Annotated in this window: 34 protein-coding genes and 1 pseudogene (1 of these 35 running past the window's edge); 23 read left to right on the top strand and 12 right to left on the bottom strand. The window is 71.4% G+C overall.

Annotated elements, in window-relative coordinates; translation table 11 throughout:
• The 3 genes in view from creD to ACIRDX_RS04090 are tightly spaced (at most 45 nt apart) and all read left to right on the top strand, a layout consistent with a single transcriptional unit that may run on beyond the window.
• On the top strand, positions 1–595 hold the 3' portion of the coding sequence (creD, locus tag ACIRDX_RS04100) for a cell envelope integrity protein CreD (protein WP_396624128.1). It extends 758 nt beyond the left edge of the window; 595 of the gene's 1,353 nt are visible here — the last part of the coding sequence; the start codon falls outside the window, past its left edge; its stop codon occupies positions 593–595.
• Positions 592–780, top strand: coding sequence for a hypothetical protein (locus ACIRDX_RS04095; protein WP_396624127.1), 189 nt, complete (start codon positions 592–594; stop codon positions 778–780). The genes creD and ACIRDX_RS04095 overlap by 4 nt, the downstream gene beginning before the upstream one ends.
• Before the next feature lie 45 nt (positions 781–825).
• A complete protein-coding gene (locus ACIRDX_RS04090) occupies positions 826–9,369 on the top strand; it encodes a GH36-type glycosyl hydrolase domain-containing protein (protein WP_396624126.1) in 8,544 nt (2,847 codons plus the stop codon).
• Here the strand turns inward: ACIRDX_RS04090 and ACIRDX_RS04085 are convergent.
• Together ACIRDX_RS04085 and ACIRDX_RS04080 are read right to left on the bottom strand one after the other, a co-directional pair.
• Positions 9,366–10,205: a Na+-dependent transporter gene (locus ACIRDX_RS04085; RefSeq protein ID WP_396624125.1), complete on the bottom strand. Its 840-nt coding sequence runs from the start codon at positions 10,203–10,205 to the stop codon at positions 9,366–9,368. The genes ACIRDX_RS04090 and ACIRDX_RS04085 overlap by 4 nt on opposite strands.
• A gap of 100 nt (positions 10,206–10,305) precedes the next feature.
• Entirely contained in the window at positions 10,306–11,148 is an 843-nt protein-coding gene (locus ACIRDX_RS04080; RefSeq protein WP_396624124.1) for an ATP-binding protein, read from the bottom strand.
• A gap of 38 nt (positions 11,149–11,186) precedes the next feature.
• On the opposite strand from ACIRDX_RS04080, the pseudogene ACIRDX_RS04075 reads away from it, so the two are divergent.
• A pseudogene (locus ACIRDX_RS04075) lies at positions 11,187–11,336 on the top strand (amidohydrolase family protein); the annotation flags it as partial.
• A gap of 122 nt (positions 11,337–11,458) precedes the next feature.
• Complete coding sequence (locus tag ACIRDX_RS04070) at positions 11,459–12,325, top strand: transporter (protein WP_396624123.1); 867 nt, start codon at positions 11,459–11,461, stop codon at positions 12,323–12,325.
• A 61-nt stretch (positions 12,326–12,386) separates the two neighbouring features.
• On the opposite strand, the gene ACIRDX_RS04065 is transcribed toward ACIRDX_RS04070, so the two are convergent.
• Genes ACIRDX_RS04065 through ACIRDX_RS04055 form a run of 3 tightly spaced genes read right to left on the bottom strand, consistent with a single transcriptional unit; the run spans position 12,387 to position 18,682 of the window.
• Positions 12,387–13,844, bottom strand: a complete 1,458-nt coding sequence (locus ACIRDX_RS04065; RefSeq protein WP_396624122.1) for a c-type cytochrome domain-containing protein — start codon at positions 13,842–13,844, stop codon at positions 12,387–12,389.
• A 3-nt stretch (positions 13,845–13,847) separates the two neighbouring features.
• Positions 13,848–15,329 carry a DUF1501 domain-containing protein gene (locus ACIRDX_RS04060; protein WP_396624121.1) on the bottom strand — a complete coding sequence of 494 codons (1,482 nt, stop codon included), beginning with the start codon at positions 15,327–15,329 and terminating at the stop codon, positions 13,848–13,850.
• Positions 15,326–18,682 carry a DUF1553 domain-containing protein gene (locus ACIRDX_RS04055; RefSeq protein WP_396624120.1) on the bottom strand — a complete coding sequence of 1,119 codons (3,357 nt, stop codon included), beginning with the start codon at positions 18,680–18,682 and terminating at the stop codon, positions 15,326–15,328. Before ACIRDX_RS04055 ends, ACIRDX_RS04060 begins: the two co-directional genes overlap by 4 nt.
• 109 nt (positions 18,683–18,791) lie before the next feature.
• On the opposite strand from ACIRDX_RS04055, the gene ACIRDX_RS04050 reads away from it, so the two are divergent.
• The 12 genes from ACIRDX_RS04050 (at position 18,792) to ACIRDX_RS03995 (ending at position 35,619) form a co-directional block, all read left to right on the top strand.
• Positions 18,792–20,642, top strand: a complete 1,851-nt coding sequence (locus ACIRDX_RS04050) for a hypothetical protein (protein ID WP_396624119.1) — start codon at positions 18,792–18,794, stop codon at positions 20,640–20,642.
• Positions 20,643–20,669: 27 nt separating this feature from the next.
• On the top strand, positions 20,670–23,339 hold the full coding sequence (locus tag ACIRDX_RS04045) for a DUF5916 domain-containing protein (RefSeq protein WP_396624118.1): 2,670 nt from the start codon (positions 20,670–20,672) through the stop codon (positions 23,337–23,339).
• A gap of 821 nt (positions 23,340–24,160) precedes the next feature.
• Positions 24,161–25,075 (top strand): sugar phosphate isomerase/epimerase family protein, encoded by a 915-nt coding sequence (locus ACIRDX_RS04040; protein WP_396624117.1) that lies wholly within the window; start codon positions 24,161–24,163, stop codon positions 25,073–25,075.
• Between the two features lie 6 nt (positions 25,076–25,081).
• Complete coding sequence (locus ACIRDX_RS04035; protein WP_396624116.1) at positions 25,082–25,369, top strand: NAD(P) transhydrogenase subunit alpha; 288 nt, start codon at positions 25,082–25,084, stop codon at positions 25,367–25,369.
• The gene (locus ACIRDX_RS04030) at positions 25,366–26,760 is read left to right on the top strand and encodes an NAD(P)(+) transhydrogenase (Re/Si-specific) subunit beta (protein ID WP_396624115.1); all 1,395 of its coding nucleotides are present in this window, start codon (positions 25,366–25,368) and stop codon (positions 26,758–26,760) included. Before ACIRDX_RS04035 ends, ACIRDX_RS04030 begins: the two co-directional genes overlap by 4 nt.
• A 178-nt stretch (positions 26,761–26,938) precedes the next feature.
• Positions 26,939–28,147 (top strand): FAD-dependent oxidoreductase, encoded by a 1,209-nt coding sequence (locus ACIRDX_RS04025; RefSeq protein ID WP_396624114.1) that lies wholly within the window; start codon positions 26,939–26,941, stop codon positions 28,145–28,147.
• Between the two features lie 2 nt (positions 28,148–28,149).
• Positions 28,150–29,487 (top strand): amidohydrolase family protein, encoded by a 1,338-nt coding sequence (locus ACIRDX_RS04020; RefSeq protein ID WP_396624113.1) that lies wholly within the window; start codon positions 28,150–28,152, stop codon positions 29,485–29,487.
• Positions 29,488–29,506: 19 nt separating this feature from the next.
• Complete coding sequence (locus tag ACIRDX_RS04015) at positions 29,507–30,415, top strand: aldo/keto reductase (protein ID WP_396624112.1); 909 nt, start codon at positions 29,507–29,509, stop codon at positions 30,413–30,415.
• A gap of 108 nt (positions 30,416–30,523) precedes the next feature.
• Positions 30,524–33,544: a PAS domain S-box protein gene (locus tag ACIRDX_RS04010; protein ID WP_396624111.1), complete on the top strand. Its 3,021-nt coding sequence runs from the start codon at positions 30,524–30,526 to the stop codon at positions 33,542–33,544.
• A gap of 92 nt (positions 33,545–33,636) precedes the next feature.
• Positions 33,637–34,554 (top strand): hypothetical protein, encoded by a 918-nt coding sequence (locus tag ACIRDX_RS04005; RefSeq protein ID WP_396624110.1) that lies wholly within the window; start codon positions 33,637–33,639, stop codon positions 34,552–34,554.
• Between the two features lies 1 nt (position 34,555).
• Positions 34,556–35,125 (top strand): RNA polymerase sigma factor, encoded by a 570-nt coding sequence (locus ACIRDX_RS04000; protein WP_396624109.1) that lies wholly within the window; start codon positions 34,556–34,558, stop codon positions 35,123–35,125.
• Positions 35,122–35,619, top strand: a complete 498-nt coding sequence (locus tag ACIRDX_RS03995; protein ID WP_396624108.1) for a hypothetical protein — start codon at positions 35,122–35,124, stop codon at positions 35,617–35,619. The genes ACIRDX_RS04000 and ACIRDX_RS03995 overlap by 4 nt, the downstream gene beginning before the upstream one ends.
• 188 nt (positions 35,620–35,807) lie before the next feature.
• Here ACIRDX_RS03995 and ACIRDX_RS03990 read toward each other — a convergent pair whose 3' ends face one another.
• Both ACIRDX_RS03990 and ACIRDX_RS03985 read right to left on the bottom strand, forming a co-directional pair.
• A complete protein-coding gene (locus tag ACIRDX_RS03990) occupies positions 35,808–36,323 on the bottom strand; it encodes a DUF2721 domain-containing protein (protein ID WP_396624107.1) in 516 nt (171 codons plus the stop codon).
• A 75-nt stretch (positions 36,324–36,398) separates the two neighbouring features.
• The gene (locus tag ACIRDX_RS03985) at positions 36,399–37,124 is read right to left on the bottom strand and encodes a 4'-phosphopantetheinyl transferase family protein (RefSeq protein ID WP_396624106.1); all 726 of its coding nucleotides are present in this window, start codon (positions 37,122–37,124) and stop codon (positions 36,399–36,401) included.
• Positions 37,125–37,490: 366 nt separating this feature from the next.
• On the opposite strand from ACIRDX_RS03985, the gene ACIRDX_RS03980 reads away from it, so the two are divergent.
• The 3 genes from ACIRDX_RS03980 (at position 37,491) to ACIRDX_RS03970 (ending at position 45,620) form a co-directional block, all read left to right on the top strand.
• Positions 37,491–40,715 carry a PD-(D/E)XK nuclease family protein gene (locus ACIRDX_RS03980; protein WP_396624105.1) on the top strand — a complete coding sequence of 1,075 codons (3,225 nt, stop codon included), beginning with the start codon at positions 37,491–37,493 and terminating at the stop codon, positions 40,713–40,715.
• Positions 40,712–44,212, top strand: coding sequence for a UvrD-helicase domain-containing protein (locus ACIRDX_RS03975; protein ID WP_396624104.1), 3,501 nt, complete (start codon positions 40,712–40,714; stop codon positions 44,210–44,212). The genes ACIRDX_RS03980 and ACIRDX_RS03975 overlap by 4 nt, the downstream gene beginning before the upstream one ends.
• A gap of 91 nt (positions 44,213–44,303) precedes the next feature.
• A complete protein-coding gene (locus tag ACIRDX_RS03970; RefSeq protein ID WP_396624103.1) occupies positions 44,304–45,620 on the top strand; it encodes an APC family permease in 1,317 nt (438 codons plus the stop codon).
• A gap of 72 nt (positions 45,621–45,692) precedes the next feature.
• Here ACIRDX_RS03970 and ACIRDX_RS03965 read toward each other — a convergent pair whose 3' ends face one another.
• The 4 genes from ACIRDX_RS03965 to ACIRDX_RS03950 are packed head-to-tail and all read right to left on the bottom strand — an operon-like array spanning position 45,693 to position 51,856.
• Complete coding sequence (locus ACIRDX_RS03965; RefSeq protein ID WP_396624102.1) at positions 45,693–48,557, bottom strand: response regulator; 2,865 nt, start codon at positions 48,555–48,557, stop codon at positions 45,693–45,695.
• Between the two features lie 8 nt (positions 48,558–48,565).
• Complete coding sequence (locus ACIRDX_RS03960; protein WP_396624101.1) at positions 48,566–49,612, bottom strand: thioredoxin domain-containing protein; 1,047 nt, start codon at positions 49,610–49,612, stop codon at positions 48,566–48,568.
• Between the two features lie 25 nt (positions 49,613–49,637).
• The gene (locus tag ACIRDX_RS03955; RefSeq protein ID WP_396624100.1) at positions 49,638–50,570 is read right to left on the bottom strand and encodes a TraB/GumN family protein; all 933 of its coding nucleotides are present in this window, start codon (positions 50,568–50,570) and stop codon (positions 49,638–49,640) included.
• A gap of 23 nt (positions 50,571–50,593) precedes the next feature.
• Positions 50,594–51,856 carry an NAD(P)/FAD-dependent oxidoreductase gene (locus ACIRDX_RS03950; protein WP_396624099.1) on the bottom strand — a complete coding sequence of 421 codons (1,263 nt, stop codon included), beginning with the start codon at positions 51,854–51,856 and terminating at the stop codon, positions 50,594–50,596.
• A 156-nt stretch (positions 51,857–52,012) separates the two neighbouring features.
• Between ACIRDX_RS03950 and ACIRDX_RS03945 the strand changes: the two genes are divergently transcribed.
• Both ACIRDX_RS03945 and ACIRDX_RS03940 read left to right on the top strand, forming a co-directional pair.
• On the top strand, positions 52,013–53,038 hold the full coding sequence (locus tag ACIRDX_RS03945) for a hypothetical protein (RefSeq protein ID WP_396624098.1): 1,026 nt from the start codon (positions 52,013–52,015) through the stop codon (positions 53,036–53,038).
• A gap of 1 nt (position 53,039) precedes the next feature.
• Positions 53,040–55,688 (top strand): TonB-dependent receptor domain-containing protein, encoded by a 2,649-nt coding sequence (locus ACIRDX_RS03940; RefSeq protein ID WP_396624097.1) that lies wholly within the window; start codon positions 53,040–53,042, stop codon positions 55,686–55,688.
• Positions 55,689–56,352: 664 nt separating this feature from the next.
• Here ACIRDX_RS03940 and ACIRDX_RS03935 read toward each other — a convergent pair.
• The gene (locus tag ACIRDX_RS03935) at positions 56,353–56,820 is read right to left on the bottom strand and encodes a hypothetical protein (protein ID WP_396624096.1); all 468 of its coding nucleotides are present in this window, start codon (positions 56,818–56,820) and stop codon (positions 56,353–56,355) included.
• A gap of 75 nt (positions 56,821–56,895) precedes the next feature.
• On the opposite strand from ACIRDX_RS03935, the gene pdxH reads away from it, so the two are divergent.
• A complete protein-coding gene (pdxH, locus tag ACIRDX_RS03930) occupies positions 56,896–57,468 on the top strand; it encodes a pyridoxamine 5'-phosphate oxidase (RefSeq protein WP_396624095.1) in 573 nt (190 codons plus the stop codon).
• Positions 57,469–57,671 lie beyond the last annotated feature (203 nt).

Here is a 57,671-nt window from a genome sequence, read left to right as displayed (position 1 = left end):
GCGGTGGCAGTCGGGGTGGTTCGCGCGCGGATTCCCCGCCGCGTGGGTGCGCGGGGCCGAGGACGACCGTGCACTGAAGGCGCGTGCGGACGCCTCGGCCATCGGCGTCGACCTCGTGCAGCCGGTCGACGTCTACCAGCAGGCCGAGCGCGCCGTGAAGTATGCCGCGCTGTTCATCGTGCTCACGCTGGCCGTGGCGTTCCTGCGGGAGATCACCAGCCGTCTGGCCGTCCATCCCGTGCAGTACCTGTTCATCGGGTTCGGCCTGTGCCTCTTCTACCTGCTGCTCGTCTCGCTCGCCGAGCACGTGCGCTTCGTCGTCGCCTACCTCGTTGCATCGTCGGCGACCGTGCTGCTGCTGGCCTGGTACTGGAGCGGCGTGCTGCGGAGCTGGCGGGCCGGCGTCTCGATGGGCCTGGCGCTGACGGGGCTGTACGGGTACCTCTACCTGCTGCTGAGGCTCGAGGACCTCGCGCTCGTGGCCGGGGCCACGGGGTTGTTCGTGATGCTGGCCGTGATCATGGCGATGACGCGCCACGTGGACTGGTTCAGCCTGCGCATCGCCGACGCCGCGCCGTGGACGCGTGAGTCGTGACTGACACGTCGACGCCAGGCGCATCGGCTTGGAGCGACACGGAGCTGGCGTGGCTGGTCTACGCGCTGCTGACGAGGCAGGCGGTGTCGGTCGATGTCCTGTTGAGCGCGCTTCGCGTGCGTACGCGCGAGACAACACGTCGCGCGGGCGCGCGTCTCGTGGCGCCAGATGAGATGCGTTACTGATGAGTTTCGCAATGACGATCGGCTGCGCGTGGGACAATGAGGGTCTTGGCCACTCCTGCACGGGGCGATGCACTCGACCTTGGAGGCTTGCAGGTGGCCGCCAGGCACCTGGCCGCCGAACTGCGCCCGACCACGCCGCGCAGCCGCTGGTGGCAGCGCCCGACGCACCTCGCACGCCTCGATCACCAGGCCCACGTCCTGGCGCACGCCTATCGCGTCGTCGCCGAGGACGTGCGTCGCGCCGAGCCGGTGTCGCCGGCCGGCGAGTGGCTGCTCGACAACTTCCACCTGATCGCCAACGAGGTCAGGAGCATCCACCACGACCTGCCGCCGGGCTACTACCGGCGCCTGCCGAAGGCGCGGTACGAGGACAGTCCGTCCGTGGCGCGCGTCGAGGTCATGGCCATCGAGGCCGTGCGTCACAGCGACGGGCGGCTGGATGCGGAGCGCCTTCGCGAGTACGTCGACGCGTTCCAGTCCGTGGCGCCGCTGACGATCGGCGAGTTGTGGGCGTGGCCGAGCCTGCTGAAGGCGGCGCTCATCGCCTACGTCTCGGAGATCTCGGAGGGCCTGCGGCTGGCGCGGGATGAAGCGGCCCGTGCCGACGCGTACCTGGCCTCGATCGACGCCGGGCCGGCGACACCCGCCTCGGTCCGGCTCGACGACCGCAGCGGCTTCCCCTTCGTCGTCCGGTTGCTGCAGCGCATCAGGGAGTACGGACCGCACGCCGCGGCCGTGCGCGGCGAGCTCGATGCCTGGCTGGCGGCCTGCGACATGTCGCCCGAGGACGCCATCCGTGTCGAGGGGCATCGCGAGGCCGCCGACCAGGTCTCCATGGCCAACGCCATCTCGAGCCTGCGCTTCTGCGCCACCCACGACTGGAGTCGCTTCGTCGAGCTGGCCAGCCACGTCGAGCGCGTGCTGCATCACGACCCGGTCGGCGTGTACGGCCGCATGGACTTCGCCAGCCGCGACCGCTACCGACAGTCGCTCGAGGCGCTGGCCGACGGCACCGGCGAGGGGCAGATCCTCGTCGCGCGGCAGAGCGTGGAGGCGGCGCGGCGATCGGGCGCCCGGCTCGGCAACGGTCGCGACGCCCACGTGGGCTACTACCTGATCGGGCCAGGCCGGGCGTACCTCGAAGGCCAGCTCGAGAGTCGACCCGGCCTCCGCGGTCGCCTCCGTCGTCGGCTGTACCGGCATCCGACACCGCTCTACCTGGGGGGACTGGCGCTCGCCACGGCCGTGCTCGTCGCCATTGCCGTCGCGTATGCGTGGTGGGCCGGTGGCAGCCCGTCGCTGCTGTGGCTGGTCGGCCTGCTGGCCCTGTTGCCTGCGACCGACCTCGCCACGGCCGCGATCCAGCGCGTCGCGGCCCGGCTCAGCCGGCCACGGCGGTTGCCCCGTCTCGACCTCGAGCGTGGTATCCCGGAGGAGGGGCGGACGATGGTCATCGTGCCGACGCTCCTCGGCAACGTGGACACGGTCGCCGAACTGCTGGCGCACCTCGAGGTCCACGCGCTCTCCAACCCGGACCCACGCCTGCACTTCGCGCTGCTGTCCGACTTCACCGACGCCGACGCGCAGCACCTGCCCGGCGACCAGGCCATCCTCGACGCCGCGCGCGACGGCATCGCCGAGCTCAACCTGCGGCACGGCCGCCCGGAGCAGGACCGCTTCTACCTCTTCCACCGCGATCGGCTCTGGAACGACAAGGAATCGCGCTGGATGGGCTGGGAGCGCAAGCGCGGCAAGATCGAGGAGTTCAACCGCCTGCTGCGCGGCGCCGTCGACACCAGCTTCCACCACGTGGTGGGCGATCGCCGCGTGCTGCCGCACGTGCGCTACTGCCTGACGCTCGACAGCGACACGCGGTTGCCGCGCGACGCGGCGCGCGAGTTGCTCGGCATCATCCTGCATCCCCTCAACCAGCCCGAGGTCGATCCGGTGCTGCGGCGCGTGACGCTCGGCTACGGCATCCTGCAGCCGCGCGTCAGCGTGACGATGTCGAGCGCTGCGGGGTCGCTGTTCGCGCGCGTCTACGCCGGCCACACGGGCGTGGATCCCTACACGACGGCGGTGTCCGACGTGTACCAGGACCTGTTCGGCGAGGGCATCTTCGCCGGCAAGGGCCTGTACCACGTCGACGCGTTCATGGCGACGCTCGACGGCCGCGTGCCGGAGAACGCGTTGTTGTCGCACGACCTGTTCGAGGGCCTGCATGCGCGTGCGGCCCTGGTGAGCGACGTCGAGCTGGTCGACGACTACCCCTCGACGGTCCTCGCGCACGTGCGCCGCCAGCGCCGCTGGGTGCGTGGCGACTGGCAGATCCTGCTGTGGCTGTTTCCCTGGGTGCCGACCGCGCAGGGCATGGCGCGCAACCAGCTGCCGCTGATCAGCCGCTGGAAGATCCTCGACAACCTCCGGCGCAGCCTCGTGCCGCCGGCGCTGCTGGCGTTCCTCGTCGCTGGCTGGACCATCCTGCCGGGCCGACCGTCCGTGTGGACTGCGATGGCGCTCGGCGTCGCCGGCGCGGCCACCCTGCTCGCCCTGGCACGCCTGGCGGCCGCACCGTTGCACGGCCTGTCGATTGGCGTCTTCCTGCGCGCGCTCGGCGACGACATCCGCACGGCGGCGGCGCAGGCCCTGCTGGGGCTGATGCTCCTGCCGTTCCACGCGTGGGAGATGCTGCGCGCCATCATCCTCACGCTGGCGCGCCTGGCCATCACGCATCGCCGCCTGCTCGAGTGGGAGACGGCCTCGAGCGTGGCGGCCGCCTCGGCCGCGACGCGGGGCCGGGCGATGCAGCGGATGTTCCTCGTGCAGATGGCGTCGAGCCCGATCGCGGCGATCCTCGCCGCGGTCGCCGTGTCGGCGTCGCCGCGCCGGGGCTGGGCCGCGGCCCTGCCATTCCTGGTCGGGTGGCTCGCCGCACCGGCCATCGCATGGGCCCTCAGCCAACCCCGTGCGCCGCGGCGACGGGCGATGGCGCCCTACGAGCGCACGCAGGTCCGTCGCCTCGCCCGCAAGACGTGGCACTACTTCGAGGTCTTCGTCGGTCCCGAGGACCACTGGCTGCCGCCCGACAACTTCCAGGAAGCACCGGGGCTGCACCTGGCGCGCCGCACCTCGCCGACCAACATCGGCATGAGCCTGCTCTCGGGACTCGCCGCCCACGACCTCGGCTTCATCACCACCCGCGAGCTCCTCGATCGCACGGCACACACGCTCGACACCTGCGAAGGGCTGGAGCGTCACGAGGGGCACCTGCTCAATTGGTACGACACCGCAACGCTGGCGCCGCTGTTGCCGCGCTACGTGTCGACGGTCGACAGCGGCAACCTCGCGACGGCCCTGGCCACGCTGGCCTGCGGCCTCGACGACCTCGCGGCACGGGCCCGGCGCGACACGCACCTGCGCGACGGCCTGGGCGACACCGCCGCCATCGTCCGCAGCCTGGCCTCGGGCAGTCTGGCGCCGATCCCCGAGCTCGAGGCGCGGCGCGCACGGGTCGAGGCGCTCGCGTCAGGCATCCTGGCCACGCTTCGCGAGGCGCCTGACGACGCGACGCTGGCCGCTGCCGCGCGCACGGCCATGTCCGCGGCCGACGCCATCCTCGAGATGCCCGCTGTCTTCGAGCCGCCCCCCGCCTCCACGCCCGGGGCCGCCGCCGATCCCGCCGAGCCGCTCGTGCTGTCGTGGGTGTACGCGCTGCGCGCGGCACTGGCGCGGGTGGCGACCGCCCCCGCCGGCCCCGCGCCTGGCACCGCCGCACATCAGCTCGAGGGCGAGGGCCTTCGCACACTCGCGGCCCGCGGTCGCGCCCTCGGCGACGCCATGGGGTTCGGCTTCCTCTACGACAGGACACGCCACCTCTTCTCGATCGGGTACCGCCTCGCCGACCACGACGGCCCCGGCCGGCTCGATGCCTCCTACTACGACCTGCTCGCGTCGGAATCGCGCCTCGCGAGCTTCATCGCGATCGCCCGCGGCGATGTCCCGCAGCGCCACTGGTTCCACCTCGGCCGCCGCGCGGTGAGCGTCGAGGGCGAACCCACGCTCCTGTCGTGGAGCGCGACCATGTTCGAGTACCTGATGCCGTCGCTGCTCATGCGGTCGTTCCCGGGCACGCTGCTCGACACGACCAACACGGGCGCCATCGCGCGGCAGGTGCAGTACGGCCGGCAGCGGGGCGTGCCCTGGGGCATCTCCGAGTCGGCCTACAACGTGCGTGACCGGCACGACACGTACCAGTACAAGGCCTTCGGCGTGCCCGGCCTCGGCTTCAAGCGCGGGCTCGCCGACGACCTCGTGATCGCGCCCTATGCCACGGCCCTGACCCTGGCGCTGGCGCCGCAGGCGGCGCTGCGCAACCTCGCGCGGCTGTCTGCGGTGGGTGCCGAGGGACGGTTCGGCTACTACGAGGCGATCGACTACACGCCGCGCCGCGGCCCCGACGCCGACGACCCGGCCATCCTCCATGCCGCGCCCGAGGGCGTGGTCGTGCGCACCTTCATGGCGCACCACCAGGGCATGACGCTGCTGGCCGCCACCAACGCCCTGCTCGACGACGTGATGGTGGAGCGCTTCCACGCCGACCCGCGCGTGCAGGCCACCGAGCTGCTGCTGCAGGAACGCGTGCCGCGGTACGCCGCCTCCACGCCGCCCCGCCCGGCCGACCTCACGCGCACGCCCTGGACGCCGCCGAGCATCCCGCTGCGCCGCTTCCGGTCGCCGCACACCTTCGATCCGCACGCGCAGTTCCTGTCCAACGGGTCCTACGTGGCCGTGGTCACCGCGGCGGGCGGCGGGCACAGCCGCTGGCGCGACCTCGTCGTGACGCGGGCGCGTGAGGACCGCACCATGGACGTCGGCAGCCAGTGCCTCTACCTGCGCGACGTCAGGTCGGGCGTGGTGTGGTCGCCGACCTGGTTCCCGACGATGCGCGAGCCGGAGGAGTGCTTCGTCACGTTCGCCTCCGACAAGGCCGTCTATCGCGGCGCCGGCGAGGGCATCGAGTCGATGCTGGAAGTGGTGGTCGCCGCCGGCGACGACGTGGAAGTGCGTCGGCTGTCGCTCACCAATCGCAGCGATCGCGTGCGCGAGATCGACGTCACCAGCTACGCCGAGGTCGTGCTCGGCCGGGCGGAGGACGACTTCGCGCACCCCGCGTTCGGCAAGCTGTTCGTGCAGACCGAGTACCTGCCCGAGATCACCACCCTGGTGTGCAGCCGCCGTCCCCGCTCGGCCGGTGAGCCGCGGGCGTGGGTGTTCCACGTGCTGAGCCTCGATGGCCACAGCTCGTCGCAGACCGAATGGGAGACCAGCCGCACGCGGTTCCTCGGCCGCGGCGGCACGATGGCCGCGCCCGCCGCGCTCGAGGGACGCTCGCTCAGCGGCACCACCGGCGCCGTCCTCGATCCGGTCGTCAGCTTGCGGCAGCGCGTGCGGCTCGAGCCCGGAGGTTTTGCGCGCCTGGCGTTCTCGACGGGTGCGGCCGACACGCGCGACGGGGCCATCGCCCTTGCGCAGCGGTACCACGATCGCGGTGCGGCGACGCGGGCGGGCGCCATGGCGTTCACGCACAGCCAGATGCTGCTGCGCCACCTGGGCATCTCGAGCGATCTCGCCCGGCAGTACGACCGCCTGGCGTCGCGCGTGCTCTATCTCGATCAGTCACTGCGGGCCTCGTCGTCGGCACTCGCCGCCAACACGCTCGGCCAGTCCGCGCTCTGGGCACACGGCATCTCCGGCGACCTGCCGCTCCTGCTCGTGCAGGTGCAGGAGGTCGACGATCTGCGGCTCGTCCGGCAGGTGCTGCAGGCGCAGGAGTACTGGCGCCTCAAGGGCCTGCGCGCCGACGTCGTGATCCTCAACGAGCACCCGGCCGACTACCTCGACCAGATGCACGAGGGTCTGTCGAGCCTGATCGCGGGTGGATCGTGGGGCGCGTGGCGCGACAAGCCCGGCGGGGTGTTCCTGTTGCGCAGCGAAGGCCTGGCGCCTGCCGACCGCGCCCTGCTGCTCGCGGTGGCTCGCGCGGTGCTCGTCGGGAGCCGCGGCGAACTGTCAGAGCAACTCGATCGCCCGTCGCCCACGCCCACGCCGCCTCACCAGCGCGCGGCGCCCCGGGGCGCACCCGCGGGCGAGGACGGCCCGTTGGCGCCAGCGCCGCTGCCGTTGCTGATGGACAACGGCCTCGGCGGCTTCAGCCCCGACGGCCGCGAGTACGTGATTACCCTGACGCACGAGGCCGCGACGCCCGCGCCGTGGGCGAACATCCTCGCCAACCCGGACTTCGGCACGTTGGTCACCGCCTCGGGGGCGTCGTTCACGTGGTCGATCAACAGCCGCGAGCATCGCCTGACGCCGTTCGACAACGATGCCGTCTCCGAGGGCACGGCCGAGGCGATCTTCCTGCGCGACGACGAGACGGGCGAATGCTGGGGTGCGACACCCGCGCCGTTGCCGCGGCGGCGCGGCGACGCGTGGCGCATCAGTCACGGCGCCGGCGTGAGCACCTTCGAGCGCACCACGCAGCGGTTGCGGCAGCACCTCGAGGTCTTCGTGTTCCCCGACGCCCCCGTGAAGGCCTCGGTGCTGACGCTGACCAACACGTCGGCGAAGGTGAGGCGCCTGGCCGTGTTCGGCTACACCGCCTGGGCGCTCGGCCCCCCGCGTGCGGGCGTGCAGCGGTCCGTGGTGACCAACCGCGACGTCACGACGGGCGCCATCGTCGCGACCAACCCGTGGATATCCGAGTACGCGACACGCGTGGCGTTCGCCTGGTGCAGCGAGCCGGTGCGGTCGATGAGCGGCGACCGCACGGAGTTCATCGGCCGCAACGGATCGCTGGCCGCACCGGCAGGCCTGTCGGCGGCAACGCTGTCCAACCGGCTTGGCGCGGGCCTCGACCCGTGTGCCGCACTCCACACGGAACTGCGGCTGCAGCCCGGCGAGACGCGTCGCGTGGTGTTCCTGCTCGGCGACGGCGCGTCGACCGGCGAGGTGCACGCGCTGATCGCCCGGTGTGGCGACCTGCAGCGCATCGACGAGGGGCGCCAGCGGGTCGATGCGGTGTGGGACGACGTGGTCGGCGCCGTGCAGGTGCACACGCCCGACGACTCGCTCGACCTGATGCTCAACCGCTGGCTGCTGTACCAGACGGTCGCCTCGCGCCTGTGGGCACGCACGGGTTTCCATCAGCCCGGTGGGGCCTTCGGCTTCCGGGATCAGCTGCAGGACGTGATGGCGCTCGGCTGGAGCCGCACCGACCTGTACCGCGAACAGATCCTGCGGGCCGCGAGCCGGCAGTTCGTCGAGGGCGACGTGCAGCACTGGTGGCACCCGCCGACCGGCCGCGGTACGCGGACGCGCTGCTCCGACGACATGCTCTGGCTGCCGTACGTGACGGCGCAGTACCTGGACGCCACCGGCGACGAGACCCTGCTGGACGAACGCGTGCCGTTCCTCGAGGCGCCGCCGCTCGCCCCCGATCAGCACGAGTTGTACGACCTGCCGGCCGTGTCGGCGACCAACGCGTCGTTGTACGAGCACTGCATCCGCGCCATCGAGCGCGGGCTGACGGCGGGCGCGCACGGCCTGCCGCTGATGGGCATCGGCGACTGGAACGACGGCATGAACCGCGTGGGCCACGAGGGCCACGGCGAGAGCGTGTGGCTCGGCTGGTTCCTGCACGCCGTGCTCACCCGCTTCGCGCCGATCGCCGCCGCACGCGGCGACGCGGAGCGATCGACCCGCTACGCCGCCGAGGCCCGGCGTCTCGTGGGGGCGCTCGAACTGTCGTGGGACGGCCAGTGGTACCGCCGTGGCTACTACGACGACGGCACGCCGCTCGGATCGGCGGGCAGCGAGGAATGTCGCATCGACTCCATCAGCCAGTCGTGGGCGGTGCTCTCGGGCGCGGCGTCGCCGCGTCGTGCGGCACGCGCGATGGACGCGGTGCGCGCGCACCTCGTGCGACGCGATGCCCGGCTGCTGCTGTTGCTGGCGCCGCCCTTCGATCGCGGCGAGAAGGATCCCGGCTACATCAAGGGCTACATCCCCGGCATCCGCGAGAACGGCGGGCAGTACACGCACGCGGCGCTGTGGACCATCATGGCGCTGGCGCGCATGGGCTACGGCGACGAGGTCGTCGAGCTGTTCCACATCCTCAACCCGATCAACCACACGCGCGACGCTGCCGGCGTGGAGCGCTACGTGACCGAGCCGTACGTGCTCGACGGCGACGTGTACGCGCACCCGGAGCACATCGGCCGCGGCGGGTGGTCGTGGTACACGGGGGCGGCCGGATGGATGTACCGCACGGGTCTCGAGAGCATCCTCGGGCTGCAGCGTCACGGCCGCACGTTCACCGTCGCGCCGTGCATCCCGTCGGCCTGGCCTGGCTACACGATCGACTGGCGTGTCGGCTCGTGCCGGTACCACATCGTGGTGGAGAATCCGCACCGCCGCTGCACCGGCGTGGCCTCGGTCACGCTCGACGGTGCGGGCATCGCCGACGGCGTCGTGCCGTTGCTCGACGACGGGAAGGCACACCGCGTCGTGGTCACGCTGGGCGAGGCCTAGGCGACGCCCTGCATCCGCCCGTAGAGGGTGGTGCCGATGCCAGCCAGCAGCACGTACAGCAACACGGCCGCGGGCACGAGCGGCTCGTCGGGGAAGTTCAGCCGTGCGATGGCCAGGGCGACGCCCGGGTGGCGCATCGCGCAGGCGATCGCCAGGGGCGTGCGCTCTCCCGGGTGTGGGCCACCGAGCAGGTGTCCGCTCGCGATGGCCGCCGACACGAGCGCGGCGATGAACCACACGCTGCCGCTGCCCACGATGGTCCACATCGCCGGCAGCGACGTGAGCAGGACGGGCACCACGCCCGCCGCCAGCAGCAGCGTGCCCATCGCCGACAGGCGTGGCGCCATCGTTGCGAGCCCGGGGGCGATGGCACGCAGCAGGATGCCGGCCGTGAGCGGCAGGCCCACGGTCATGCCGACGACGCGGGCGACGGCGGTGGCGTCCATGCGCGTGTCGTGGCCGAACAGCCGCCCGATCACGGTCACCGCCACCGGCACGATGACGATCGAGACGAGCGACATCGCCACCAGTAGCCCGAACACGTAGGAGCGATCGCCGCCGAACTTCAACTGCTTGCCGGGCAGGATCGGCGGCACCGACGAGATGGCCACGGCGAGCACGGCGATCTCGACGGGCCGACGGAAGTCGAACCACGAGGCGAGTGTGGCGGCCACCGCCGGCACGATGACGAACATCGCCACCGCCGCGCGCGCGAGCGCCAGCGGACGCCGCAGCACCGTCGTGGCGTCGCGCAGCGAGGTCGAGAGGCCGAGCGAGAGCACCAGCAGCAGGACGCTGGCGGTGAGGAGCACGTGGATGGCGTGGGCGGGATCCATGGGCGACCGCTTCACGAGTACCACGCCCCGGGCGTCGCGCGGTGTGCCCCTTCGGGCAGCCGCCCCCGCCCGCACCATCACGGGTGGTCCCGGTGCGGTGTCAGGCCCGCCGGATGACCGCGCCCACGGCGTCGATCAACTGCGTCGGCGTGAACGGCTTCGGGAGCAGGCGCGCGCCACCGGCCGCGAGCGCCTCATCAGCCTGCCCGGTGATGAACAGGAACGGCGTCGACAGCCCGGCCTGGCGCGCCTGGGTCAGCAGCGACGGCCCGGACACCCGCGGCATCATCACGTCGCTGACGACCGCCGCCACGTGCAGGCCAGGCGCCTGCAGCATCGCCAACCCATCGCTGCCGTCCGTGGCACTCAGCACGTGGTACCCGGCGCCGGACAGGACGCGCACGACCAGCGTCCGGAGTTCCTCGCGATCCTCCACGACGAGGACGGTGTGCCTCACGTCCGCCTGGGTCACCTGGTTCGCGGTCGTGCTCACCGGGCCGTTGGTGGCGAGCGGCCAGCGGATCTCGAACCGCGTCCCGCGCCCGGGCTCGCTGTCCAGGCCAATCGTGCCGCCGGACTCCGCCACGATGTCGTGCACCACGGACAGCCCGAGACCGGTCCCGCGCGCGGGACCCTTGGTGGTGAAGAACGGCTCGAACACGCGCGCCCGCACATCGGGCGTCATGCCGGTGCCGGTGTCCGCGAAGGCGAGGCACAGGACCGGTCCCGAGGCGTCGCTCTCGAGCGTCGTGGCGATGCGGATGGTGCCGCCATCGGGCATGGCGTCGCGCGCGTTGGCCGCAAGGTTCAGCAGCACGCGCGAGAACTGGCCGGGATCCATGAAGACGCGGTCGTCGCGCGCGCCGGCGTCGATGGCGACGGACACGGACGCCCCGAGGAGGCGCCGCAGCATCGGCTGCAGGGCGTCGAGCTGCGCGTGCACCGGCGCTCTCCTTCAGCAGGTGCGACACCTGCAGGGGCGAGGAGAAGGACAAGGGCTCGATCGAGGTCGGCAAGCTCGCCGACTTCGCGATCCTCTCGGCCAATCCGATCACGGTCGACCCGAAGACCATCAACACGATCACGGTGATGGAGACGATCAAGGAAGGCAAGAGCGTCTACAAGCGCTGACCTTCGGGTGTCTGCGATCAGACACGACGTGCCCATGCCTTGGCACAGTCGTGAGTGATGCAGGCCACCGGTACGATCCTGCAGGGGCATGTCATGCTGGCATGCCCCGCTCCCAGGACACCATGACGCGACCAGTCTCCGCCCTCGTCCTTGCCTGCGCCCTCGCCACCACGACACCGGCCCTCGCGCAGTCGCCGGCCGCGACTCCCGCACAGCCCACCCCGGCCGCGACTCGGGTGGCGCCCGCCGGGGCGCCGGCTCCCGGCAGCGCCGAGGAACTGGCGCTCAAGCTGGCCAACCCGGTCGCCAGCCTCATCTCGGTGCCGCTGCAGAACAACATCGACTACGGCATCGGGCCCAACGAGACGCACCGCTACACGCTCAACGTGCAGCCGGTGATCCCGTTCTCGATGAATGCCGACTGGAACCTGATCACGCGCACGATCATGCCGATCATCGATGCCGGCTCGCCGGCCCCCGGCATCGCTGGCGCGACCGGCTTCGGCGACATCGTGCAGAGCTTCTTCTTCTCGCCGAAGAAGCCCGTGGGCGGCATGATCGTCGGCTTCGGCCCGGCGCTCATGTACGCCACCGCGACCGACGACCTGCTCGGCACCGGCAAGTGGGCCGTCGGTCCCACGGTCGTCGCCCTCAAGCAGCGGGGCGCGCTGACCATCGGCGTGCTGGGCAACCACCTCAAGGCGTACGCCGGCGACGACTCGCGCGCCGACGTCAACGCGACGTTCGTCAACCCCTTCGTGAGCTACATCACGAAGACGAAGACGACGTTCGGCATCAGCCCGGAACTGACCTATGACTGGGAGAGCGAGCAGCTCATCGCGCCGATCAACCTCACGGTGTCGCAGCTGCTGCTCATCAACAAGAAGCCGATCTCGGTCGGCGGCGGCGTGCGGTTCTACGCCGAGGGCCCGAGCGGCGGCCCCGAGTGGGGCCTGCGCTTCGTCGTCACGCTGCTGTTCCCGAAGTAGAGGCCGCACCCGCGGCCCCGTACCCCGTACCCCGTACCCGGCACCCGGTCCCCGGTGCCGCTCAGGGCGCGGCCTTCTTCGCGCCGGCCGAGGGCTTTCCGGACGAGGCCTCGGCCGTCATGGCGGGCTCCTGTTCGGGCTCCGGCGGCGCCCCGACGTTGACCTGCACCTTCTTCACGGCGGCCTTCAGCGCGTCGGCGCCCGCGGGCGTCACCTGCGTCTGCCAGGCGTACACGGCGCGCAACCGCGGCAGCTTCTCGAGCGGCTTCAGCCCGGCGTCGGTCACCTGCGTGCCGTAGACGTTCACCGCCTCGAGCCGCGTGAGCTTCTCGAGCGGTAGCAGCGCGCGGTCGGTGATCGCCGTGCGATCCACCGACAGCCGCCACAGGTTCACCAGCTTGGGCAGCAGGAGGGAGAGCCCGGCGTCGGTCACCTGTGTGCCGCCGAGATCGAGCCACGCGATCTGCGCGGCCAGTGGCTCCAGCGCCTTCAGTGCCGCGTCGTCGACGCCGCGCGCGGCCGGCGGCGCCTGGATCACCAGCAGCGATGAATCGTCGCGCAGGGGTTCGACGCGCAGCTTGAGGGCCTTCACGGCCTCGATGGCCTTCGGATCGCCAGGCTGCACACGCACCGACAGGATGGCCGGCGCGGTGAAGTCCACGGGGCCGAGGCGGGCGGCGATGGCCGGTTCGACGTCGGCGTTCACCGTCGTGTCGGCGAGCACCTGATCGAAGGACGCGCCCTGGTCGATCCACCAGCGGAGCAGCGCCACCTCGGCGTGGCTGGGGGCCGGATGGCCCTTCGGCGGCATGGCCTTCTTGTCGGACGGCGGCAGGAAGATGCGGCGCACCACCAGGCTGCCGGCGGCGCTGCCCGGCGTGATGGCGGCGCCCGAGTCCCCGCCCTTGGCGATCGCCTCGGCCGAGTCGAGGCGCAGCTTGCCGGACTGGCGCGCGGGGCCGTGGCACGTCACGCAGCGTGCATCGAGCGTCGGCGCCACCAGCGTGGCGAACACCTTCGTCGTGCTCAGGTCCACCGGCCCCCGCGTCGCCTCGCTGGCCGCCGCCCGGAACGGCAGGTACTCGGTAAGGTAGGTCTCGCCGTGCGTGAGCGATCCGCCGTAGTGCCCGGTGAGCGTGACCAGCACCAGGGTGGCGATGATCGACGCACCGTACAGCATCTGTGGCGCCCGTCCGGCGGCGCTGCTGCGCCACCACGTGCCGATGGTGGCGAGGACCGACGCCAGGCCCAGCACCGTGCCCCACTGCTGGTGCCGCCCCACGAGCACGGGGTCGTACTCGCCCGACCACGACAGCAGGTTGCCCGTGACGATGGCGGCGATGGTGGTGAGGGCGCCGATGCCGAGGATGACCGGCATGAGGCGGTCGAGGCCCCGGTCGGCGAAGCGGCGCGTGCGCGACAGCACCTCCACGGCGCCCGCGAGGAGCAGGACGCCGATGGGGAGGTGGACGATGAGCGGGTGGAAGCGCCCGAGGAACGGCTGCAGGTCGGTGAGCACGGGCTAGGCCAGCAGCGCCTTCACGATGTGTCCGTGCACGTCGGTCAGGCGGTAGCGCCGTCCCTGGTGCTTGAACGTGAGCCGCTCGTGCTCGACACCCAGCAGGTACATGAGCGTGGCCTGGAAGTCGTGCACGTGCACCGGGTCGCGCACCACGTTGTAGCCGAACTCGTCGGTCTCGCCGTACGTCATGCCGGCCTTCACGCCGCCGCCCGCCATCCAGATGGTGAACGAGCGCGGGTGGTGGTCGCGCCCGTAGTTCTCCTTCGTGAGCTTGCCTTGCGAGTAGTTGGTGCGTCCGAACTCGCCGCCCCAGATCACGAGCGTGTCCTCGAGCAGGCCCCGCTGTTCGAGGTCCTTCACGAGCGCGGCCGACGGCTGGTCGACCGACTTCGTCATAATCTGGATGTCCTTGGGCAGGTTGCCGTGCTGGTCCCAGCCCTGGTGATAGAGCTGGATGAAGCGCACGTCGCGCTCGGCCAGGCGGCGCGCCAGCAGGCAGTTTGCCGCGAACGTGCCGGGCGTCTTCACCTCGGGCCCGTACATCTTCAGCACGCTCTCCGGCTCGTCGGTGAAGTTCATCACCTCCGGCACCGACGTCTGCATGCGGTACGCCATCTCGTACTGCGCGATGCGGGCGTTGATCTCGGGGTCGAGCACCTTGGCGTGCTGTTCTTCCTCGAGCGTGCGGAACGCGTCGAGCATGCTGCGGCGCGTCTCGGCGCTCAGGCCGTCGGGGTCGCCCAGGTACAGCACGGGATCCTTGCCGCGACGGAACTGCACGCCCTGATGCTGCGACGGCAGGAAGCCGCTACCCCAGAGCCGCGAGTACAGCGGCTGGTCGCCCTCCCGCGCGCGCGACAGCAGCACGATGAAGGACGGCAGGTTCGCGTTGTCGGACCCCAGGCCGTACGACAGCCACGAGCCGATCGACGGGCGCCCCGCCTGCTGCGTACCCGTCTGCACGAAGGTCACGGCCGGGTCGTGGTTGATGGCCTCGGTGTGCATCGACTTCACGAAGCACAGCCGGTCGGCGATGGCCGCCGTGTGCGGCATCAGCTCGCTCACCATCGCGCCGCTCTGGCCGTGGCGGGCGAACGCGAAGTGCGATCCGGCCAGCGGGAACTGCTTCTGGTGCGCCGTCATGCCGGTGAGGCGCTGGCCCTTGCGCACCGAGTCGGGCAGTTCCTCGCCGTTCATCGACCGCAGCAGTGGCTTCTCGTCGAACAGATCGAGCTGCGAGGGACCGCCGCTCTGGAACAGGTAGATGACGCGCTTGGCGCGCGGCACCAGGTGCGTGGCGGGCAGCACGGGACCCGTCGGCGCGGCGCCGGGCACGATGGCCGCGGGTGCCTGCGCCGGTCCGCCGAAGAGCCGCGAGGGATCGAGCAGCGACCCGAGGGCCACCGATCCGATGCCGAGGCTCGCGGCCGACAGGAAGTGCCGCCGTGTCGCGTTGAACTTGAGATCCTCGAGGGCCTTCATCGCTTGTTCACCGCTTCGTCCGTGTTCATGATCGTGCTTGCCACCACCGTCCACGTCGCGACATCGACCGGGTCGAGCGTGCGGGCCGGCGGCTTGTCGCCGCTGGCTGCCAGCACACGGGCCGCCACCACGTTGGCGGCAAAGCGCGCCCGCTCCCGATCGTACAGGGCCTGCACGGTAGCCACTTCGCTCGGCCGCGGGTGCCGGCTCGTGAGCAGCCGGTACGCCAGCGTGACCTTCTCGGCCGGCGTCGCGCCGCCTTCGAGCAGCAGCCGCTCGGCCAGCACGCGCGCGGCCTCGACGTACTGCACGTCGTTGAGCAGCACGAGCGCCTGTAGCGGCGTGCTCGTCCGCTGCCGCCGCACGGTGCAGAGCAGGCGCTCCGAGGCGTCGAAGCTGATGGCCGACGGCGGGGGCGTCGAGCGCTTCCACACCGTGTACAGGCTGCGGCGGTACAGGTCGTCGCCCTTGCCCTGCGCGTACGTCGTCGCGTTGCGCGTGGCGAGCTCCTCCCACAGGCCGGGCGGCTGGTACGGGTACACGCTCGGCCCCCCGACGGTGCGCACCAGCAGGCCGCTGGCCGCCAGCGCGTTGTCGCGGATCTGCTCGGACGACAGGCGGTAGCCAGGGCCGCGCGCCAGCTTCTCGTTGGCCGGGTCGAGCTCGAGGGCCTGCGGCGTCGCCACCGACGACTGGCGGTAGGTCTGCGACGTCACGATCTGTCGGAGCAGCCCCTTGAGGTTCCAGCCGCCGTCGCGGAACGACACGGCCAGGTAGTCGAGCAACTGCGGGTGCGTCGGCAGCTTGCCCTGGTTGCCGAAGTCCTCGGGCGTCGCCACCAGGCCGTTGCCGAAGAGCATCGCCCAGTAGCGGTTCACGAGCACGCGCGCGGCGAGCGGGTTGTCCTTCGCCGTGAGCCACCGCGCCAGGCCGAGCCGGTTGCGCGGCTGCCCGGATGCCAGCCGCGGCAGCATCGCCGGCGTGTCGGCCTCGACCTTCGTCGTCGGCGCATCGTAGGCGCCGCGCGCCAGCACGAACGTCGGCCGGGCGCGCTCGGCCGGGAGGTCGCGCATCACCATCACCTGCGGCAGCTTCGTGATGATGGCGTTCTCCTTGCCGCGCAGCGTGCGCAGCTGGGCGCGCTCGCGCTCGCCGGCCTTTGCGACACGCAGCACCCAGTGCTCGGCGAGCTCGTCGCGCGTGAACGTGCGCCGGACACGTCCGGCGCCTACACCCGGGGAAGTCGTAGCCGCCGGACTTGTCCGGCGGTCAGTGATCTCCCGCGGCAGCCCTGAATCGACTCCGCGTGCGGCCAGCGTGGCGACCTCGGGAGCCGTCAACTGCGTCGGGAACACCATGAACTCGTCGATCGACGTGTCGGACAGGTTCTCGTCGCCGCGGCGCCCGAGGCGGATCGCGGAGATGCCGCCCCAGTCGCCGAGCGGCTCGCTGATGATGCTGCGCGCGAGGTTGTCGGTCATCAGGCGCGTCTTCGCGGGCGCGCCATCGAGGTACAGGCGCAGCCCGGGATTCCGGCTGGAGCCGTCGTAGGTGACGGCGACGTGGTACCAGGTGCCGACCTTCAGCGGCTCGAGTGTCTCGATCTCGAGCGAGTTGTCGGGCGCCACGTGATGCAGTCCCGCCGTCAGCGTGCCGTCGGGCCGCAGGATCAGCTCGTAGCCGCGATGGCCGTTCATCACCGCGCCCGATCGTGTCACCACCGGACCACCGACCTTGTCCTTGTCGCGGCGGATCCACAGGCCGAACGAGAACGGCTCGTTGCGCTCGAAGAAGCCGAACTTCTCGTCGCGGCCGCCGAGGTCGATCTGGCTGTCGCCCACCAGCCGCACCGCCTGGCCGACCTTGCCGGGCACCACCTGCGGTGCTCGCGCCGTCTTCTTCTTGCGTTCCTCCTCGCCGCCCACCGTGCCCTTCCGCTTCGGCGTCGCGAGGTTGGCGAAGGTGTAGTCCTTCATCGCGTCGAGCGGCAGGTGGACGATCGGGCGCGGCAGCGGCGCCGCGACGGGCGCGGCGTCGGCGGTGGTCCTGGCCAGCCACGCCTCGAACGCCGGACCCGTGGCCAGTCGATCGACGCGCGTCGCCTGCTCGAGCGGGCCGATGGCGGCTCGCAGCGCCGCGAGCTCGGCGTCGGTCTCCGGCGTGCTCACCGTCACCGTCGGGCTCGGCATCCCCGAATACGGGATCTGCCCGGTCTCGTTGACGTTGTTGAAGAACGCGAACAGCTTGAAGTAGTCCTGCTGCATCACCGGGTCGTACTTGTGGTCGTGGCACCGCGCGCATTGCAGCGTGAGCCCGAGGAACGCCGACCCGAACGTGTTGACCCGGTCGGCGACGTACTCGACCCGGTACTCCTCCGAGACGATGCCGCCTTCCTGCGACTGCATGTGGTTGCGGTTGAACGCGGTCGCGAGCCGCTGCTCGGTCGTGGCGTTCGGCAGGAGGTCGCCCGCCAGCTGCCAGGTCATGAAGTCGTCCACCGGCATGTTGCGGTTGAACGCCTTGATCACCCAGTCGCGCCACGGGTGCATCTGCCGCATCCCGTCGTCCTGGTAGCCGTGCGAGTCGGCGTAGCGGGCGACGTCGAGCCAGTCGGCGGCCATGCGCTCGCCGAACGCGGGCGAGGCGAGCAGGCGGTCGACGACCTTCTCGTAGGCGTTCGTGCTGGTGTCGGCCAGGTAGGCGTCGATCTCCGCGACCGTCGGTGGCAGGCCGGTGAGGTCGATCGAGACGCGGCGGATGAGTGTTTCCTTCGACGCCTCGGGCGACGGCGCCAGGCCGGTGCCGCGCAGGTCGGCGCGGACGAACGCGTCGATGGGGTTGGACGGCGCGCGGAGGTCGGCGCCCGTCGGCAGCGTGGGCGCCTTCGGGGCGACGAAGGCCCAGTGCGGCGTCCACGTCGCGCCCTGCTCGATCCAGCGGACCAACGTCGCCTTCTCCACCTCGGTCAGCGACAGGTGCGAGTCGGGCACCGGCATCATCACTGCCGGGTCCGTGCTCAGGATGCGCCGCACCAGCTCGCTCTTGCGGGTGCTGCCCGGCACGACGGCGCGTCGGCCGGTGGCCAGCGCGGCGAACGCGCCCTCCTTCGTGTGCAGGCTCAGCCCGCCCTTGCGCGCCCGGTCGTCGGGGCCGTGGCAGGCAAAGCACTTGTCCGACAGGATCGGGCGGACGTGGAAGTTGAAGTCCACCTGCTCGGGCACACCCGCCACCTGCGGCGCCGCCGGGCGGCACGCGAGGCCGCCGGCAAGGACGGTGGCGAGGAACAGCAGGGCCGCCGGGCGCCGCGCGATGCGCGGCAGGCCCGCGACCGCGGGGCAGGGCTCTGAGGCCATCGGGGACACGAACTCCAGGATCGAGTTCCAGCCTATGCGATGCGCGCAGGCGGCGCAATCGTTCACCTTGGGCAGCCTGCCGACCGACAGCCGCATACAATGCCGGCCCGTGCGCACCGTTGTCGTCGTCGTGAGCCTGATGCTGCTGTCGGCCCAGCAGGCGTCCCAGCCGGGGAGCCCGGCTGAGCCGATCCGGGTGGTCGAGGCCCGGATCGATCCCGATCGGCACGATGGTGGCCTGCCGCTCGTCGCCGGCGCCGAGCACATCCAGGTGATGCGCGCCAACCGCACGCGGCCGCAGGAGGCCGACGGCTGGGGCTGGACGTACAGCCACGCGCCCTTCCTGGCTCACTGGAACGGCCGCTTCTACCTGCAGTACCTGAGCAATCCCTTCGGCGAGCACCTCGCACCGGGGCAGACCTTCATCACCACGTCGACCGACGGACGCCGCTGGAGCCGTCCGGAGCCCGTCTTTCCCGTGTATCACCTGCGTCCCGGGCCGATCTCCGGCCACGAGTCGGGCATGGCGATGATGCACCAGCGCATGGGCTTCTACGTGGCGCCGAACGGCCGGCTCCTCGTCGTGGGCCACTACGGCCATGCGCCCAACCCGATGGGGGCCACCGGCATCGGTCGCGTCGTCCGCGAGGCCCATCGCGACGGCACGTACGGGCAGATCCACTTCGTCAGGTACAACGCGCTGGCCGGGCGCACCGAGGCCAACACGCCGCGGTTCCCGTTCTACGCGCGCTCGACCGACGCCGGCTTCGTCGAGGCCTGCGCCGCCCTGTTGGCCGACAAGCTCGTCACGCTGCAGTGGCGCGAGGAGGACCGCGCCGACGATGGATTCTTCGCGGTGTCGGGGCCGGTGCTGCAGGCGCCGTCGATCTTCCATCGCCTGGACGGCACGGCGGTGGCGCTCTGGAAACATGCCTGGACCGCGCTGTCCACCGACGAGGGGCGGTCGTGGAGTACCCCGGTGCAGGTGCCGAGCCTGGTCACCGGCGGGGCCAAGACGTGGGGGCAGCGGACCGCCGATGGACGGTTCGCGATGGTCTACAACCCGGCGGAGCGCGGCCGCTGGCCACTGGCCGTGGCGCCGAGCGAGGACGGCATCACCTTCGGGCCGCTGCTGCTCCTGAACGGCGAAGTGCCGCCCCGGCGTTTCGTCGGCCGGGCCAAGGACTTCGGCCTGCAGTACGTGCGGGGCATCGCCGAGGGCAACGGGCGCCCGCCGGGCCACGACCTCTGGGTGACCTACAGCAGCAACAAGGAAGACATCTGGATCAGCCGTGTGCCCCTGCCGCTCAGGCACGCCGAGGATCGGTCGGTGGCCGACACGTTCGACCAGCAGGCACCTGGCAGCACCCTGCCCGACTGGCACACGTATCGCCCGCGGTGGGCCGACGTGGGGGTGGTCGCCTTCCCGTCAGCACGCAACCACAGCCTGCGGCTCGAGGATCGCGACCCGTACGATCACGCCAGCGCCGTGCGCCTGTTCCCGCAGGCACGCGACGTGGAGGTGCGCGTCGCCGTCCATGCCGGGCAGGCTCGGCACGGGCGACTCGACATCGATCTCCTCAGCCGAGACGGACAGCGCGTCGTGCAGGTGGCCTTCGAGCCAGACGGCACGCTCGGCGTGATCGACGGCGACACGCGGACACCCGCCGGCCGCTACGTCGCGGGCCGCTGGCACCAGATCACGATCCGCGCCTCGGCGGAGACCTCCCGGTTCGACGTGCTCGTCGATGGCCGCACGGTAGCGCGCGGCGCACGTTTCGCCGTGGCCGCGTCGTCGCTCGAGCGCATCGCGTTCCGCACCGGCAGCCACCGCTCGACGCCGACGCGCGCCGACGACCGATACGGCGTGCTCGACGACGTGCTGCACCCCGACGACCCGGCACCGCTGGCTGTGTTCCACGTCGACGACGTGCGGGTCGTGCCCTCGCCACCGCGCTGACAGGGGCAACACGCTACAATTCGCGCCGTGGGATCGCGCGCCGTCACCCTGCACCTCCTGCTGGTCGGGGCGATGTCGAGCCTGCCCTCATGGGCCGTGGCCCAGGCCGGCGGTCCACGCGAGGTGCACGCCGTCCGGTTCGTGACGCCGCCTGTCGTCGATGGCCGGCTCGACGAGGCGGCGTGGCAGGGCATCGCGCCGGCCTCCGGGTTCCTGCAGCGCGACCCCGTCCAGGGCGAGCCTGCGTCGGAAGACACCGAGGTCCGCGTCGGGTACGACGATCAGGCCCTCTACGTCTCCGCGCGGCTGCGCGATCGCGAGCCGTCCGCCATCGTGCGCCAGTTGTCGCGGCGCGACGTGGCCGTCGAGGCCGACGCCTTCCTCGTGTACCTCGACCCGCATCATGACCACCTGACAGGCGCGCAGTTCGGCGTGTCGGCGGCTGGCGTGCAGCGCGACGCCCTCATCTACAACGACCAGTTCCTGGACCCGACGTGGGACGCCGTGTGGGCCTCGGCCGTGCGCATCGACGACGAGGGCTGGACGGTCGAGATGCGGATCCCGCTGTCGCAACTGCGGTTCACGGCCAGCGACCGCGCCACGTGGGGCATCAACGTGCAGCGGGTCATCCAGCGCCGCAACGAGTCGGACTGGCTCGAGCTGGTGGGGAAGAACGAGCCCGGCCTGGCGTCGCGCATGGCGCACCTGGACGACATTGTCGGTATCCGCCCGCCCGGCACGCTGGAGCTGATGCCCTATGCCACCTCCCGCGCCGAGTTCATCGAGCCACTCGTGCCTGGCAACCCGTTCAACGACGGCACGCGCGGGTTCGCGGCGGCGGGCATGGACCTCAAGTACGGCGTGACGAGCAACCTCACGCTCGATGCGACCTTCAACCCGGACTTCGGCCAGGTCGAGGTGGACCCCGCGGTAGTCAACCTCACGCAGTTCGAGGTGTTCTTCGAGGAGCGGCGGCCGTTCTTCACCGAGGGCGCGAAGGTCTTCGGTAACTTCGGCCGCAGCGGCGCCAGCGAGTACTGGGGCTTCTTCCGGCCAGAGCCGACCCTCTTCTACAGCCGCCGCATCGGCCGCGCGCCGCAGGGCCGGTACGCCAGTCCCTACCTCGACGCTCCCTCCACGACGACGATCCTCGGCGCCGGCAAGCTCGTGGGCCGGACGCGGCGCGGCTGGACGATCGGCGCGCTGAATGCGGTGACCGGCCGCGAGCAGGCGCGACTCTCCAACGGCGTCCAGACGATCGAGCGAGACGTCGAGCCGCTCACCAACTACGCCGTCGTGCGGGCCCAGCGCGAACTTGGCGCCCGCGCCGGCATCGGCCTGCTCGGCACGTCGGTGGTCCGCGAGGGGCGCGAGGCGCAGCTCGAGAACGCGCTCACCTCGCGTGCGCACATGCTCGGCATGGACGGGCACTGGTTCCTCGACGCGTCGCGCCGGTGGGTGCTGCATGGCGGGATCGCGGGCAGCCGCGTCGAGGGGACCGCCGCGGCGATGACGCGCCTGCAGCGTGCCGAGCAGCGCTACTACCAGCGGCCCGACGCACCGCACGTGTCGCTCGACCCGACCGCCACGAGTCTCTCGGGCTGGACCGGGCAGGCGAACCTGAACAAGCAGGGCGGCAACATCACCGCCAACTTCGGCGTGTGGGGGATGAGTCCCGGGCTCGAAGTCAACGACCTCGGCTTCTCGACGCAGACCGATCGCGCCGGCGGTCACGCGATGGTCCAGTTCAGGAAGCTGATCCCGTCGGGCTGGACCCGGGAGCGCACGGCCTGGGTCTCCAAGTGGTGGACGTGGAACTACGGCGCCGAACTGCAGGGCGACGGGTGGCAGGGGGCGATGAGCGCGCAGTGGCGCAACTTCTGGCGCACGTCGCTCACGCTCACGCACGCGCGGCGCGTGTGGGACGACAAGCTCACGCGCGGCGGGCCGACGGTGATCCGCCCGGGCAGCGTCGGCGCGCAGTTCAGCGTGCTGAGCGACAACCGGAAGGTGGCCGTCGTCGGCACCGACCTCGGGTACACCGCGCGGCAGTACGGCGCGTCGGCGCTCACCGCCGGCGTCAGCGTCGCGCTGCGCCCGGCCCCGGCCGTCACCCTCAGCGTCGGTCCCGCGTACCGGCGCAACATCGTCGCCGCGCAGTACCTGTCCACGGTCGACGACCCGCTCGCGACGCAGACCTACGGTCGCCGGTACGTCTTCGGCGAACTCGATCAGACCGAGGTGTCGATGGTCACGCGCCTCAGCCTGGTCACGTCGCCCCGCACGTCGCTGCAGGTGTTCCTGCAGCCCCTCGTGTCGGCGGGGGACTTCGGGGCGATCAAGGAGGTGGCGGCGCCCCGCACGTTCGCGTTCGTCCGCTACGGCGAGGATGCCGGCAGCACCATCGCGCCCGGCCCTGCGGGACAGGGCCTCGTGATCGACCCCGACGGTGCGGGCGCCGCGGCGCCCTTCGCGATCGCGCAGCCGGACTTCAACATCCGGTCGTTGCGCGCCAACACGGTCTTCCGCTGGGAGTTCCGCCCGGGCTCGACGCTGTTCGTGGTGTGGACACAGAACCGCCGCGACACGGGCCTCACCGGCGCGTTCGACCTCGGCGACGACGCCGGTCGCGTCTTCTCGGCGCCGGCCGACGACGTGCTGCTGGTGAAGATGTCGTACTGGTTCGGGCTGAGATAGCGCACAAGGGACAAGGGACCAGTACGCGAGTCACAAGGGATACGAGGGACAAGGGACAGGAGAAGGCCACGGGAGGAGGGACAAGGAAAGGCAACCAACTGCCGGACTCCCGACGGTCATCGCGCACAGCGTGGCACAGACGCCACTCGTCGGTGTCGCCCTCTCGGTACCCCTCGTGTCTTGTCCGTCGTGCTCCTGCTGTCCAGATACGCGCATGCGTGGCCCTGCCCGTGTGACCTGGCAGTCCGTGTCCGTTGTCCCTGACCGCCTTGTCCCTGGTCCCTCGCCGCCCTTGTGACTTGCGTACTCGTCCCTTGTCCCTTGCGCGGATGCTGCCCCGCCTCGCCCGTGACCTGGCAGTCCGTGTCCCTTGTCCCTGACCGCCCTGTCCCTGGTCCCTTGACTCCCTTGTGACTCGCGTACCTGTCCCTTGTCCCTTGCGCGGATGCTGCCCCGCCTCGCCCGTGACCTGGCAGTCCGTGTCCCTTGTCCCTGACCGCCTTGTCCCTGGTCCCTCGCCGCCCTTGTGACTTGCGTACTCGTCCCTCGTCCCTTGACTCCCTTGTGACTCGCGTACCTGTCCCTTGTCCCTTGCTCGGATGCTGCCCCGCCTCGCCCGTGACCTGGCAGTCCGTGTCCCTTGTCCCTGACCGCCTTGTCCCTCGTCCCTTGACTCCCTTGTGACTCGCGTACCTGTCCCTTGTCCCTTGCGCTGATGTGTTCCCTGTAGGACCAGTCCGACACCGCGGCGGCGCATGCGTCAGGGTTGCGTTTCCCGTGTGCCGCGAATCCGGCAACGGGGATACACTCTGCACGACTCCATGCCCATGCCCCTGAATCGACGCGCGTTCCTCTCGGCAACGGCCTCGGCGGCCGTGGCCTCGACCTTCACCGTCGCGCCCTCCGGCGCTGCCCCGATCCGCCGCGTTGGCAAGAGCCAGCTCCGCGTGGGACTGGCCGCCTACTCGATGCGGCAGTACCTGACGGCCAAGCCCGGCACGAAGGGGCAGATGGACCTGCTCGGCTTCATCGACTACGCCGCGACCCTGGGCGTGGATGCCGTGGAGCTGACGTCCTACTTCTTCCCCGCGACGTTCGACCGCGCGTACCTGAACGAGGTGAAGCGCCGCTGCCACGTCAACGGGCTCGACATCTGCGGTGGCGCCATCCGCAACAACTTCACGCTGCCCGACGAGGACCCCGAGCTGAAGAAGTGGCTCGACCACACCGACACGTGGCTCGGCCACTACGCGGTGCTCGGCGCCCCGGTCGTGCGCGTGTTCAGCGGCGTGCCGCCCAAGGGGATGTCCGAGGAGCAGGGCATCGCCAACGGCATCAAGAACCTCAAGAAGGCGCTCGTGTTCGCCGAGAAGCACGGCGTCATCCTCGGCCTCGAGAACCACGACTACCTGACCAAGATCGACCGGATGCTGCCGGCGCTCAAGGAGATCGACTCGCCCTGGTTCGGCGTGAACCTCGACTCCGGCAACGTCGACGACACCGACGTCTACCCGCAACTGCAGAAGATCGTGCCCTACGCGGTCAACGTGCAGCTCAAGGTCGACACCGGCCCCGTCAAGCAGAAGGTCCCCACCGACGTGCCGCGCTTCGTGAAGCTGCTGAAGGACGCGGGCTACCGCGGCTACGTCGTGCTCGAGTACGAGTCCGCGCCCGATCCGTACGAAGCCATCCCGCAGCACCTCGCCACCCTGCGCGACGCCATCCAAAAGGCCTGAGGACCCATGGACTTCATCACCGCCCTGTTCGTGTTCATGCTGGCGACGTTCATCGGTATGGACGTCATCCGGCGCGTCTCGCGGCTGCTCCACACGCCGCTCATGTCCCTCACCAACGCGATCTCCGCCATCGCGATCGTGGGCGCCATCATCCTGGCCGGCCCGCAGCACGACCGCCTGAGCACCATCCTCGGCGCCGTCGCCGTGTTCGCCTCGACGACGAACATCATCAGCGGCTTCCTCATCACGGACCGCATGCTGAAGATGTTCAAGACGAAGGACGGTGGCAAGTGAGTCCGCAGACCATCGACGTCGTCTATCTCGTCTCTGCGGCGCTGTTCATCTTCTCGCTCAAGTGGATGAGCGACCCGAAGACGGCCCGCAACGGCGTCTTCGCCGGCGTCGCCGCCATGGCGCTCGCGGTGGTCGGCACGCTGTTGCGCACCGACATCACCGTCAACGGCTACATCTGGATCGGCGTCGCGGTCGTGCTCGGCACCATCGTCGGCGTGCCGCTGTCGTGGGTCCCGCTCACGGCCGTGCCGCAGCGGACCGCGCTGTCGCACGCCTTCGGCGGCCTGGCCGCCGGCCTGGTCGGCATCGGCAAGTTCTACCTCTTCATGCACGAGGGCGACCTCACGGCGTTCCGCACCGGCGCGATCGTGTTCGAGGTGGCGCTCGGCCTGATGACCTGCACGGGCAGCCTGGTGGCCGCCGGCAAGCTGCAGGAAGTGCTGCCGACGCGCCCGGTGACCTACCCGGGCCAGAACTTCGTGAACTTCTCGCTCATCGGCGCCGGCGTGCTCATCGGCATCCTGCTGGTCGTCAACCCGGCGTGGACGTTCCTCTTCCCGGTGCTCATCGTCCTGTCGCTCCTCTTCGGCGTGATGCTCGTGATGCCGATCGGCGGCGCCGACATGCCCACCGTGATCTCGCTGCTCAACTCGTACGCCGGTCTCGCCGCCGTCGCGATGGGCTTCGTGCTCGAGAACAAGCTCCTCATCGTCGCCGGCGCGCTCGACGGGTCGTCGGGCCTGATCCTCTCGATCATCATGTGCCGCGCGATGAACCGCTCGTTCACCAACGTGCTGTTCGGCGCCTTCGGCCAGGTGCAGGCGGCCGCGGCCGCTGGCGAGCAGAAGGTGGCCAAGTCGGCCACGATCGAGGACGCGGCGCAGATCCTCGAGAACGCCGACCGCGTGGTGATCGTGCCGGGGTACGGCATGGCCGTCGCCCAGGCGCAGCACCGCGTGCGCGACGTGTACGAGGCCCTCACGAAGAAGGGCGTCGACGTGAAGTTCGCCGTCCACCCCGTGGCCGGCCGCATGCCCGGTCACATGAACGTGCTGCTGGCCGAGGCCGAGATCCCCTACGACCGCCTCGTCGAGATGGACGACATCAACCCCGAGATGAGCCAGGTGGACGTCTGCGTCATCCTCGGCGCCAACGACGTCGTCAACCCGGCCGCGCGGCACGACAAGAGCAGCCCGATCTACGGCATGCCCATCATCGACGCCGACAAGGCCCGCACCGTGCTCGCCAACAAGCGCTCGATGAACCCGGGCTTCGCGGGCATCGAGAACGAGCTGTACTACGCGCCCAACACCCTCATGGTCTTCGGCGACTCGAAGGTCGTGATGGGCGACATCGCCAAGGCGCTGGCCGGCGAGAGCGGGATGCACTAGGCAGGCACAGGGCTCAAGGCTCAGGGCTCGAGGCTCGGAGTGCAGGGCTGACGGCTCACGGCTCACGCCTGATTCAGGGGCGCCTTCCGCAAAGGGGGCGCCCCTTTCCATTCCCGACTCCCGACTCCCGACTCCCGACCCCCGACCCCCGATTCCCGATTCGTTCAGAATGGGGGCCATGCCCATTCCCGTGTCACGCCGAGACCTGATCGCGCTCTCCATGGCCGCACCGCTGGCCGCGTCCGGCTCGCCCGCCGTGTTGCGTGGCGCCGGTCCGCGCGTCGTGGTGGTGGGCGCCGGGGCCTTCGGCGGCTGGACCGCCCTGATGCTGCGTCGCGCCGGCGCCGACGTGACGCTCGTGGACGCCTGGGGTCCCGGCCATGCGCGTGCCAGCTCCAGCGGCGAGACCCGCGTCATCCGCGGCACCTACGGCGACCGCGCGATCTACACCACGATGGCGGCGCGGGCGATGCGCCTGTGGCAGGCGCACGACGCCCAGGCGGGGCGCCACTTCTTCCACAAGACCGGCGCGATCTGGATCTTCAGCGGCGACGAGTCGTTCGGCGAGTCGTCGGTGGCGCCGATGCGCGCGGCGGGCCTGCCGATCGAGTGGCTCGATCCGGCGCAGGCACGCGCCCGCTGGCCGCACATGGCCTTCGAGGGCGTCACGCGCGTGCTCTGGGAGCCCGAGGCCGGCTATGCGCTGGCGCGTCGCGCCTGCGAGCACGTGGTCGAGACGTTGATCGCGGAAGGCGGCCGTTACGTCGTCGGCGCCGTACCCCCGGTGTCGGCCGACACCCCGATCAGCAGCCTCACGCTCGCGGGCGGCGAGACGTTGCAGGCCGATCGGTTCGTCTTCGCCTGCGGCCCGTGGCTCGGCACCGTGCTGCCAGACGTCGTCGGCACCCGCGTCCGTCCCTCGCGGCAGGAGTCGTTCTACTTCGGCACGCCGGCCGGCGACACCCGCTGGTTGCCGCCGGGCATGCCGGTGTGGCTCGACTACGGCGCGCGGCTCTACTACGGCATCCCGGGCAACGCCCATCGCGGGTTCAAGGTGGCCGACGACTCGTACGGGGCCACGTTCGACCCCACGCACGGCGACCGTGCGCACACGCCGGAGATGCTGGCCGAAGCCCGCGCGTTCCTGCGCCGACGCTTCCCGGCGCTCGCCGATGCGCCCCTGCTCGGGTCCGAGGTGTGCCAGTACGAGCTCACGTCGGACTCGCACTTCCTGATCGACCGTCATCCCCGTGCCGCCAACGCGTGGATCGTCGGCGGCGGATCGGGCCACGGCTTCAAGATGGGGCCCGCGCTCGGCGAGTACGTCGCCAGGCTCGTGCTCGAACAGGGACAGACGGCACCCGAGTTCAGGCTCGCGCATCGGTGAGCATGCGGTTACGCTCATCGACACGGGTCGCGGGCCTCCTGCTATGCGCGGGCCTGGCACTGCGTGCCGACACGCCGGCGCTGCTGATCAGGCATGCCACCGTGGTCGACGTCGCCGCGGGAGTGCTGCGCACCGACCAGGCCGTGCTGGTGCGGGGCGATGCGATCGTCGCGGCGGGTCCCGACGCCGAGGTCGCGTCGGCGGCAGCGACGGCACGCGCCATCGATGCGCGCGGGCGCTTCGTGGTGCCCGGCCTGTGGGACATGCACGTCCATGCCCTGTGGGATCCCGTGGCCATCGACACCGCGTTGCCGCTGCTGGTGGCGCACGGCGTCACGGGCGTCCGCGACATGGGCGGCTCGCTGGCCGTGCTGGAGGACGTGCGGGCCCGTGTGGCGCGCGGTGCGCTGCTGGCGCCGCGCCTGTTCGCCGCCGGGGTGATCCTCGACGGACCGCAGCCCGTCGATCCCTCGGTCTCCATCGCCATCGCGTCAGCCGACGAGGGGCGGGCGGCCGTGCGACGGCTCGCCGCGGCCCGGGTCGACTTCCTGAAGGTGTACACGCTCCTGCCGGCGGCCGCTTTTGCTGCCGTGGTCGATGAAGCGGCGTCTGCCGGTCTGCGTGTGAGCGGCCACGTACCGGGCGACGTGAGCGCGCGCGAGGCCGCGCGCGCCGGCATGCACACCATCGAGCACATGCAGGCCGAACTCGGGACGTTCTGCCCGACCTCGGCGCCGGTCGCCGACTGCGAGCCGCTCATCGACGAGTTCCGTCGGCGGGGTACCTGGCAGACGCCCACGCTTGCCGTGCGACGGGCCCGGGCCTTCAGCAACGAGGCGTCGTACGTCGATGACCCTCGACTGGCGACCGTGCCGCGTGCGCTGCGAGAGCAGTGGCTGGCCACGCGCCGCGCTCGGGTCGCACGCCTCGGCGCCGCGGGCTACGCCAGGATGCGGACCGAGTACGCGCACGAGGAAGCGCTGGCCCGACGGCTGCACGACCGCGGTGTCCTGATGCTTGCCGGCTCCGACGCGGGCGCCGACTTCAGCCACTGGGGTTCCGGCCTGCACGACGAACTCGCGGCGCTCGTCACGGCCGGCCTCACGCCGTTGCAGGCACTGCGGCTGGCCACGACGGAGCCCGCCACGTTCCTGGGACGCGCCTCACGTATGGGCCACGTCGGCGCAGGAGCGCAGGCCGATCTCGTCTTGCTCGACGGCAACCCGCTCGACGACGTCCGGGCCCTGGCGCGCGTGCACGCGGTGATCGCGGCGGGGCAGTGGCTCGACCGGCCGCGCCTCGACGCGATGATCGCGGGTGCGCGTCTCGCGGCACGCTGACTGCGGGTACGCTTGGTCCATGGAGTGCACTCGCGCGCAGTTCCTGTCGACCCTGGCCGCGGCCCTGGTGACCGCGCGCTCGTCTGCCGCCGCACAGAAAGGGCCCCGCATGATCACCAGGACGATTCCCTCGAGCGGCGTGGCCGTGCCCGTGATCGGCGTCGGCACGTGGCGCGGCTTCGACGTCGGCGCCGACGCGGCCAGGCGGGCGCAGCTCACGGGTGTCCTGCAGGCGCTCTTCGACGCGGGTGGGCGCGTCATCGACAGCTCGCCGATGTACGGCTCGTCGGAGGAGGTCTCTGGCGACCTGCTCACGGCGCTGGGCGCGCACGAACGGGCGTTCGTGGCGACCAAGGTGTGGACCGAAGGGCGCGACGCCGGCATCAGGCAGATGGAGGACTCCATCCGCAAGCTGCAGCACCCACGCCTCGAGCTCATGCAGATCCACAACCTCGTGGATTGGCGCATCCACCTCGCGACGCTGCGGGCCTGGAAGAAGGAGGGGCGCATCGCGCACCTCGGCATCACCCACTACCGCGACGACGCGCATGAGGCGCTCGAGGCCGTGATGACCTCCGAGGCGATCGACAGCGTGCAGCTGAACTACTCGATCGACAACCGGGCCGCAGAGCGAAGGCTGTTGCCGCTCGCCGCCGACCGCGGCATCGCCGTGCTCGTGAACCTGCCTTTTGGTGGGGGCGGCCTGCTGCGCAAGGTGCAGGCACAGCCGCTGCCGGGATGGGCGGCCGAGATCGGCTGCCGCACGTGGGCCCAGGTGCTGCTCAAGTACGTGGTGTCGCATCCGTCGGTGACCTGTGTCATCCCGGGCACCAGTCGTCCCGAGCACATGCGCGAGAACGCCGAGGCTGGCACGGGCCCCCTGCCCGACGCCGACCTGCGCCGCCGCATGGCGGCCGTCATCGGCTGATCACGGCACCGCGCGGGCACGACGCGCGTACACTCATGGTCGAGCCTCGCGGGACCGATACCGGGCGTGGGAACCCGTGCGCCCGGCCCCCGTGCCACGCGTCCGCCCATGACCCTGCCCACCGTCTCCGCGCCCGTGACCGCCGCGCCCGATGCCGTGGGCCGCTTCGTGCGGCACCGCGCGACACCCTGGGCCCTCCTCGGCGTGTCGATGGTGCTCTGCCTGGGCGCCTGGTACCACGGCGACCGCGCCATCCGGCGGAACGCGGACGAGCGCTTCGTGTACGCGACCGACGCCGTCACCGAGCTGCTCCAGCAGCGACTCCGCGACTACGACACGGCGCTGCGCGGGGCGGCGGCCTTCGTGCGCGCGTCGCCGGGGATCTCGCGGGCCAGCTGGCGCGAGTACGTGGACAGCCTCGGCCTCGGCAGCAGCGCCCCGGCCAGCCTCGGCCTCGGCTTCGTCCCGCGCGTCGCTCACGAGGACTGGGCCGGGTTCGATCGCCGGCTCCGTGAGGACGGCCTCGGCGTGGCCGTCGCTCCAGCGCCAGGCGCGACCGATCACCTGCCGCTCGCGTATCTCGCGCCCGAGTCGTCGCCGCGGTTCCAGGCGCCCGGGACCGATCTCGCGGGCGACCCCGCGTTCGGTCCCGCACTGGCGCGCGCGGCCGAGTCCGGTGCGTCGGTGCTGCTCGATGTTCCTGCCGCAGTGCCCGACGCGGGCGCCGCCCTCGTCCAGTTCCTTCCGGTGTATGCCGCCGGCGCGCGCCCCGAAGTGGCCGACCAGCGACGCCGCGCGCTCGTGGGCTTCGTCTTCGCCGTGTTCCGTCCCGCCGACGTCGCCGGGGCGGCGGCGCCGGCCGCGCACCAGGGGCTCGGGTTCGTGGTTCGCGAGCAGCAGTCGGGGCGTGTGCTGCATCGCGACGGCATCGCCAGCGGGGCCGTTGCCTCACCCACCTTCAGCCATGCGCGGGCAGTCTCGGCCGCGGGCCGGCCCTGGGCGCTGGAGTTCGTGGCCGATGCCCGCTGGTACCTGCCGGGCGAGCGGGCGATGTCGCTGGCGGTGGCCGTGGCCAGCGTCGCGGTGAACGTCGCGCTCGGCCTGCTCTTGCTGGCGCACCGCCGCGTCCGTACGGCCGCCGAGGCACTGGTCGCCGAGAAGGACGACGCGTTGACCCGGTCGGAAGGCGCGTTCCTGGCCGTGACCGAGTCGGCTCGCGTCGCCATCGTGCTCACCGACGCGCAGGGGCGGTTCACGTACGCCAACGCCGCCGCCGAGGAGATGTTCGGCGAGCCCCGCGCGCGGCTGGTCGGTGCCAGCAGCATGCAGTACGTGGCTGCCGCCGACCGTGCCCGCTTCAAGGAGGGCCTCGACAAGTTCATCGCGGGCGAGGGCCGCATCTCCTCTGGCGCGCCCACCCCGATCCGGGGCGTGCGCGCGTCGGGCGAGGAGTTCCCGGCCGAGATCGCCCTGTCGTGGTTCGATGGCGCCGACGGGCGATACATCACGGGCGTGATCGTCGACCTCTCCGAGCGCGTTCGGGCGGAAGCCGCGGCGATGGAAGCCGAGACACGGTGGAAGGTCGCCATCGACAGCACCGACGACGGCGTGTGGGACTGGGACATCGAGGCGGGGGTCATCCGCGGGTCGCGACGTCTGTTCGAGATGCTCGGCCACGAGAGCCCCGACGGCACGATGAGCGACGCCGTGTGGAATTCGCTGATCCATCCCGACGACCTCGCCACTGCGCACGAGGACCTCTACGGCCACCTCGGGGGACACCGGCCACAGTACGTTTCCGAGTACCGGACGTGCATGCCAGACGGGTCGTACCGCTGGGTGCTGGGGCGTGGGCGCGTCATGTCGCACACTGCCGAGGGCGCGCCGCTGCGGATGGTGGGCACGTGCACCGACATCACCGAGCGTCGTGGCTCGGAGGAGACCCTCCGGTTCGCGCGCGAGCAGGCCGAGCAGGCCGCGCGCAGCAAGAGCGACTTCCTGGCGATGATGAGCCACGAGTTGCGCACGCCCATGAACGGCGTGCTCGGCATGACCAACCTGCTGTCCACCACCGAGCTGAACGGGGAGCAGCGGGAGTACCTGGACATGATCGGGCGGTCGGGCAACGCGTTGCTGCGGCTCATCGACGACATCCTCGACTTCTCGAAGATCGAGGCCGGCCGTGTCGTGCTCGAGCAGGTGTCGAGCGATGTCGGCGCGATCGCGCGCGAGGTGGTCACGCTGCTCGGCGTGCAGGCGCACAGCCGGGGCCTGCAGCTCGAGGCCACCATCGCCCCGGGCACGCCCACCATCGTCGTGACCGACCCGGGCCGCCTGCGGCAGGTGCTCTTCAACCTCGTGGGCAATGCCATCAAGTTCACCGAGGCGGGCTCGGTCGCCGTCGCCGTGAGCGCCGATCACGTGGCCGACGGCCGGGCGACGTTGCGGGTGGCGGTCACCGACACGGGCATCGGCATTCCCGACGACAAGCAGCGCCTGTTGTTCGAGAAGTTCACGCAGGCCGATGCGTCCACGACGCGGCGCTTCGGTGGCACCGGGCTGGGCCTGGCGATCTCGAAGGGGCTGGTCGAGAGCCTCGGCGGGCGCATCGGCGTGACGAGCGCGGTGGGGCGTGGCTCGCAGTTCTGGTTCACCTTCCAGGCCGTCATGGCGGCCGGCGCAGCGCCCGAGCCCGATCCGTTCCCGACGGACCTCCGTGAGGCCGAGCCCTACGCGCAGGCGTCGCCGGCGCACCGGATCCTCGTGGCCGAGGACAACCCCGTCAACCAGCGGGTCGCGCTGCGCATGCTCGAGAAGCTGGGCTACGCCGTGGACGTCGCGGTGAACGGACGCGAAGCCGTCCAGATGGTCCAGGGCACGTCGTATGCGGCGCTTTTCATGGACTGCCACATGCCCGAGATGGACGGGTTCGAGGCGACCCGGCAGATCAGGCAGCTCGCCCTTCCGGGCCCGCGTCTGCCGATCCTGGCCATGACCGCTGCCGCCGCCGAGGGGGACCGCGAGCGGTGCCTGGCGTGTGGCATGGATGACTACCTCCGCAAGCCGGTGCAGGTGCCAGAACTGCGCGCCATGCTCGAGCGCTGGGTACGCGCAGCGCCCGTTGGCTGAGCCAGGCCGCCCCGAGCACCTCCATTGGAGCCCGCGCGTACGCGCCCGCAGCCCGTCAACCTTCCGCACGGGCACACGTATTACCCGGCATGATGACCACACCCCTTCCCGCGCCCCTCCGCGCGGTCCTGTCTCGCGTGGCCTTCGGGATCCTGTGCCTCTCGGCGGCGCCAGCCCCGGTCTGCGCCCAGCGCGCCACCGCTGCCGCCGTGCCCCAGGTCGCGCCAGCTGCGGCTCCCGCGCCGGCGATCGCCACGGCCGGCGCCGAGTCGCGCCGGGCCGACGACATCCGCGGCGAGCTCAACGAGCTGCTGCAGGAGCATCCGCCCAGCGTGCGCGAGGTGTTGCAGCGCGAGCCGGCACTGGTCGGCAATGCCGACTACCTCGCGCCCTACCCGCGCCTTGCGGCGTACCTGGCGGCCCATCCGGAGATCGCGCGGGCGCCCGCCTATTTTCTCGGGGAGCCGTACCGCAATGAACCAGGCGCCGACCCCACCTGGATGTGGCGCGAGCTCACCAGCATGATCGCGGTCGGCACGCTCCTGCTCGGCGCGGCGCTCGGCTTCGGGTGGCTGATTCGCACCGCCCTCGACCACCGTCGCTGGCAGCGCGTGTCGCGCACCCAGGTGGAGACGCACACGAAGCTCCTCGACCGGATGACGTCGAGCGAGGAACTGCGTTCCTACATGGAGTCGCCGGCGGGACGCCGGTTCCTGGAGTCGGCGCCGATCGCGCTCGACGGCCAGTCGTCGCCCATCGCCGCGCCGGTGAGTCGTATCCTGTGGTCGTTGCAGGTCGGCGTGGTGGTGCTGGCACTCGGCATCGCGCTGCAGGCCGTGAGCCGCGGCGTGGCGGCCGATGCGGCACAGCCGCTGCGCGTGCTCGGCATCCTCGCGACCGCGACCGGCGTCGGCTTCATCGTGTCGGCCGGCCTGGCATACGTGCTGTCGCGCCATCTCGGCCTCATCGGGGGCGATCGTGCCTCGTCGCCCGCCTCTGTCCGGTCCTGACATGACTGATGCCCGTCTCGACGCGCTCTCACTGCCGGCCGTCACCGCCGCCGAGGCCCTGGTGCTGCGCGAGGACGAGTTCCGCCTGCTGTACGACCGCACGGCGCGGCCCCTGTGGGTGTACCTGTACCGGCTGACGCGCGACACCGACGTGGCCGACGATCTGCTGCAGGAGACGTACTACCGCTTCCTGCGGACGCCGGGCACCTACGAGGGCCCCGCGCACGAGAAGAACGTGCTCTACCGCATCGCCACGAACCTGGTGCGGGACCGCCGTCGACGCGTGTCGCCACCGACCGTGCCTCACGACACCGAGGGGGAACGAGGCCTCTCGGTGCCGCCCGACGTGTCGACCGACGATGGCGGCCGCGAGGTGCGGGCGGCGATGGCGCAGTTGCGCCAGCGCGACCAGCAGCTGTTGTGGCTGGCGTATGCCGAGGGGTCGTCGCACCAGGAGATTGCCGCGTCGATGGGGTTGCGGCTGAGCAGTGTGAAGACGCTGTTGTTCCGGGCACGCCAGCGCCTGGCAGCGTTGCTGCCAGGGACGGGCCGTGAGCGAGGTGGGCGATGAACCAGCCCTGTGCGTACGAGGAACTCGTCGTCGCCGCGGCCGTCGAGGGTGAGCGGCCGGCGCCGCACGTCGTGAGTCATCTCTCGTCGTGCGCGTCGTGCCGCGAGGTGGCTGCCCTGACGGCGGTGCTGCGGGACGAGCGCGACGAGGCGCTGGTGGCTGCGCGTGTGCCGTCGGCCGGCGTGGTGTGGTGGCGTGCCGAACGGCGGGCCCGCCTGGAGGCGGCCCAGGTGGCCGCCCGGCCAATCACGGTGGCGACCGGCCTGGCCATCGCCAGCGCCATCGGCGTGCTGGCGTCGCTGGCGGGCGCGCTCGCGTGGTGGTGGCGCACCTGGCTCGATGTGCCGGTTCGCCTGGGGCAGGGGACGCTGCTGATCGCCGAGGGGCTGTCGACGTCGCCGAGCGGGTTGCGCCTGGCGCTGTGGTTGGCGGCCGGCGCGCTGCTGCTCGCCACTCCGGTCGCCTGGTACGTCGCCACGCGCGACGATCGTTAACGCTTGACGCTCAACGCTCAACGCCGAACGCCGAACGCCGAACGCCGAACGCCGAACAGGGGTGCTGGACAGCTCTTCCCTGTCGTTCGGAATCACGGGTTCGGAATGCAGGAATGCGGATGCTGCGGGAATTGCCGGACTTCCTCCGACATTCAGCATCGCGGCATCGCGACATTGCCAGACTGCGGCTACGCCACCGGCTTGCGGGTGTGGCGCTGCCGCATCAGGTCGGCCTCCTCCGTGAGGATACGGAAGGTGATCTGGCTCTCGAAGACGAGGGCGAGCGCGCCCGACATGATCGCCAGCACGCCGATCACGCACGCCGCGATCGTGAGGCGCAGCACCCACATCCGGGCCAGGTCGTGATCGGGCGTCACGATTGCCGCGCCGATGAGTGCGAGCATCGTCCCGAACGCGAAGCTGCCAACCGCCAGGTAGAACGCCGTCATCGCGCGGACGATGATCCGGACACGCTGCTCGGCCAGCGCCATGAGTGCCAGTTCGCGGGTGGCGAGCGGTCCCTCGGGCTGCTCCGCGGCTGCCATGTGGACGGCAAGCGCGCGCACGCGGTCGACGGCCCGCGCCAGCCGGTTGGTGGTGCCGAGCAGCAGCAGGCTCGACGCGTTGGTCAGCAGCGCAGGTGCGGCGATGAACGTGAGTGCCGCGAAGGGATTCGGGCCGCCAAGGCCGGCGGTGGGGTCCATGTCATGCCTCATGGGTCATGCCTCATGCCTCATGGCAGGGCACATGCGAAAAGGGCCGAGCGCTGGGACGAGGAGTCAGGCCTCCCCGACTGCGCCGACGCCGACCTGCTGCAGCGCGGCGGGCTGTCCCTCGATGGCGATCGCGGCCACCAGGCTCGGGTCGGGCGTGCGCAGATCCCGCACGAAGAGCGGCGCCGGATGGTCGTCGAGGCGCACCTCGCGCCAGCCATCGGCATCGGGCGCGGCGTCGACGCGCACCGTGAGGCCGCCGCGCAGCCCCACGCCCGTCGCCTTCAGCACGGCTTCCTTGCGCGTCCACCACTGGTGGAAGAGCGCGGTCCGCTCGTCCTCGCCGCAGGACGCGAGCCGCGCGTACTCGTCCGCGGCATAGAAGCGCTGGGCAATCGGCAGGATCCGTCGTCGCGGCTCGATGTGCTCCACGTCGATGCCGATCGGCCCGTGGTCGCAGACCGCCGCCGCCGCGTACCCGCCGCCATGGGCCACGCTGACGTGCAGCGGCTGCGGACGGCCGTCGCGATAGGTCAGCATCGGCTTTCCAGACGGCAGCGTGTGCCAGCCGAATTCCTCGAGCTCGGGCGCGGTCGACGGCAACGGTGCGGTGCCGTCGCCCCAGGCGAGCCGGTACGACGCGAGCATCCGCACGCCGACGTGGGCGGCGAGGAACAACGGCTTGCCGGCCTCGTGCAGTTGCGCCCACCGGGCGTGTTCGCCGGGGTCGAGCACCTGTGGGGCCCACGCGGGCGCGCCGGGCACGCCCGGCACGAACGTCGCGTGGATCATGGGCGGCAGCGCGCGCACCCCGCAAGGGTACACTTGTCAGACCGTCGCCACGTCTGACGTTGGTACTCCCGAGAGAGCCCTGGCACTGCGACCCGGGGCATGCGAGGCGCGATGTCCACCCCACGTTTGCCCTGGGACGATGACGTCCAGGGGGAAGAGTCGGCAGCCGGGAGTCGGCAGTCGGCAGTCCCAACCTCGGTCCCGAGTGCGGCCGGCGTCCCATCGGATTCGCCGCCTCGGAGCGCCTCCGCTCCGGCCAGCATTGGCGCCTCGACTGCCGACGCCTCACCGCCCGTTGCCGGATCGCTGCGCACGGCCATCCACGGCACCGCCCGTGCGCGCCTGGCTGCGGTCCGCCGCCACGTGGTGGCGCACCGCCTGGACCGCATCCGCGTCCTCGCGCCCACCCACGAGCACGCACACGACGTGGTGCGGCATGCGCTGGCAGACGAGCCCGCGTCCCTCGGCGTCGAACGCGCCGGGTGGGTCGGCTACAGCGTGCGCCTCGCGACCCCGGCGCTCGTCGCGCGCGGCCTCGCGCCGGTCACGGGCCTCGGCGTGCAGGCCATCGTGGCGCGGGTCGTCTCGCAGGCGCGCGACGAGGGTGCGCTCACGTACTTCGCCGAGGCCAGCCGTCATCCCGGCTTCGTGCCATGCCTGACGCGCACCCTGACCGACGTGCGCCTCGCCGGCGTGACGCCCATGGGACTCGACGATGGGACACCCAAGGGGCGCGATCTGGCGTGGCTGCTTGCAGGTGTCGAGCGGGCGATGGCCGAGCTGGGGCGTGCCGACCGCGCGCAGGTGCTGAGGCTGGCGGCCGAGGCGGTGGAGCAGGGCGCTGCGCACGACCTCGCACTGCCGCTCGCCCTCGTCGACCCACCGCTCGCGAGTCGCCTCGACGTGCAACTGGCAAGGGCCCTGCTCGCGCGCAGTCGCGATCCCCTGCTTTCCGCGCCCGCCGGCGATCCCTGGGTGCGTCGGCTGCTCGACGCGCATCCATCCGCGGGCGATGCCATCGATCCGGCCGACGTGCGCGACGTCCCGGCAGCGCTGCTGCGCGTGCACGCAGGCCTGTTCGAGCCGTCCGACGCGGCGCGCGAGGCCATGCCCGGCGACGCGTCGGTGGACACGATGTCGGCACCTGGCGAGGGGCGCGAGTGCGTGGAGGTGGCGCGCACGATCCTGGCCCACGCCGAACAGGGCACCCCCTTCGACCGGATCGCGATCGTGATCCGGGCGCCCGAGTCGTACGCAAGCCACCTCGAGACGGCCTTGCGACGCGCCGGCATTCCCGCGTACTTCGGTCGCGGCACGCGGCGTCCCGATCCGGCCGGGCGCGCATTGCTCGCGCTGCTCGCCTGCGCGGTCGAGGGGCTCTCGGCCCGTCGCTTCGCCGAGTACCTGTCACTCGCCCAGGTGCCGGCCACCCCGGTCGAACCGTCCGGACCCGTCGATGGTCGCGAGCCGGCCGACGAACCCGTGGCCACCTTCCCGGACGAGGCAGAGGCCCTCGGCCTGTTGGCGCCGCCGTTCCCTCGAACCGTGTCGGAGGACGACGAGGTCGCCCCAGCGGGCGAGGGCACGGCGTCGGGCCGCCGCTCGCCGTGGCGCTGGGAGGCCATCCTCAACGACGCCCACGTGATCGGTGGTGCCGATCGCTGGGCGCGTCGCCTCCGCGGGCATCGCGAACAACTGCAGCTGCGCGCCGACGCCGCTCGCAAGGACGACCCGAGCTCGCCCCGGCACGAGAGCCTGCAGCGGCAGGTGGCATGGGCCGACGAACTCATCACGTTCGCGGGCGACGTGATCGGCGATCTGGCCGCGTGGCCGGCACTCGACGACTGGGGCGGCTGGCTGGCGCGCCTGCGCACCCTCGTGCCGCGGGTGCTCGCGCGCCCGCAGCGCGTGCTCGCGACGCTGGCGGAACTGCAGCCGCTCGCCGGCGTGTCGCACGTGAGCCTCGCCGAGGTGCACGACGTGCTCCGCGACAGGCTCACCGCCTTGCCCGTGCCTCCCCCGGCGCACCGGTACGGCAGGGTCTTCGTCGGCACGCCGGACCACATGCGCGCCCGCACCTTCGACGTCGTGTGCGTGGTCGGCTTGTCGGAGCGCGTGTTCCCGCAACGCAGCCGTCAGGATCCGCTGCTGCTCGACGAGGAGCGCGCGCGCCGCTCGCCCGACCTCGCCACCGACGATGACCGGGTCGCCCTCGAGCGCCTGCAGCTGCGCGTGGCCGCCGGCGCGGCGACGCGCGCGCTCGTCGCCTCGTATGCCTCGATGGAGACCGCGCAGGCACGGCCACGCGTGCCGTCCTTCTACGCGATCGACGTGCAACGCGCCGTCACCGGCCACGTGCCCGGGTACGAGGCGCTGATGCGGCAGGCGCAGCAGCGCAGCGGCGCTCGCCTGGCGTGGCCGGCGCCGACCGATGCCACTGCCGCGATCGACGCGGCAGAGCACGACCTGAGCGTGCTGCAGCGCTACCTGCGCGGCGCCGAGGCCGACGTCCTCGGCCGCGCACGCTACCTGTTCGAGCTGAACCCGGCCCTCCGCCGGGCGCTGCTGGCGCGCTTCCACCGCATGAAGTCGGCGTGGAGCGCGCACGATGGTCTCGTGGCGCCGCCCGCCCTGCTGGCGCGCCACCGGCTCCAGGCGCGCGCCTACTCCGCGTCGGCACTCCAGCGGTTCGCCAGCTGCCCGTACCAGTTCTACCTGTCGACGATCCTGCGGCTCGAACCCCGCGAGGAGGCCGCGCCGCTCTCGACCCTCGATCCGCTCACCCGCGGCTCGATGGTGCACGAGATGCTCGCCGGCATCATGCGGGCCCTCATCGACGGCGGCCTGGCGCCGCTCGACGCGGCCCGCGCGGACGAGGCGGCTGCCATCGCCGACGGCATCGTGACCGAGGTGGCCAGCGCCTACGAGGACGCGCTGTGTCCGCCCATCCAGCGCGTGTGGGACGACGCCATCACCGCGATCAGGCGCGACGTGCAGGTGTGGGTCGCGCGGCTGCCCGAGGACGGCGCTGGCGTGTGGGCGCCGGCGCGCGTGGAGATCGGCGTCGGGTTCGCCGGCGGCTTCGGGCGCGACCAGGCCAGCGTCGCCGAGGACGTCCGGCTGCCTGACCAGACACGCCTGCACGGCGTGGTGGACCTGCTCGAACAAGGCCCCGACGACACCTGGCGCATCACCGACTACAAGACCGGACGCCATCGCCTGCCGGGGACGACCGTGGTCAACGGCGGCCGCACCCTCCAGCCCGTGCTCTACGCCATGGCCGTCGAGGCCGCGTTCGGCGGGCAGGTCACGGAGTCGCGGCTCTACTACTGCACCGAGGACGGCGGCTTCGAGGTGCACCCGTGGGCCGTGACCGGCGCCACCGGCGAGGCGACCCGCCGGGCAGGACTCGAGGTGCTCGCCATCATCGACCACGCCATCGAGGACGGCCGCTTGCCGGCCGCGCCCGCCGAGGACGCGTGCACCTGGTGCGACTTCCGCCCGGTCTGCGGGCCCGGGGCGCAGCACGTGCCACGCAACAAGGATCGCCGCGCGCTCGAGGAACTCACGCTCCTGCGGAGGATGAAATGAGCGGCGTCCGCCCTGTGCTGGTCGACCAGCCCGACCGCGATCGCATCCGCACCGCGCTCGACGACACGCTCGTCGTCGAGGCCGCCGCGGGCACGGGCAAGACCACCGAGCTGGTCGCGCGGATGGTCAACACGCTCGCCGAAGGTCGCGCGCGGATCGGCGAGATCGTCGCCGTGACCTTCACGGAGAAGGCGGCCGGCGAGTTGAAGCTCCGCCTGCGCGAGGAGATCGAGCACGCCAGGGCGACGCGCGAGGGCGAGGCCCGCCAGCGGCTGGAGGAGGCGCTGGCGCACCTCGAGGACGCGCACGTCAGCACGATCCACGGCTTCTGCGCCGACCTGCTGCGCGAGCGCCCCGTCGAGGCCGACGTCGACCCGCGCTTCGAGGTGCTGCTGGAGCCCGTTGCGGCCCAGATGCTCGATGGCGTCGTCGACCAGTGGCTGCAGGAGGGACTCGAGGCGCCGCCCGAGGGCGTGCGCCGCGTGCTGCGCCGGGCCTGGCGCGAGGATGACGAGGGCGAGGCAGGGCCCCGGGCCGCGCTGCGGCGGGCCGTGCAGTCGCTCGCCGAGTGGCGCGACTTCTCCACGGAGTGGCGCCGGGATCCGATCGACAGGCGCGCCCTGATCACGGGCGTCATCGACGCGATCCGGGACCTGGCGGCCGTCACGGCGAAGGGCCACGGGTCGGACAACCTGTTTGTCGACACGGCGCCGATTCGCCGCTTCGCGCGCGCCCACCGCGGGCCCGTGCCTGCTGGACCGGAGGGCGAGGATGCGCTCGACGCCCTCGAGGCGCAGCTCGGCCCGCTGTCGCGAGACAAGGCGTTCACGCGCTGCCGCAGCGGCTACGGCACCACCTACGCGCAGGGCGTGCCGCGGGCCGACGTCAAGGCGATGCACGCGGCGGTGAAGGCACAACTGCAGCAGGCCATGGCTGCACTCGAGGGGGATCTCGCGGCGTGCCTGCAGCGCGAACTGCAGCCGTGCCTGGCGCGCTACGAAGCGGCCAAGCAGGCACGCGGGGCGCTCGACTTCACCGACCTGCTCGTACGGGCACGCGACCTGCTGCGCGACGACCGCGGCGTGCGCGAGGACTTCCAGGCCCGGTACCGCCGCCTGTTCGTCGACGAGTTCCAGGACACCGATCCGATCCAGGCCGAGATCCTGCTGCTGCTCGCTGCCGACGATCCCTCGGAATCCCGCTGGACCCATGTCCGCCCCGTGCCCGGCAAGCTCTTCATCGTCGGCGACCCGAAGCAGGCGATCTACCGGTTCCGCCGCGCCGACGTCGAGACGTACTGGCAGGTGAAGCGGCAACTCGAGTCGTTGGGGGCGCTGTCCTGCCAGCTGCGGACCTGCTTCCGCAGCGTGCCGGCGCTGCAGCGCGCCATCAACCACGTGTTCGCGCCCGTGATGGACGGCGATCCCGCGTCGGCGCAGGCCTCGTATGTGGCCCTCGAGCCGGTGCGGACCGATGTCGCCACGCAACCGGCGCTCGTCGCCCTGCCCGTGCCACGCCCCTACAAGTCGAAGTACGTGAGCTACGAGGCGATCGAGGACTCGCTGCCCGATGCCACGGGGGCCTTCGTGCACTGGCTGGTGCGCGAGAGCGGCTGGACGGTGTCCGAGCGCGCCCCCGGCGGTCGCGAGGAGCGGGTGCCGATCCAGGCCAGGCACGTCGCCATCCTGTTCCGCCGCTTCACGAGCTGGGGCGAGGACGTGACGCGCCCGTATGTCGCCGCGCTCGAGTCGAGACACGTGCCGCACTTGCTCGTGGGCGGGCGCAGCTTTCACGCGCGCGAGGAGGTCGACGCGCTACGCGTTGCGCTGTGCGCCGTCGAGTGGCCCGACGACGAACTGTCGGTGCACGCCACGCTGCGTGGGGGCTTCTTTGCGTTCGCCGATCACCAGCTCCTCGCCTACCGCGACACGCACGGCGGCCGCCTCTGGCCGATGGGCCTGCCCGACGGACCGGTGTCGCGCGAAGAGGATCCGACCGACGACGAGGCCATCGAGGACGCGCTTCGCCTGCTGCGCGACCTCCATCGCCAGCGCAATCGCGTGCCCGTGCAGGACACGGTGCAGGCGCTGTTGCGGGCCACGCGCGCGCATGCCGGGCTGGCGCTGCGGCCGGGCGGGGAACAGGCCCTCGCCAACGTGCTGCACGTGGTGGAACTCGCGCGCCAGTACGAGGCGACCGATGGCGCCTCGTTCCGCGGGTTCGTCCAGCGCTTCCTCGACGAGACGCACACCGAGGCCGCCGAGAGCCCGATCCTCGAGGAGGGCACCGACGGCGTGCGCCTGATGACCGTGCACAAGGCCAAGGGACTCGAGTTTCCCGTCGTCATCCTCGCCGACATCACGTGCCGCCTGGCGTCGGATCGCCCCTCGCGCGCCCTGGTCGCGGCACGGGGACTGTGCGTGCAGGTGCTCGCGGGGTGCACGCCGGTCGAACTCATGGAACTGCGCGACGGCGAGATCGCCAGGGACCGCGCCGAGGGGCACCGGTTGGCGTACGTCGCCGCGACGCGCGCCCGCGACCTGCTCGTGGTCCCGGGTGTGGGCGACGAGCCCTACCCCAACGCGAAGCAGGGCGAGAAGTGGATCGACGTGATGAACGCCGCCCTGTACCCCGAGCGCCCCTGGCCGGCGCCGGCCGAGGCCATCGGCTGTCCGCCGTTCGGGCGCGACACGGTGCTGGAGCGCCCGGACGAGGAGGCGGCCGCGTACGCCACGCCCCTTCGCCCCGGTCGGTACACGCTGGGCAGCGCGACTGCGCCGTTCGACGTCACATGGTGGGATCCGTCGCGGCTCGGCCTGGGCACCGAGCTGTCGTTCGGCGACCGCCAGCGGCTCCTGCTCGAGAAGAGCGCGCCGGAGTCGCGGGTGCAGGAAGGCCTCGAGGAGGTGGCGCGCTGGACGCAGGTGCACGAGGCGCGGCTGGCGGCTGGCGCGGTACCCCAGCTGCGCGTGCAGCGTGTGACCGAGGCGGCGCGCGACGCGGTGCTCCCACACGATCACGTGCGCATCGAGCAGGTCGAGGGCGTCGCGCGCCGACCCGGTGGCCGGGCCTTCGGCGCCCTGGTTCACGAGGTGCTGGCCGAGGTGTCGCTCGAGGCCGACGATGAGGCCATCGCCGCGCACGTGGCCTACAAGGCGCGCGTGCTCGACGTGGCCGACGTCGATCACGCGGCGGTCGCGGCGGCGATCCGCGGTACGCTGCAGCACCCGCTCCTGCGCGCCGCGGCCCTGGCCGATGCACGCGGACAGTGCCGACGGGAGGCGCCGGTCACGTTGCGCCTCGAGGACGGGACCTGGATCGAGGGCCAGCTCGATCTCGCGTACGAGGATGCCGACGGATGGATCGTGGTGGACTTCAAGACCGACGCCGAGCTCGACGCGAGCCTCGACGCCTACCGGCGGCAGGTGGCGCTCTACGCGCGGGCGCTGACCGCCGCGACGGGGCGCCCCGCCACCGGCGTCCTGCTGCGCGTGTGATCCAGGCAGTGACGGTGCGCCTCGTCCACTCCGCCCTGCGACTCCCGACTCCCGACTCCCGACTCCCGATCCGGTTCGAGTCGGTCCGCCCGTGACGACCCTCGCGCGCTCGATCACGGTGCGCGGGCTCACCGCGAGCCTGTTCAACATGACGGTGGGCGCTGGCATCTTCGCGATGCCCGCGCTCGTCGCGCAGATGCTCGGGCCATCGGCCGTGTACGCCTATCTCGCGTGCGCAGCGGCCATGCTGTGCATCCTGCTGGCGTATGCCGTGGCTGGCAGTCGCGTGCCCAGGGCTGGCGGCATCGCCGCCTATGCCGACGCCGCCTTCGGCCCGCTCGTCGGGTTCCTCGGCGGTACGCTCAGCTGGCTCAGCGACACGCTGGCGGGCGCCGCGGTGATCACGGGCCTCACGGCCGCCCTCGCGACGCTGTCGCCGGCCCTGTCGTCGCCCGGCGTGCAGGCGGTCGAACTCGCGGTGATCCTGGGCACGCTCGCCTGGGTCAACATCCGCAGCGTGCAGCACGGCACGCGCGTGGTCGAGGTGATGACCCTCGCCAAGCTCGCGCCATTGCTGGTGCTGGTCGTGGCTGCCGCGTGGGTCGGTGGCGCAGGGATGTGGCGCCTCGGGCCGCTGCCGGACCCGTCGGTGATCGGGCGCGCCACCCTGGTGCTCATCTTCGCGTTCTCGGGATCGGAGAGCGTGATGGGCCTCGGTGGGGAAGTGCGCCGCCCGGCGCGCACGATTCCCGTCTCGCTGATGCTCGGGCTCGCCCTCGTCACCGCGCTGTACGTGGCGGTGCACCTGGCCGCGCGGGTCGGGCTGGGCGAGGCGCTGGCGTCGACGCCCGCCGCGACACTGGCCGAGGCCGCCGGTGCGCTGATGGGGCCGAACGGCCGCTGGCTGCTGCTCGTGGGCACGATCGTGTCGATGGCCGGTTACACGAGTGCGTCCGTGATGTCGACGCCGCGCATCGTCTTCGCCATCGCGCAGCGCGGGTTGCTGCCGCCGTGGCTGGCGCGTGTCCATCCCCGGTTCCGCACCCCCTACGCCGCCATCGTCGTCCAGGCGATCGTCCTGTTCGTCGTGGCGTCGTCGGGCAGCTTCGGGGCGCTGGCCGGCTTTGCCACCGTGGCGGTCGTCTCGGGCTACCTGCTGGCCTGCGTCACGGCCATCACGCTGCAGTTGCGCGGCATCCGGGTCGGCGCCGACGAGGCCGCGGGCGAAGCGGAGACGCAGCCGATCCGGGTGCCCACGGTCGTGCTGGCGGCGGGCGCAGCATTCTGCGTCGCCCTGTTGGCGCAGGCGACGGCGGCCGAGTTCCTCGTCGAGTTCAGTCTGCTCGCCGTCGCGACCCTCTGGTACATGGTCCACGCCCGGTCGGGCCGACTCGCGCCTCGCGGCTGAGTCGGACCTGCGGCCCGGTGGCTCGGCCCCGACGTTCGGGACGCCGGGGCGTGGCCGCTGCCGCGCAACGGCTCAGCGCGACGTCGCGGCGCCGCGCTCGTCGAGCACGCGCCCGACGACCTTCACCACCTGATCCGGCGTGAAGGGCTTCTGGATGACGGCGGCGGCGCCCATCGCGCGCGCCACCTCGAGGAACCCGCCGTCGAAGGCCCCCGACATCGCCACCACGGGGATCTCCGGGCGCTCCTGCCGCATGCGGCGGATCGTCTCGAGTCCCTCGTGATCGGGCATCACCAGGTCGGTGAGGAGCAGGTCCACCCGGCCCCCCTCGCAGAGGCGGACGGCCTCGAGGCCGTTGGTCGCCTGCAGCACCTCGTAGCCCGCGCCGTTCAGGGTCGCCGCCAGCAGCAGCCGCAGTCCCGGTTCGTCGTCGGCCACGACGATGCGCCGGGGACGGACCGGGGCCTCCGGCGCGGGCGCCGGTGCGTCGACGACGGCAGGGCCTGGCGTCGGCGTCCGTGTCGACAGCACCTCGCGCACGCGCGCCAGCAGTTCACCCGGCGTGAACGGCTTGGCCAGGAACTGCAGCCCCGACTCGAGCGCGCCGTTCTGGACGATGGCCGTCTGCGTGTAGCCGCTCATGAACAGCACGCCGAGATTGGGCACGAGCTTCTGGAGCGCCGTGGCGACCTCGCGACCGCTCATGCGCGGCATGATGACGTCGGTGAGCAGCAGGTCGATCTGGCCGCCGCGCGCCTCGACCAGGGCGATGGCGTCCATGCCGTGCTCGGCCACGAGCACGTGGTACCCGTGGGCGCGCAGCACGTCGGCGGCGAGCCGACGCACGGCTTCGTGGTCCTCGACCACCAGCACCGTCTCGTGCCCGGCCAGCGCCGCAGCGTCGGCGGGCGCCTCGACCGATGGGGCCTCGGGCTGGTCGTCGGCGAGCGGCAGGTACACCGTGAACGTCGATCCCTCACCCTCGCTCGTGGTCACGACGATGTTGCCGCCGCTCTGCTTGATGATGCCGTAGGCGACGGGCAGGCCGAGGCCGGACCCGCGGCCCTTGGCCTTGGTGGTGAAGAACGGCTCGAAGATGCGGCTCCTCGTCTCGGCGTCCATGCCGACCCCGGTGTCGGTGACCGACACGGTCACGTACATGCCGACGGGGATGCCATCGCGCTCCGCCGTCTCGGCATCCACGAACGCCTCGCCGGCCTCGATGCCGAGCGAGCCGCCACCGGGCATCGCGTCCGAGCCGTTGATGGCGAGGTTGAGCAGCACCTGCTCGAGCTGCACGGGGTCCACCATCACCGGCGGCAGCGACGAGGGCAGCGTGGTGCGGACCTCGATGTCCTCGCGCAGCAGGCGGCCGAGCATCGGACGGAGGTTGTCGATGATGCCGCCGACGTCGAGGGCGCGCGGCTGCAGCACTTGCCGCCGGCTGAAGGCGAGCAACTGCTGCGTGAGCGTGGCGGCGCGTTCACCGGCCTGCAGGATGTGCCCGGCATCGACGCGCAGCGGGTCGGCCTCGTGGAGGCGCGAGATCAGCAACTGTGCGTAGCCGTTGATGACGGTGAGCAGGTTGTTGAAGTCGTGGGCGACGCCACCGGCCAGCTGCCCGATGGCTTCCATCTTCTGCGCCTGGACCAGCTGCTCCTCGAGTTGCTTCTCGGCGCTGACGTCGGTGGCCAGGACCAGGCGCGCTCGTCGCCCCTGGTAGATGGTGGGGTAGGACGACAGCCGCACGAACAGCAGTGAGCCGTCCTTGCGCAGGTGGCTCCACGGCCCCGTCCGGAACGAGGCCTCCGGAGCCGAGGCCGCCGACGCGCGCACCCTCTCGACTTCCTCGGGTGGACGGATGTCGAGGATGGTCATGGCGAGGAACTCGTCGCGCGAGTAGCCGTACATCGACTCGGCGGCGGCGTTGACGTCGAGGAACGCGAAGCTGTCGTGGTCGTACACCCACATCGGCTGCGGGTTGTCCTGGAACAGCAGGCGATAGCGCTGCTCGCTCTCGCGCAGCTCGTCCATCTGGCGGTGCCGCTCACTGGTGTCGCGCTGCACCGACACCCAGTGCGTGTACCGCCCGGCGGCGTCGGCCACCGGCACGATGTTCAGCTCGCTCCAGAAGGGCGTGCCGTCCTTCGTGTAGTTCAGCACCTCCTCGCGCACCGGTTCCCATCGGTGGAGGCCATCCTTGATGCGACCGAGCGCGGCGCGGTCGCTGTCAGGGCCCTGCAGGATGCGCGGCGTCTTTCCGACGATCTCCTCGGGGGTGTAGCCGGTGATCTTGGTGAAGGCCTCGTTGCAGAAGATCACCTCGGGGCCATCCGGGCCGTCGACCGGCTCTGCCCTGGTGATGAGGATGGCGTCGAGGCTGGCTCGCGTGGCCATCGAGGCCAGCTCGAACTGCTTGCGGTTGGCTTCGAGTTCGGCTGTGCTGCGGCGCAGCTCGAGCTGATCCACCACCAGCGCCGCGAGGTCGCGCAGTTGCTGTTGCTGGAACGGCGTCAGGCCGTCGCGGTGCGCGGACCGGTCGATCACGCACAGCGTGCCCAGCCGAAACCCATCTGGCGTGGTCAGCGGCGCGCCGGCGTAGAAGCGGATGTCGGGCGCGCCGGTCACCAGCGGGTTGTCGACAAACCGCGCGTCGGCCGTCGCGTCGGGCACCACCAGCACGTCGTCGCCGAGGATGGCGTGCGCGCAGAACGCGTGGTCGCGCGGCGTCGAGCGGACCCCGAGGCCGATCTCCGACTTGAACCACTGGCGCGATTCGTCGATCAGCGAGATCAGCGCGATGGGCGTGCCGAGGATCGAGGAAGCCAGACGTGTCAGGCGGTCGAACGTCTCCTCGGCGGCCGTGTCGAGCACGGCGTACCGGCGCAGCGCCTCGAGGCGCGCCTGTTCGTTCTCGGGAAGGGGGGCTGGAGGCACGGACGGTCTCAGCGGCGTGCGCCGCGCAGTTCCTCGTCGATGATCGCGGTGAAGGCCTCGATCGGCTGCGCCCCGCGCACTTCGCGACCGTTCACGAAGAAGCCGGGGGTGCTGCTCAGGCCGAGCGCCTCGCCCTGGGCGAGGTCGCGCGCCACTGCCTCGCGGGCCTCAGGCGCTGCCAGGCACGCGGTGAAGGCCGCGGCGTCGAGTCCGGCCGTCGTCGCGTAGCGCGTCAGGGTGGCCTCGCTGGCGTCGCTGCTCGTGTCGGCGTAGACGGCGTCGTGGAAGGCCCAGAACTTCTCCTGCTTGCCTGCGCAGTACGACGCCTCGGACACGCGCCGGGCGTTCGGGTGCAACTGGTCGAGCGGCAGGTGCTTGTACACGAGGCGCACCTTGCCCTTGTACCGGTCCAGCAACGCTGCCAGCGTCGGCTGCACGCGCCGGCAGAACGGGCAATGGAAGTCGGAGTACTCGATGATGGTGACCAGCGCCGCCGCGTCGCCGCGCACCGGCGCGCCTGCGATGTCGACCTCGGCGCGGAAGGGCGCCGGCGCCGCCAGGCGCACGTCGATGGTGGCCGCCGTCCGCAGGCCGTCGATGACCGCCGTGCGGCGCTGCTCGCGCTTCTGCGTCTGCAGGAAGTCGCGCACCTGCGGACGCAGCTGCGTCACGTCGCCGCGGATGCGGGCGCGGTTGGCCTCGATGAAGGCATCGACTTCCGGCTCGGTGACCACGCCCGCCTTGGCGACGACCTCGGTCTCCTCGAGCTGTTGCGGCGTGATGCCACGCCGCTTCGCCTCGGCTTCGAACAGGCGGAGCGCGATCAACCCGTCGAGCTGGTCCTTCCGCAACTGGTACAGCTGCTCCTCGACACGCGCCAGTTCCAGCCCCGCGGCCTTGCGCAGATCGGCATCGGTGATGGGCGCGCCATTGACCACGGCCAGCACCTCCGGCGAGGCCGGGGCGGAGGGCGCCGGCGTCTGGGCCCCGGAGGGCGAGGGGCCGGTGCAGCCAACGGCCACGAACACGGCCAACAACAACGAACTCACGCGCATGCCGACATCGTTTCCCCGGGGGCCGTCACGGCTGGACCCGGCTGATTGCGTACCCCCGGGCCTGCAGCAGCTGCGGCAGGTTCTCCGGGCCGACCAGGTGCATGGCGCCGACCGCCACGAAGAGCGTCTCGGCGGGCGCGCCGCGCCGCAGGTCGTCCACGCGGGACGCCATGCGGTGATTGCGCTTGACCAGCACCTCGGTCTCGAACTTCCTCGCGAGCGCTGCGTCGCCTGCCGGCTCGGCCAGGGCCGACGCCAGCTTCGCCGCATCCCCGGCGAGGTACCACTCCACCAACTGCGCGCCCGTCACCGCGCTGCCCGGCGCCTCGAGCTCGCGCAGGGCCTCGTCGAGCAGGCGCGCCTGCTCGTCGGGGGTGAAGGCGTCGAACGTCCCGGCCTGCTCGGCCACCGTCTCCAGCCCGCCGACCTTCTTGCCCGCCTTCACCGCATCGGCGTACAGGGCCGCATCGAGCGCCGTCCGTCCTGCGAGCAGGTCGGGGAGGTACTCGAGCGTCGCCAGCTGCGCCATCGCGGCCCAGGGCGTGAGCCGGTCCAGCATGCCGCCCACCAGCGGCGCGATCTCCGGCGCGCGCGGCGCCAGCGCCTCGCGCACCCGCCCCTCGAGCCGGGCAAATCGCGCGTCACCGATAATCGCACGCAAACGCTGATCCGGGGGCAGGAGGAGCGCCGTGGCCATCTGGGCCTGCGCGTCGGCGCCCAGCGGAATCTCGGTGACGACCCGATCGGCGCGGTCGAAGGCCGACTGCACCGCGGGGGGCAACGCCAGGACCCGGGCATCGGGCACGTGAATCGTGCCGAACAGGGCCACGCGGTGCGTCCCCTGCTCACCCATCCAGAGCAGCGGCGCGGACGCCTGCGCCACCGGCCGGGCCGGCCACACCAGCATCAGGGCCAGGATGACCGTCAGCACACCGCCCGCCGCCGTGGTCTGCCGCATGAATCCCCTCATCGTGACACAGGTCAGCTCATCGATACGACCCGGTGTGCGGCGGCCACGCCGGCCGCCACGCCGCTGGCCCAGGCCCACTGGAAATTGAACCCCCCGATGCGCCCGTCCACATCGCACAGTTCCCCACACACGAACACCCCCGGGCAGGCACGGGCCTCGAGTCCCGGCGTCAGGGCCGCCAACGGCACGCCCCCGGCCGTCACCTCGGCGACCTCGAAGCCTCGGGTTCCCGAGACCGGCACCCGCCATCCCGTGGCCGCCGTGACGAGCCTCCGCCGGGCATCGCGGGTGAGGGTCGAGCCCGGCTGGTCCGGGGCCACCTCGGCGAGCTGGCAGATGGCGTCGGCGAGGCGTTCTGGCACGGTCGGCATCAAGGCCCGGCGGATGGGCCGCGGGCCGTGGTCGCGTAATCGGCGGTCGAGGGCCTCTGGCTCAACCCCCGGCATCCAGTCGAGCAGCAGGCCGGCGCCGGGGTCCGGCTCGACGGCGGCTTGCCAGTGGCGGCTGACGTCGAGGACGGCCGGCCCCGAGAGCCCCTGATGCGTGCAGAGCACGCTGCCGGACACCCTGTGCAGGTGCCGGCCGGTGCCCGACACGACCGTGAGGGTGGCCTCAGCCGCCAGGCCTGACAGGCTCCGGACCAGGTGGCCCTCGGGCAGCAGCAGCGGCACCAGCGCCGGGAAGATCCGGGGCGTGAGCGGCAGCCCGAGACTCGCCGCCAGGGCGTACCCGCTCCCGTCCGAGCCGGTCTTCGGGACGCTCCGCCCGCCGGTCGCGAGGATGACGGCGCTGGCGCGCAGGCCGCCCTCGTCGCCGGGCGAGGTCCCCGCGTCCCGGATGAGGAACCCGTCGTCCTCGACCGTGATGGCGCCGATGCGGTGGGGGTGGGCCAGCGTCACGCCGGCCCGGCGCGCGGCGCCGAGCAGGGCCTCGAGCACGTCCCGGGCCCGATCCGACACGGGGAACAGCTTCCCGGTGGGCTCCTCCTTGAGGGCCACACCTTCCTCCTGGAAGAACGCCCGCGTGGCCTCGACGTCGAAGCCGCGCAGGATGCGCCGGATGGCCGGGGCGGTGGAGCCGTTGAAGTCGCGCTCGTCGACCTGGCGGTGGGTGACGTTGCAGCGGCCGCCGCCGGCGATCAGGATCTTGGCGCCGAGGCGGCTGGCGCCATCGATCGCCCAGATACGGGCGCCCGGCGCCGTCCGGGCTGCCGCGATGGCCGCCATCAGCCCGGCGGCGCCCGCGCCGATCACCGCGATTTCGACATTTTTCATCCTTAACAATCTTTTAGCCGCCCCTTAACCACCCGCGCCCCTCAGGGATCGTCCAATGGTACGAGCCCAAGGGAAGGGGCTGGTTCGCGGTCGCTGCCATCGGCGGCTGGCCGCGCGAGTCAGGGATGCAGGGTCCGCGAGGACGAGGGCACACACATGCAGAAGCGATTCTTCACGACGACGGCGATGGCCGCCTTGATGGGACTGGGCGCGGTGAGCGTCGTCCTGGCGCAGGCGCCGGCCCCCGCTGCCGGAGCACAGGCGCCGGCCGCGGCCAAGGGCGACCCGGCCAAGGCGCAGGACGTATTGAAGGCGGTCGGCAAGGCGCAGGGCGGCGACAAGCTGGCCAAGATGACCACGTTCACCGCCGAGGGCGAGTACCGCCGCGTGATGGGCGAGCGCGAGATCACCGGTGGCCTCGAGATCGCGGGCCAGGTGCCGGATGCGTTCCAGGTCACGCAGCAGTTCATGCGGCCTGACGGCATGGCCGGTCCGAGCATGTCACAGACGATCAAGGGCGCCGAGGCTTTCCGCGACATGACGGGCATGGGCGGTGGTGGCGGCTTCATGATGCGCATGGCCGGCGGCGGCCCTGGCGGGCCCGGTGGTGCACCCGGCGCGCCCGGTGCGCCCGGTGCGCCAGGCGCGGGTGGCCCGGGTGGCCAGAACCGCCAGGACCCGGCCGTGCAGATCAAGGCGGAGCTGTACCGCACGCTGCTGGGCATCATGCCGACCTCGGCAGTCCTCTCGGGCCTCACGTTCACGCACGTGGCCGAGGCCGAGGCGCCCAACGGCGTGGCCGACGTCATCGACGTGACCGGTCCCGACAACTTCCGCGCGCGCCTCTTCGTGGACCAGGCCGAGCATCGCCCGCTGATGCTGAGCTACATGATGCGCCAGCCGCGCATGCGGCAGATGACGCCGCCGCCGCAGTTCAAGAACGACGAGGAGCGCCGCGCCTACTTCGAGGAGCAGCGCAAGAAGTTCGAGGCCGAGCCGCCGCCGCCCCTAGTCGAGGCCAACGTGTTCTACAGCGACTACAAGAAGGTCGATGGCGTCATGCTCCCGCACAAGATCACCCGCCAGGTCGAGGGCAAGGTGCAGGAGGAGTGGACCATCGAGAAGTACAAGCTGAACGTCCCCCTGAAGGCGGAGCAGTTCCAGAAGAAGTCGAGCAACTGACATGACCTTCCTTCGTTCGATCCTGGCGGCGCTGGTGTTGGCCGCCGGGCTCACCTCCACCACGTTCGCGCAGGAGCGCCCCGGGTCGGCCACGGTCGTCGTGTTCGACACGACGGGCCTGGCCATCGCGGCTGCCAACGTGAGCCTCACGAAGCCCGACGGCGTCGTGGTGCAGGAACTCGCCGACGAGAAGGGCGCGGTGACCTTCCAGGCGCTCGTGCCGGGCAAGTACCTCGTCGTCGCCGAGTTCCCCGGGTTCGACGCCAACGCGCCCATCGAGCTGCCGGTGCGCGCCGGCCGCAACACGAAGCAGGACATCACGCTCGAGATCGCCGGCTTCGTCGAGCAGGTCGACGTGGAGCAGGACACCTCCGATCGCGCCGTCACCGAGTCGTTCTCGACGGCGCTGAGCGCCTCGCAGATCGAGGCGCTCGCCGACGACCCGGACGAGATGCAGCAGCAGCTCGAGCAGCTGGCGGGCCCGGGCGCGCGCATCCGCGTCAACGGCTTCGAGGGCGGGCAGCTGCCGCCCAAGTCGCAGATCCGCGAGATCCGCTTCCGCTTCGACCCGTTCGCGGCCGAGAACCACAACGCGGGCTTCCCGCGCGTGGACATCATCACCAAGCCGGGCAACGGGCCGATCCGCAACAACATGAACTTCGGCTTCCGCGACAACCAGATCGACGCGGCCAACTACTTCTCGTGCGACCGCTTCGCCTCGCCCGACTGCACGCCGATCAAGGGCCAGGGGCAGACGTATCGGTACGGCTGGTCCATCGACGGCCCGCTCGTGAAGGGCCGTACCGGCTTCTCGCTGAACGTCCGCAGCAGCAACGAGTACGACGTCCAGACGATCGTCGCGGCGACGCCGACCGGCACGTTCAATGGGCTCGTCAACCAGCCGTCCGACCGCCTCAACATCGACCTCAACGTCGAGCACGTGCTCACCAAGACGCACACGCTGCGCTTCTCCTTCGACCGCGACACCAACAACGCGGAGAACCTCGGCATCGGCAACTTCGACCTGCAGTCGCGCGGCTTCGCCCGCGAGGGCTTCACGAACATGATCCGGGTGTCGGACGTCGGCTCGTTCCGCAAGAAGTACCTGAACGAGATCCGCGCCGAGTACTCGTGGCAGGAGTCCGAGTCGATCTCGGTGAGCGACGCCACCACCATCCGCGTGCAGGATGCGTTCACCGACGGCGGCGCGCAGGTGCAGGGCGGCCGGAAGTTCTGGCAGCTGCGCCTGGCCGACAACCTCGACATCCCGGTGGGCAAGAAGCACAGCGTCCGCACGGGCTTCGAGCTCGAGACCGGCAACTACATCGGCGACGAACTGCGCAACTGGAACGGCACGTTCACGTTCCCGACAATGGTCTCGTTCGAGCAGGGGCGGCCCAACAACTACACGATCCGCCAGGGCAACCCGCTCGTCGAGTACGACAACAGCGAGTTCGGCCTCTTCGTGCAGGACGATTTCCGGTTCAAGAAGAACCTGCTGCTGTCGTTCGGCGCGCGCTATGAAGTGCAGTCGATCATCGACGACAAGAACAACGTCGCTCCCCGCGCGGGCCTGACGTGGTCGCCCTTCAAGAGCAACCGCACCACCGTGCGCGCCGGCGTCGGCATCTTCTACGACTGGTACGAGACCAGCACGTACGAGAACGCGCTGCGCCAGGACGGCACGCGGCAGTTCGACACGATCGTCCGTAACCCCGGCTATCCCGATCCGTTCGCCGGCGGCACCGTGGTGGCCATCCCCGCCTCGGTCGTGCGCATGGCCGACGACCTCTCGATGCCGACCGTGCGCCGGTATTCGGTCGGCGTCGAGCAGTCGGTGTTCTCGTGGCTCCGCCTGCGCACCAACTACTTCGACCAGCACGGGTGGAACCAGTTCCGCTCGCGCAATCTGAACGCCCCCGTCAACGGCCTGCGTCCGGACGCGACCCTCGGCAACATCACGCTGCTCGAGACGACGGGCGAGGCCGACAGCCGCGGGTTCGACGTCAACTTCAACTTCAACTACCAGCCGAAGCGCCTGTTCGGGGTGTTCGGCTACACGCTCGCCAAGCGCGAGAACTTCACCGACAACCCGCTGAGCCTGCCGGTCGACAGCAATGACCTCGACGCGGAGTGGGGACCGGCGGCCGACGACATCCGCCATCGCTTCTTCAGCTTCTTCAACACGGAGCTGTTCTGGGGCCTGCGGGCCGGCGTCAACTGGCGCGGCAACACCGGGCGCCCCTACAACATCACGACCGGCCTCGACACCAACCAGGACGGCGTGATCAACGAGCGTCCCGGTTCGCGCAACAGCGCCCGCCTGCCGTTCCAGAACTTCACGGACCTGCGGCTCAGCTGGAGCCGTGGCTTCGGCCCGGCGCGTCAGCCGAGCGGTCCCGGCGGTGGGCCCATGGTCATGGGCGGACCGGGCGGGGGCCGTGGTGGCGGTGGTGGCGGGATGATGGGCGGCCCGATGGGCGGCGACAACCGTGCCGTGCGCCTCGAGGTCTACCTGCAGACGTTCAACCTCTTCAACGCGGTGAACTACACCAACTACGGCGCGGTGCTCACGTCGCGTTCGTTCGGCCTGGCCACGGCCGCGGCCCCGGCGAGGCGCTTCGAGATGGGCATGCGCGTGGGCTTCTAGCCAGCGGGCGACCCTGCGAGGTCGCCCCGATCATCTCTCGACGAGCCCCTTCCCCTTCCCTGGTTCGTCGGAGTACAGCGGGCGAGACTCGGCGCATGCCGGGCTCGCCCGTTGTCGTGTCTGGCGCAAGTGCAAGGGACACGGGACACGAAGACACGTCACAAGGGAGTCGAGGGACCAGGGACAAGGAAGATCCGGAGAGGGACAAGGGACCAGCGGCGGCACCGTTCCTGGACCACCCCGAGCAGGCCCATCAGGCCGACACCGAGCGTTCGCCCCCTGGCGCCGCGCATCACGGGCTGGCGGCAGGTCCGGTCCCCGGTCCCTTGGCGTGTCCCGTTCCCTCGTCCCTTGTAGTCCTTGTGACTGGAGTACGTGTCCCTTGTCCCCGGCGCATGTGCAAGGGACACGGGACACGAAGACACGTCACAAGGGAGTCGAGGGACCAGGGACAAGGAAGATCCGGAGAGGGACAAGGGAGCAGCGGCGGCGCCGTTCCTGGACCACCCCGAGCAGGCCCATCAGGCCGACACCGAGCGTTCGCCCCCTGGCGCCGCGCATCACGGGCTGGCGGCAGGTCCGGTCCCCGGTCCCTTGGCGTGTCCCGTTCCCTCGTCCCTTGTAGTCCTTGTGACTGGCGTACGTGTCCCTTGTCCCTTGCTCTTCAGCTCGGCGGCAGCGTCTCCAGCACGATCTCCACAGTCTTGGCTGCGTACACCTTCCGCTTGACGTAGCGGAACATCACCTCGATCTCGCCGTCCTCGCCGGGGTCGAGGTCGCCGAGGTGGTTGCTCTCCGACGCGGCGATCACCTCGCCCTTTTCGTCGTACAGCACCACCGCGATCCCGAAGTCGAAGGCCCGCGTGCCGGTGTTGCGGACGGCCATGAAGGCCTGCGGGCCCTTCCCGGTCTTGAAGGGGTTGAAGTTGATGCTCCCCTCGACGCTGAACCGGATGGTGCCGACCTCGATGCCCTGCACCACCAGCTTGACGGGCACGGTGGCGCCGGCATCGAAGCGCACCTTCTTCGACTGCGTGTCGGCAAGGGCCGGCGAGGACGCGGCGGCGAGGACGCCGGCAGCGATGACGAGGCGCGCGAGCGCGCGGGCGGCGGCAGTGGGCGACAGGGTCATGGAGAACACCATATCCCGAAGTTGCTACGGGGCCGGACGCGGACAGGCGGCCCCGGCCTCGCTATGATCGGCGTCATGGACCCGATCAGCCGTTTCCGCGAGGCGATGTCCCGGGCGGCGCAGGACGCGCCCTTCGACCCCATCGCCGTGTCGCTCGCCACCTGCACTCCCGACGGCCGGCCGTCGTGCCGCATCGTCCTCGTTCACGAGGTCGACGCGCGCGGCATCGTGTTCCACACCAACTACGCCGGCCGCAAGGCGCAGGACCTCGAGGCCAACCCGTATGCCGCCATCACGGCGTACTGGCCGTGGCTCGACGAGCAGGTGCGACTCGAGGGGCCAGTCGCCCGCGTGACGACCGAAGAGTCGGATGGCTACTTCGCGGTGCGGCCGCGCGGCAGCCAGGTGGGCGCGTGGGCGTCGCTCCAGAGCCAGCCGCTGGATTCCCGCGAGACGCTGCTGGCGCGTGTGCAGCAGTTCGAGGAGCAGTTCGCCGACGGCCCGGTGCCGCGTCCGGAGAACTGGGGTGGCTACCGGCTCACGCCGTTGCGCATCGAGTTCTGGAAGGCCGGTGAGTTCCGCCTGCACGACCGCGAACTGTTCGAGCGCGCGGGCGACGGGTGGACGGTCAGGCGGCTGTATCCCTGACCATTCGTCATGCCTCATGCCTCATGCCTCATGCCTCATGCCTCATGCCTCATGCCTCATGCCGAAGGGCGAAGGGCGAAGGGCGAAGGGCGAAGGGCGAAGGGCGAAGGGCGAAGGGCGAAGGGCGCTGGGGAGGTAGGGCCGGTTGTCCCAACCCGGCCCGCACGCACGCCAGGCACCCCGCCTGAGGCTGAAGGCGACAG

This window comes from Luteitalea sp., from assembly GCF_044337415.1.
Taxonomy (GTDB): Bacteria; Acidobacteriota; Vicinamibacteria; order Vicinamibacterales; family Vicinamibacteraceae; genus Luteitalea.
Note: the sequence above shows the minus strand (reverse complement) of the source record. Positions and strands in the feature narration are given on the sequence as shown.

Bases quoted from the DNA above. Each gene is read 5' to 3' on its own strand.
- ACIRDX_RS04085 (WP_396624125.1), bottom strand. From the start codon at position 10,205: ATGGATCCCGCCCACGCCATCCACGTGCTCCTCACCGCCAGCGTCCTG.
- ACIRDX_RS04070 (WP_396624123.1), top strand. From the start codon at position 11,459: ATGACGCGACCAGTCTCCGCCCTCGTCCTTGCCTGCGCCCTCGCCACC.
- ACIRDX_RS04060 (WP_396624121.1), bottom strand. From the start codon at position 15,329: ATGAAGGCCCTCGAGGATCTCAAGTTCAACGCGACACGGCGGCACTTC.
- ACIRDX_RS04055 (WP_396624120.1), bottom strand. From the start codon at position 18,682: ATGGCCTCAGAGCCCTGCCCCGCGGTCGCGGGCCTGCCGCGCATCGCG.
- ACIRDX_RS04040 (WP_396624117.1), top strand. From the start codon at position 24,161: ATGCCCATGCCCCTGAATCGACGCGCGTTCCTCTCGGCAACGGCCTCG.
- ACIRDX_RS04035 (WP_396624116.1), top strand. From the start codon at position 25,082: ATGGACTTCATCACCGCCCTGTTCGTGTTCATGCTGGCGACGTTCATC.
- ACIRDX_RS04025 (WP_396624114.1), top strand. From the start codon at position 26,939: ATGCCCATTCCCGTGTCACGCCGAGACCTGATCGCGCTCTCCATGGCC.
- ACIRDX_RS04020 (WP_396624113.1), top strand. From the start codon at position 28,150: ATGCGGTTACGCTCATCGACACGGGTCGCGGGCCTCCTGCTATGCGCG.
- ACIRDX_RS04015 (WP_396624112.1), top strand. From the start codon at position 29,507: ATGGAGTGCACTCGCGCGCAGTTCCTGTCGACCCTGGCCGCGGCCCTG.
- ACIRDX_RS04010 (WP_396624111.1), top strand. From the start codon at position 30,524: ATGACCCTGCCCACCGTCTCCGCGCCCGTGACCGCCGCGCCCGATGCC.
- ACIRDX_RS04005 (WP_396624110.1), top strand. From the start codon at position 33,637: ATGACCACACCCCTTCCCGCGCCCCTCCGCGCGGTCCTGTCTCGCGTG.
- ACIRDX_RS04000 (WP_396624109.1), top strand. From the start codon at position 34,556: ATGACTGATGCCCGTCTCGACGCGCTCTCACTGCCGGCCGTCACCGCC.
- ACIRDX_RS03995 (WP_396624108.1), top strand. From the start codon at position 35,122: ATGAACCAGCCCTGTGCGTACGAGGAACTCGTCGTCGCCGCGGCCGTC.
- ACIRDX_RS03990 (WP_396624107.1), bottom strand. From the start codon at position 36,323: ATGGACCCCACCGCCGGCCTTGGCGGCCCGAATCCCTTCGCGGCACTC.
- ACIRDX_RS03985 (WP_396624106.1), bottom strand. From the start codon at position 37,124: ATGATCCACGCGACGTTCGTGCCGGGCGTGCCCGGCGCGCCCGCGTGG.
- ACIRDX_RS03975 (WP_396624104.1), top strand. From the start codon at position 40,712: ATGAGCGGCGTCCGCCCTGTGCTGGTCGACCAGCCCGACCGCGATCGC.
- ACIRDX_RS03960 (WP_396624101.1), bottom strand. From the start codon at position 49,612: ATGCGCGTGAGTTCGTTGTTGTTGGCCGTGTTCGTGGCCGTTGGCTGC.
- ACIRDX_RS03955 (WP_396624100.1), bottom strand. From the start codon at position 50,570: ATGCGGCAGACCACGGCGGCGGGCGGTGTGCTGACGGTCATCCTGGCC.
- ACIRDX_RS03950 (WP_396624099.1), bottom strand. From the start codon at position 51,856: ATGAAAAATGTCGAAATCGCGGTGATCGGCGCGGGCGCCGCCGGGCTG.
- ACIRDX_RS03945 (WP_396624098.1), top strand. From the start codon at position 52,013: ATGCAGAAGCGATTCTTCACGACGACGGCGATGGCCGCCTTGATGGGA.
- ACIRDX_RS03940 (WP_396624097.1), top strand. From the start codon at position 53,040: ATGACCTTCCTTCGTTCGATCCTGGCGGCGCTGGTGTTGGCCGCCGGG.
- ACIRDX_RS03935 (WP_396624096.1), bottom strand. From the start codon at position 56,820: ATGACCCTGTCGCCCACTGCCGCCGCCCGCGCGCTCGCGCGCCTCGTC.
- pdxH (WP_396624095.1), top strand. From the start codon at position 56,896: ATGGACCCGATCAGCCGTTTCCGCGAGGCGATGTCCCGGGCGGCGCAG.